Origin of the sequence: Gellertiella hungarica, assembly GCF_014197145.1 — a bacterium.
Taxonomy (GTDB): domain Bacteria; phylum Pseudomonadota; class Alphaproteobacteria; order Rhizobiales; family Rhizobiaceae; genus Gellertiella; species Gellertiella hungarica.
Window position 1 is genome coordinate 1 of sequence record NZ_JACIEZ010000002.1, and the last position, 54,890, is coordinate 54,890.

53 protein-coding genes (1 of these 53 running past the window's edge) are annotated in these 54,890 nt (G+C 66.5%); 15 read left to right on the forward strand and 38 right to left on the reverse strand.

Translation table 11 applies throughout. The annotated features are described in order from the left end of the window. Window positions 1-212: 212 nt before the first annotated feature. The 12 genes from GGR23_RS04540 to GGR23_RS04595 all read right to left on the reverse strand — a co-directional run bounded on the left by GGR23_RS04540 (window position 213) and on the right by GGR23_RS04595 (window position 11,793). Complete coding sequence (locus GGR23_RS04540; RefSeq protein ID WP_183364935.1) at window positions 213-845, reverse strand: 5'-methylthioadenosine/S-adenosylhomocysteine nucleosidase; 633 nt, start codon at window positions 843-845, stop codon at window positions 213-215. Next, window positions 842-1,285: a PaaI family thioesterase gene (locus GGR23_RS04545; RefSeq protein WP_183364936.1), complete on the reverse strand. Its 444-nt coding sequence runs from the start codon at window positions 1,283-1,285 to the stop codon at window positions 842-844. Before GGR23_RS04545 ends, GGR23_RS04540 begins: the two co-directional genes overlap by 4 nt. Window positions 1,286-1,349: 64 nt before the next feature. Then, window positions 1,350-1,814 (reverse strand): TspO/MBR family protein, encoded by a 465-nt coding sequence (locus tag GGR23_RS04550; RefSeq protein ID WP_183364937.1) that lies wholly within the window; start codon window positions 1,812-1,814, stop codon window positions 1,350-1,352. Window positions 1,815-1,838: 24 nt separating this feature from the next. After that, on the reverse strand, window positions 1,839-2,936 hold the full coding sequence (locus GGR23_RS04555) for a DUF1513 domain-containing protein (protein ID WP_183364938.1): 1,098 nt from the start codon (window positions 2,934-2,936) through the stop codon (window positions 1,839-1,841). Window positions 2,937-2,938: 2 nt separating this feature from the next. Continuing rightward, on the reverse strand, window positions 2,939-4,018 hold the full coding sequence (locus GGR23_RS04560) for an imelysin family protein (RefSeq protein ID WP_183364939.1): 1,080 nt from the start codon (window positions 4,016-4,018) through the stop codon (window positions 2,939-2,941). Beyond that, entirely contained in the window at window positions 4,018-5,472 is a 1,455-nt protein-coding gene (locus GGR23_RS04565; protein WP_183364940.1) for a di-heme oxidoreductase family protein, read from the reverse strand. Before GGR23_RS04565 ends, GGR23_RS04560 begins: the two co-directional genes overlap by 1 nt. Before the next feature lie 65 nt (window positions 5,473-5,537). After that, a complete protein-coding gene (locus GGR23_RS04570; RefSeq protein ID WP_183364941.1) occupies window positions 5,538-6,824 on the reverse strand; it encodes an imelysin family protein in 1,287 nt (428 codons plus the stop codon). 96 nt (window positions 6,825-6,920) lie between these two features. Further along, the gene (locus GGR23_RS04575) at window positions 6,921-8,210 is read right to left on the reverse strand and encodes an RsmB/NOP family class I SAM-dependent RNA methyltransferase (RefSeq protein ID WP_183364942.1); all 1,290 of its coding nucleotides are present in this window, start codon (window positions 8,208-8,210) and stop codon (window positions 6,921-6,923) included. 79 nt (window positions 8,211-8,289) lie between these two features. Continuing rightward, window positions 8,290-8,646 (reverse strand): septal ring lytic transglycosylase RlpA family protein, encoded by a 357-nt coding sequence (locus tag GGR23_RS04580; RefSeq protein WP_246364968.1) that lies wholly within the window; start codon window positions 8,644-8,646, stop codon window positions 8,290-8,292. A 415-nt stretch (window positions 8,647-9,061) separates the two neighbouring features. Further along, window positions 9,062-9,934, reverse strand: coding sequence for an SDR family oxidoreductase (locus GGR23_RS04585; protein WP_183364943.1), 873 nt, complete (start codon window positions 9,932-9,934; stop codon window positions 9,062-9,064). Continuing rightward, the gene (gene queG / locus GGR23_RS04590) at window positions 9,931-11,031 is read right to left on the reverse strand and encodes a tRNA epoxyqueuosine(34) reductase QueG (RefSeq protein WP_183365747.1); all 1,101 of its coding nucleotides are present in this window, start codon (window positions 11,029-11,031) and stop codon (window positions 9,931-9,933) included. Before queG ends, GGR23_RS04585 begins: the two co-directional genes overlap by 4 nt. 69 nt (window positions 11,032-11,100) lie before the next feature. Beyond that, a complete protein-coding gene (locus GGR23_RS04595) occupies window positions 11,101-11,793 on the reverse strand; it encodes a glutathione S-transferase family protein (protein WP_183364944.1) in 693 nt (230 codons plus the stop codon). Window positions 11,794-11,937: 144 nt separating this feature from the next. Between GGR23_RS04595 and GGR23_RS04600 the strand changes: the two genes are divergently transcribed. Further along, window positions 11,938-12,744, forward strand: a complete 807-nt coding sequence (locus tag GGR23_RS04600) for an undecaprenyl-diphosphate phosphatase (protein ID WP_183364945.1) — start codon at window positions 11,938-11,940, stop codon at window positions 12,742-12,744. Window positions 12,745-12,854: 110 nt separating this feature from the next. Here the strand turns inward: GGR23_RS04600 and GGR23_RS04605 are convergent, their stop codons facing one another. The 6 genes from GGR23_RS04605 to dnaN form a co-directional block, all read right to left on the reverse strand. Beyond that, window positions 12,855-13,019, reverse strand: coding sequence for a hypothetical protein (locus GGR23_RS04605; RefSeq protein WP_183364946.1), 165 nt, complete (start codon window positions 13,017-13,019; stop codon window positions 12,855-12,857). 267 nt (window positions 13,020-13,286) lie between these two features. Beyond that, window positions 13,287-14,267 carry a complex I NDUFA9 subunit family protein gene (locus GGR23_RS04610; RefSeq protein ID WP_183364947.1) on the reverse strand — a complete coding sequence of 327 codons (981 nt, stop codon included), beginning with the start codon at window positions 14,265-14,267 and terminating at the stop codon, window positions 13,287-13,289. Between the two features lie 189 nt (window positions 14,268-14,456). Continuing rightward, window positions 14,457-14,744, reverse strand: a complete 288-nt coding sequence (locus tag GGR23_RS04615) for a DUF1330 domain-containing protein (protein ID WP_183364948.1) — start codon at window positions 14,742-14,744, stop codon at window positions 14,457-14,459. Between the two features lie 31 nt (window positions 14,745-14,775). Next, complete coding sequence (gene pyrF, locus GGR23_RS04620; protein ID WP_183364949.1) at window positions 14,776-15,465, reverse strand: orotidine-5'-phosphate decarboxylase; 690 nt, start codon at window positions 15,463-15,465, stop codon at window positions 14,776-14,778. 94 nt (window positions 15,466-15,559) lie between these two features. After that, on the reverse strand, window positions 15,560-16,153 hold the full coding sequence (gene pmtA / locus GGR23_RS04625) for a phospholipid N-methyltransferase PmtA (RefSeq protein ID WP_183364950.1): 594 nt from the start codon (window positions 16,151-16,153) through the stop codon (window positions 15,560-15,562). A gap of 144 nt (window positions 16,154-16,297) precedes the next feature. Beyond that, window positions 16,298-17,416, reverse strand: coding sequence for a DNA polymerase III subunit beta (dnaN, locus tag GGR23_RS04630; RefSeq protein ID WP_183364951.1), 1,119 nt, complete (start codon window positions 17,414-17,416; stop codon window positions 16,298-16,300). Between the two features lie 247 nt (window positions 17,417-17,663). On the opposite strand from dnaN, the gene rsmI reads away from it, so the two are divergent. The 6 genes from rsmI to GGR23_RS04660 all read left to right on the forward strand — a co-directional run bounded on the left by rsmI (window position 17,664) and on the right by GGR23_RS04660 (window position 23,238). Next, window positions 17,664-18,596: a 16S rRNA (cytidine(1402)-2'-O)-methyltransferase gene (rsmI, locus tag GGR23_RS04635; protein ID WP_183364952.1), complete on the forward strand. Its 933-nt coding sequence runs from the start codon at window positions 17,664-17,666 to the stop codon at window positions 18,594-18,596. Further along, the gene (locus GGR23_RS04640) at window positions 18,577-18,942 is read left to right on the forward strand and encodes a YraN family protein (protein WP_183364953.1); all 366 of its coding nucleotides are present in this window, start codon (window positions 18,577-18,579) and stop codon (window positions 18,940-18,942) included. Before rsmI ends, GGR23_RS04640 begins: the two co-directional genes overlap by 20 nt. Window positions 18,943-19,033: 91 nt before the next feature. After that, the gene (locus GGR23_RS04645; RefSeq protein ID WP_183364954.1) at window positions 19,034-19,540 is read left to right on the forward strand and encodes a cupin domain-containing protein; all 507 of its coding nucleotides are present in this window, start codon (window positions 19,034-19,036) and stop codon (window positions 19,538-19,540) included. Window positions 19,541-19,631: 91 nt separating this feature from the next. Beyond that, the gene (gene gshB / locus GGR23_RS04650; protein WP_183364955.1) at window positions 19,632-20,579 is read left to right on the forward strand and encodes a glutathione synthase; all 948 of its coding nucleotides are present in this window, start codon (window positions 19,632-19,634) and stop codon (window positions 20,577-20,579) included. A gap of 182 nt (window positions 20,580-20,761) precedes the next feature. Continuing rightward, window positions 20,762-22,294: a YifB family Mg chelatase-like AAA ATPase gene (locus GGR23_RS04655; RefSeq protein WP_183365748.1), complete on the forward strand. Its 1,533-nt coding sequence runs from the start codon at window positions 20,762-20,764 to the stop codon at window positions 22,292-22,294. 38 nt (window positions 22,295-22,332) lie between these two features. After that, window positions 22,333-23,238 (forward strand): GNAT family N-acetyltransferase, encoded by a 906-nt coding sequence (locus GGR23_RS04660; RefSeq protein WP_183364956.1) that lies wholly within the window; start codon window positions 22,333-22,335, stop codon window positions 23,236-23,238. Window positions 23,239-23,299: 61 nt separating this feature from the next. Here the strand turns inward: GGR23_RS04660 and cysK are convergent, their stop codons facing one another. From cysK to dut, 3 genes are all read right to left on the reverse strand, one after another. After that, window positions 23,300-24,268, reverse strand: coding sequence for a cysteine synthase A (gene cysK / locus GGR23_RS04665; protein WP_183364957.1), 969 nt, complete (start codon window positions 24,266-24,268; stop codon window positions 23,300-23,302). Window positions 24,269-24,396: 128 nt separating this feature from the next. Then, window positions 24,397-25,011, reverse strand: a complete 615-nt coding sequence (locus tag GGR23_RS04670; protein WP_183364958.1) for a LysE family translocator — start codon at window positions 25,009-25,011, stop codon at window positions 24,397-24,399. 195 nt (window positions 25,012-25,206) lie between these two features. Next, window positions 25,207-25,680 (reverse strand): dUTP diphosphatase, encoded by a 474-nt coding sequence (dut, locus tag GGR23_RS04675; RefSeq protein WP_183364959.1) that lies wholly within the window; start codon window positions 25,678-25,680, stop codon window positions 25,207-25,209. A gap of 85 nt (window positions 25,681-25,765) precedes the next feature. Here dut and GGR23_RS04680 point away from each other — a divergent pair, with 85 nt between their 5' ends. Then, on the forward strand, window positions 25,766-27,349 hold the full coding sequence (locus tag GGR23_RS04680; protein WP_183364960.1) for a peptide chain release factor 3: 1,584 nt from the start codon (window positions 25,766-25,768) through the stop codon (window positions 27,347-27,349). Between the two features lie 3 nt (window positions 27,350-27,352). On the opposite strand, the gene GGR23_RS04685 is transcribed toward GGR23_RS04680, so the two are convergent. Together GGR23_RS04685 and GGR23_RS04690 are read right to left on the reverse strand one after the other, a co-directional pair. Next, a complete protein-coding gene (locus tag GGR23_RS04685; RefSeq protein ID WP_183364961.1) occupies window positions 27,353-27,751 on the reverse strand; it encodes a GFA family protein in 399 nt (132 codons plus the stop codon). Between the two features lie 526 nt (window positions 27,752-28,277). Beyond that, the gene (locus GGR23_RS04690) at window positions 28,278-29,189 is read right to left on the reverse strand and encodes a pirin family protein (protein WP_183364962.1); all 912 of its coding nucleotides are present in this window, start codon (window positions 29,187-29,189) and stop codon (window positions 28,278-28,280) included. 219 nt (window positions 29,190-29,408) lie between these two features. Here GGR23_RS04690 and GGR23_RS04695 point away from each other — a divergent pair, with 219 nt between their 5' ends. Then, the gene (locus GGR23_RS04695; RefSeq protein ID WP_183364963.1) at window positions 29,409-30,221 is read left to right on the forward strand and encodes a class II glutamine amidotransferase; all 813 of its coding nucleotides are present in this window, start codon (window positions 29,409-29,411) and stop codon (window positions 30,219-30,221) included. Window positions 30,222-30,225: 4 nt separating this feature from the next. Here the strand turns inward: GGR23_RS04695 and GGR23_RS04700 are convergent, their stop codons facing one another. The 3 genes from GGR23_RS04700 to GGR23_RS04710 all read right to left on the reverse strand — a co-directional run bounded on the left by GGR23_RS04700 (window position 30,226) and on the right by GGR23_RS04710 (window position 34,192). Beyond that, window positions 30,226-30,585: an MmcQ/YjbR family DNA-binding protein gene (locus GGR23_RS04700; RefSeq protein ID WP_183364964.1), complete on the reverse strand. Its 360-nt coding sequence runs from the start codon at window positions 30,583-30,585 to the stop codon at window positions 30,226-30,228. Then, window positions 30,582-31,799, reverse strand: coding sequence for a bifunctional phosphopantothenoylcysteine decarboxylase/phosphopantothenate--cysteine ligase CoaBC (coaBC, locus tag GGR23_RS04705; RefSeq protein ID WP_183364965.1), 1,218 nt, complete (start codon window positions 31,797-31,799; stop codon window positions 30,582-30,584). The genes GGR23_RS04700 and coaBC overlap by 4 nt, the downstream gene beginning before the upstream one ends. Window positions 31,800-32,293: 494 nt before the next feature. Then, window positions 32,294-34,192, reverse strand: a complete 1,899-nt coding sequence (locus GGR23_RS04710) for a DEAD/DEAH box helicase (RefSeq protein WP_183364966.1) — start codon at window positions 34,190-34,192, stop codon at window positions 32,294-32,296. Between the two features lie 300 nt (window positions 34,193-34,492). Here GGR23_RS04710 and GGR23_RS04715 point away from each other — a divergent pair, with 300 nt between their 5' ends. Together GGR23_RS04715 and GGR23_RS04720 are read left to right on the forward strand one after the other, a co-directional pair. Next, the gene (locus GGR23_RS04715; RefSeq protein ID WP_183364967.1) at window positions 34,493-35,227 is read left to right on the forward strand and encodes a metallophosphoesterase family protein; all 735 of its coding nucleotides are present in this window, start codon (window positions 34,493-34,495) and stop codon (window positions 35,225-35,227) included. Window positions 35,228-35,232: 5 nt separating this feature from the next. Beyond that, window positions 35,233-36,639, forward strand: a complete 1,407-nt coding sequence (locus GGR23_RS04720; protein WP_183364968.1) for a serine/threonine protein kinase — start codon at window positions 35,233-35,235, stop codon at window positions 36,637-36,639. 21 nt (window positions 36,640-36,660) lie between these two features. Here GGR23_RS04720 and GGR23_RS04725 read toward each other — a convergent pair whose 3' ends face one another. Genes GGR23_RS04725 through GGR23_RS04745 form a run of 5 tightly spaced genes read right to left on the reverse strand, consistent with a single transcriptional unit; the run spans window position 36,661 to window position 43,653 of the window. Then, window positions 36,661-38,319 (reverse strand): thiourocanate hydratase, encoded by a 1,659-nt coding sequence (locus GGR23_RS04725; protein WP_183364969.1) that lies wholly within the window; start codon window positions 38,317-38,319, stop codon window positions 36,661-36,663. A 12-nt stretch (window positions 38,320-38,331) separates the two neighbouring features. Further along, window positions 38,332-39,429 carry a thiohydantoin desulfurase gene (locus tag GGR23_RS04730; RefSeq protein ID WP_183364970.1) on the reverse strand — a complete coding sequence of 366 codons (1,098 nt, stop codon included), beginning with the start codon at window positions 39,427-39,429 and terminating at the stop codon, window positions 38,332-38,334. Window positions 39,430-39,445: 16 nt separating this feature from the next. Next, the gene (locus GGR23_RS04735; protein WP_183364971.1) at window positions 39,446-40,690 is read right to left on the reverse strand and encodes a Zn-dependent hydrolase; all 1,245 of its coding nucleotides are present in this window, start codon (window positions 40,688-40,690) and stop codon (window positions 39,446-39,448) included. 17 nt (window positions 40,691-40,707) lie between these two features. Next, complete coding sequence (locus tag GGR23_RS04740) at window positions 40,708-42,069, reverse strand: dihydroorotase (RefSeq protein WP_183364972.1); 1,362 nt, start codon at window positions 42,067-42,069, stop codon at window positions 40,708-40,710. Window positions 42,070-42,081: 12 nt separating this feature from the next. Next, window positions 42,082-43,653 carry an aromatic amino acid ammonia-lyase gene (locus tag GGR23_RS04745; protein WP_183364973.1) on the reverse strand — a complete coding sequence of 524 codons (1,572 nt, stop codon included), beginning with the start codon at window positions 43,651-43,653 and terminating at the stop codon, window positions 42,082-42,084. Window positions 43,654-43,749: 96 nt separating this feature from the next. Between GGR23_RS04745 and GGR23_RS04750 the strand changes: the two genes are divergently transcribed. Beyond that, the gene (locus tag GGR23_RS04750) at window positions 43,750-44,919 is read left to right on the forward strand and encodes a LysR family transcriptional regulator (protein WP_183364974.1); all 1,170 of its coding nucleotides are present in this window, start codon (window positions 43,750-43,752) and stop codon (window positions 44,917-44,919) included. Here the strand turns inward: GGR23_RS04750 and ubiB are convergent. Continuing rightward, a complete protein-coding gene (ubiB, locus tag GGR23_RS04755) occupies window positions 44,912-46,486 on the reverse strand; it encodes a 2-polyprenylphenol 6-hydroxylase (RefSeq protein WP_183364975.1) in 1,575 nt (524 codons plus the stop codon). The two genes, GGR23_RS04750 and ubiB, sit on opposite strands and share 8 nt — an antisense overlap. Window positions 46,487-46,490: 4 nt before the next feature. Further along, window positions 46,491-47,267, reverse strand: a complete 777-nt coding sequence (gene ubiE / locus GGR23_RS04760; RefSeq protein WP_183364976.1) for a bifunctional demethylmenaquinone methyltransferase/2-methoxy-6-polyprenyl-1,4-benzoquinol methylase UbiE — start codon at window positions 47,265-47,267, stop codon at window positions 46,491-46,493. A gap of 159 nt (window positions 47,268-47,426) precedes the next feature. On the opposite strand from ubiE, the gene mutM reads away from it, so the two are divergent. From mutM to dnaA, 3 genes are all read left to right on the forward strand, one after another. Next, complete coding sequence (gene mutM / locus GGR23_RS04765; protein ID WP_183364977.1) at window positions 47,427-48,317, forward strand: bifunctional DNA-formamidopyrimidine glycosylase/DNA-(apurinic or apyrimidinic site) lyase; 891 nt, start codon at window positions 47,427-47,429, stop codon at window positions 48,315-48,317. Window positions 48,318-48,534: 217 nt separating this feature from the next. After that, window positions 48,535-48,801 carry a 30S ribosomal protein S20 gene (gene rpsT / locus GGR23_RS04770; RefSeq protein WP_183364978.1) on the forward strand — a complete coding sequence of 89 codons (267 nt, stop codon included), beginning with the start codon at window positions 48,535-48,537 and terminating at the stop codon, window positions 48,799-48,801. Window positions 48,802-49,730: 929 nt separating this feature from the next. Continuing rightward, window positions 49,731-51,281, forward strand: coding sequence for a chromosomal replication initiator protein DnaA (gene dnaA / locus GGR23_RS04775; protein WP_183364979.1), 1,551 nt, complete (start codon window positions 49,731-49,733; stop codon window positions 51,279-51,281). Window positions 51,282-51,338: 57 nt separating this feature from the next. Here dnaA and GGR23_RS04780 read toward each other — a convergent pair whose 3' ends face one another. From GGR23_RS04780 to rph, 5 genes are all read right to left on the reverse strand, one after another. Beyond that, window positions 51,339-51,893, reverse strand: a complete 555-nt coding sequence (locus GGR23_RS04780; protein ID WP_382342414.1) for a GNAT family N-acetyltransferase — start codon at window positions 51,891-51,893, stop codon at window positions 51,339-51,341. Window positions 51,894-52,033: 140 nt separating this feature from the next. After that, a complete protein-coding gene (hemW, locus tag GGR23_RS04785; protein WP_183364981.1) occupies window positions 52,034-53,215 on the reverse strand; it encodes a radical SAM family heme chaperone HemW in 1,182 nt (393 codons plus the stop codon). Between the two features lie 5 nt (window positions 53,216-53,220). Continuing rightward, window positions 53,221-53,865 carry an RdgB/HAM1 family non-canonical purine NTP pyrophosphatase gene (gene rdgB, locus GGR23_RS04790; protein WP_183364982.1) on the reverse strand — a complete coding sequence of 215 codons (645 nt, stop codon included), beginning with the start codon at window positions 53,863-53,865 and terminating at the stop codon, window positions 53,221-53,223. A gap of 5 nt (window positions 53,866-53,870) precedes the next feature. After that, entirely contained in the window at window positions 53,871-54,299 is a 429-nt protein-coding gene (locus GGR23_RS04795; protein ID WP_183364983.1) for a VOC family protein, read from the reverse strand. 31 nt (window positions 54,300-54,330) lie between these two features. Continuing rightward, on the reverse strand, window positions 54,331-54,890 hold the 3' portion of the coding sequence (rph, locus tag GGR23_RS04800; RefSeq protein WP_183364984.1) for a ribonuclease PH. 157 nt of this gene lie beyond the right edge of the window; only the last 560 of its 717 coding nucleotides appear in the window; its start codon lies beyond the right edge, outside the window; it ends in the stop codon at window positions 54,331-54,333.

Consider the following 54,890-nt stretch of genomic DNA (forward strand, 5'->3'; position numbering starts at 1 on the left):
CATTTGCAGAGACGTTTGCGGGGGACTGCCCCAAGAATCCCCATCCCGATCTCCCCCCTTGAGGGGGAGATGCCCGGCAGGGCAGAGGGGGGTGCACATCGGCAAACTCCACGCCGCGCGAGGCAGATGGGGGTGCACCTCGTCAAACGCCACGCCACGCCAGGCACACGAAGGTGCCCCCCGATAAAACCCTTCCCGTCCGGGCAGCGCCGTCAGAGGTGGCCGGTTTCGAGGGTGGTGAAGAGGAGATCGAGGGCGGCGGCGAGTTTTTCGTCGACGATGTGGAGATAGGCCGTCCAGTCGTGCAGGCCGGAGAGGTCGTGGCAGCCGTCGGAGATGCCGCGCAGGCCGATCAGGGGGACGCCGAAGCGCTGGCAGGCGCGCAGCACGGCGAAGGTTTCCATCTCCACCAGGTCGGCATCGATGCCGGCATAGGCCGCGCCGGAGATGACGCCGGCGCCTGTCGAAAGCCGCGCTTCCGGCACGCCGGGAATGCGCAGGGGAAGCGGCACCTCGGCCGGAAGGTCGAGGAGGGGCGTGCGGCCCTTTTCGAAGCCGAGCGGGCTGGCGTCCATGTCGCGGTAGCTCGCCGAGACGATCTGGTAGACGCCCGTATGCTCGAGAACGGCCGATCCCGCCGAACCCAGGCAGACGACGAGATCCGGCAGATGACCGGCCGCTGCAAGCTCCGCCAGCGCATGGGTGACGCCGATGGCGGCCTCGACCGGTCCGATACCGGTGAAGAGGGGTTCGATCCGTTCCCGCAGATGCACGCCATATTCCGCATCCACGGCCATGACGAAGAGCAGGCGCCGGCCCGCGACGATCTTCAGCGGCGGCGTCATCCGGCGATGTCCCCGCGCCCGCGAATGACCATCATGGTGCCGGTCATGGAGGCGATCAGCTTGGCCGGCCCGTCGCCCACCGCATAGGCGCGGCCATCGGCGACGATGATGGTGGAGCCGGGCTTGGTCACGTCGCCGCGAAAGAGAAAGCGCTCGCCGCGCCCCGGCGACAGGAGGTTGACCTTGAACTCGATGGTGAGGATCGAGGCCTCGGGATCGGTGACGGTGTAGGCGGCATAGCCGCAGGCGGTGTCCAGTGCGGCGGAGATGATGCCGGCATGCAGGAAGCCGTGCTGCTGGGTGAGCTTCTCGTCGAAGGGCATCTCGATCTCGATGGAGCCGTGCTCCACCCGCGTCAGCACCGCGCCGATCGTCTCCATCGCCTTCTGCCGTGCATAGCTGGCGGCGATCCTGCCTCGAAAATCGTCAATGTCCGTCATGCGTTCCGTCCGGTGCCCTCGTCCGGGCGGACAGTTGCATGAGGGACGGCGTGCGGGCAAGGCCTCAATTGAGCATGACGATCGCGCCGTTGAGAAGCGTCGCGAAACTGACCCACAGCAGATAGGGAACGAGCAGCAGGGCGGCGGGGCGATCGACCGGGAAGGCGGCGCGGATCAGCGCCACGAGCGTGATCCAGAGCAGGGCGACGATGGCGAGCGCGGTTCCCGGCATGTGCAGCGCGAAGAAGGCGGGAGACCACAGGAAGTTCAGCACCAGCTGCATCCACCACAGCTTCATGGCCGGCGAGGAGGAGGCCTTCATGAAGAGCCGCGCGCCGGCAATGCCGATCAGGATGTAGAGCACAGACCAGACCGGACCGAACAGCCAGTTCGGCGGCTGGAAGGAGGGTTTCACCAGCGACGCGAACCAGGCATCCGGCATGCTGACCGAGCCGATCAGCAGCCCGCCGCCGAGCGTCAGCAGGATGAAGAGAAGGGCGGTTGCCCAGGGGCTTCGTGTTGCCGTCATTCAGAGTTCCCCCTGTCCGGTGCGTCAGAGATGACGGGTAGATAGGGCGGCAATGTGCTGGTCAAAGGTCAGGGCGAGCTTTTTGTCGCGGAAGTGCCCGTCATAGGAGGAGAGCGCGAAGCCGCCGGGTGCCGGCGCGATGCCCGCCGCACTGGCAAGGCGCCGGCGATCCACCACCCGCCCGCTGTCCATGTCCACCGTCACCGCAAAGCCGCCCTTGGGCGAGGCAAGCCCGACGAGCCCCTCGCTGCGGTTCACGGCAATCGCCCCCACATAGAGGGCGAGCCCTTCCGTCACATCCTCGGGCAGGGCGAGGAAGCGGATCTCCTCGCCGGGTGCGAAGGAGCCGGCAAGCGGCGGGCGGTCGTCGCGCGCGCCCTCGTACTGGCAGGCAAACCAGATGCGGCCCTTGCCGTCGGTGTCGATGTGCCGGGTGGAGAGGTGCGAGAGATGGGCCGGCAGCCCATGCTTCTCCACAAGCCGGCCGTCCGTCGCGCCGATCAGCGCGAGCGAGGGCTCCATGCGGTCAAGGTTCAGTTTGGTGCGGCCGAAATCCGGATGGGTCTCGATGCCGCCATTGGCAACGATCAGGAGGCGCCCGTCATCCGAGATGGACAGATCGTGCGGCCCGACGCCGAAGGAGGAAAATTCGCCCTTGCGCCGGAAGCCGTCGGTCGCGTCATAAACCCCGATGACACCGCGCCGGGCGTCGAAGTCGTTCTCGCAGGCATAGAGGAGGCGCCCGTCGGGGGAGAAGCAGCCGTGGCCGTAGAAATGCCGCCCCTCCGCCGCCGTGACGACCACCGGCTCGGCAAGCCCCCGGCGCGAGAGCGCCATCATGTAGGTGCCGGGCCGGCGGGCGAAGGCAACGAGCCGGTCCGTGGCGGGCGAATAGGCGAGCCCGTGGGCGCGGTCGGGCAGGAGGGCACGGTCGACCAGCTCGCCCCGTTCGGTCAGCGTCGCGATGCCGAAGCGGCCGTCCTCCCCGCGATAGGCGGAGGCAAAGAGCGCATCGGCGGAAAGCGCGGCCCGCGCCCCGGCGGGCGAAAGGCCGGCGAGAAAGGCAGCCCCGCTCGCCTTCAGGAACTGCCGCCGGTCGAAGAGAGGGGTGGCGCCGCTCAAGATCAGTCTCCGTCCGAGAAGGAGAAGCCGGCGCCGAGCCCCAGCGCCCGCCCGTAATCGTCGCTGAGGCGGGTGATGAGGTCGCGGCCGTTCAGCATCAGGAAGTCGATCCGGGCGCGCTCTTCGGGTTCGGAAAGGGCAAGCTCGATGTCCGGCGAGACGGATCTTGCCGTGCGGGCCATGGCCTTCATGACGAAGGCGATGGAGGTGCCGACCGAGCGCTGGTCGTCGGCGAGCAGGTCTTCCATCCCCGCCTTCTTCCAGAAGCCGATCAGCCCGTCGATATCGGCGCCGATCATCGTCCAGGTATTGCCGGAGCGCCAGAAGATCGCCTGTTTCGGGTTGGCCTTCGCGTCCTTCTCGCCGGCAAAGGCGCGGATGCGCTGGTCGCGCACCATCTCCGCCCCGTGCACCATGATGCCGAGAAGCTCGACCACGGCCTCTTCCTCGGTGCGGAAGGCGGGGTTCTGCGGGCCGGGCGTCTTCCAGCTCGTGGCAATGCCGCCGGGCGCCTGCCATGCGGCGACGAACTCGCCGGCAATGGCGTGGAGATTGCCGGCAATGGCCGCGCCATAGCGGCAGCGATGGGAGGCCTTCTCCGCCTGGAGCGTCTCGTGGCCCTTGCCATAGAGCACGAATTCCAGCGCGCCGAGCCCCTGCACGCCGACGCTCTTGCCGGAGAGCGTCTCGACGGCGGTGGCGCTTTCGTCCTTTTTCGACAGGATCGCCTGGATCTGCTTCAGCGCGATGCCCTTGCGGTCCGGGTGGTAGAGCACCCGCTCGAAGCGGTTCTTCTCGAGCGCCGGGCCGCTGCGGATGATCTCGACCGGCCCCCAGGCCTTCAGCGTGTCGGCAAAGGCCTCGCGCGCTGCCGCTTCCGCCTCTGCCGAAGGGTCGGTGCACAGCGCCTTCATGGCCTCCTCCAGCCTGCCGGTCCGGTCGTCGAAGGCGCGGTAGCCGGGCAGGATCACCTCGTCCACGGCGCTGGCGAGGACGGCCGGCGCCTTGCCGCTTACCGCCGCAAGTGCCGGCGTTGCGAGAAGACCGAGGCCGAAGGCGAAAAGGGTGATCGTCGAACGCATCAGAGGGACTCCAGGAAGCGGATGAGGGACTGTCGGTCTTCGGCCGTGGCCCGGCGGAAGCGCTCGCGCGCCGCCTCCGCCTCGCCGCCATGCCAGAGGATGGCTTCCGCGAGGCTCCGGGCCCTGCCGTCATGCAGGTAGACTCTGTTGCCGTTGACGGTGCCGGCAAGCCCGAGGCCCCAGAGCGGCGGGGTCCGCCATTCGGTGCCGGAGGCTTCGCCCACGGTCTGCCCGTCGGCAAGGCCCTCGCCCATGTCGTGCAACAGGAAATCCGAATAGGGCCAGATGCGCTGGCCGCCAAGGGCGGGAATTGTCGCATCCGCCCCGGTGGTGAAGGCGGGGACGTGGCAGGCGGCGCAACCGAGCTCGCGAAACACCGCCTTGCCGGCGAGCACCGCCCGAAAGCTTGCCTTGCGCCGGGCCGGCACGGCCAGATTGGCCGCATAGAAGACGAGCGCGTCGAAGGCCTCGGCGGAGATTTCCTGCGGGCCGAGGCGGGGCTGCACGCCTGTCGGCCGGGAGAGACAGTCCGTCTGCGCGCCGGTGCAGTCGCCGAAGGGAAGATCGGCCGCAGGCGAGGCAATGCCGATGTCGTGCGCAAGGGCGGCGGCCGTCTGGGCGGCGACGGTGGCGTGCTGCCCCTTCCAGCCGAAGCGACCGAGGGGGCGGATGCCCGTTTCGCCCGCCACGGCCAGGGCCGGACGGCCGGAAATGCCGTCACCGTCCCGGTCGCCGGGATCGGCATGGGCGAGGATGTCCGCATCCGGGATGGCCTCGATCAGCCCGAGCCCGATCATCGGCGGGGCGATGCGCGGGGACAGCACGGTTCCGGCGGCAAGCGCCCCGTAGGCGGGTTCGGCAACCGCATAGGAAGGCCGCGACAGGCGCACCACGGTCCCGTCGTAAAGCGTTTCGGCACGGTCCTCGCGGGCGATCGCGACCTGTCCCTCCGCGGCAAGGCCGGGGATTGCCCTGTCCTGCAGCTGGGTTCCATACACGGGATCGGGGAAATTCGGCACGCTTCCCGTCGCGACCATCTGCCTTTCCTGCGCCGTCTGCGGATTGCGCGCGAGGCGAAGGAGGAAGCCGGTGCCGCTCTCGCCCGGCTCCGGCGAGCGCCCGCGTCCGTCGCGCACATGACAGCTTTCGCAGGAGCGGGCGTTGAAGAGCGGTCCGAGCCCGTCGGAGGCCTGGGTCGAGGAGGGGGCGGCAACCCACAGCTTGCGGAAGAGGGCGCGCCCGAGATGGAAGCGCATGGCATCGGCTTCGGGCAGGTTGCCGCTCATCTGGCGGAAGGCTTCCCGGCCGGGCGGGGCAATCGAGGTCGCCGCACCGCCCGACAGCGTCTCCCCCTCCTCGTAAGCCGCTGCCGCAGGGCCCGCATCCGCCGCCTCGCCGCGGGCGGCAAGGAGGAGAAGCGCTGCGATCGACAGGGCGCGGGCGAGGGGACGCATCGGCTACCGTGCGGTTTCGGCCACGGGCGTCTCGGCCCCCGCGGCCTTCTGGTTTCGAAGACGCCTTACTGGGCGACGGCGCCTGGATTGTCCAGGCTGTCCGACCCTTCGAGCGTGATGCCGGAAAGGCCGAGCACCGAGATCACCCGCTGGATGGACTTGGTCTGGTCGACGAGATCGTCCACCGCCGTCTGGATCAGCGCGTTGCCCTCGGTGTTGCCCTCGGCCAGCATCTGGTCATAGGCTTCGCCGCCTTCGGCGCGCTTGGCAATGGCTTCCATGGCGCTCACGGTTTTTTGAAGCTTGGCCGAGAGCTCCGCATCGAGCGCCTTGTCCCTGGCCGCCACCAGTTCGGAAAGCGACGGACCTGCCATCTTGGTGCCGTCGACCCGCTCATAGGTGCCCGTATAGGCCTCCTGAAGGCCGCGCGCATCGTTGAGGTGGGAGTTGTGGGTGTTGTCGGAGAAGCAGTCCTGCTCTTCCTCCGGATCGTGCAGCAGAAGGCCGAGCTTCATCCGCTCCCCGGCCAGTTCGCCGTAGGAGAGCGAGCCCATGCCGGTCAGCAGGGCCGCGACCCCCTTCCTCGGATCGTCGGTGATGACCTTCGCCGCTTCGCCGCCCGGCTTCCACTTGTCGGCCATTTCCTGAAGGTCGGCCACCAGAAGGGCGGAGGCCGCCTTCAGATAGGCGGCGCGTCGGTCGCAATTGCCGCCGGTGCAGTTCTTCGGGTCGTAATCGGTGTAGGGGCGGTTGCCGGCGCCGGGGCCGGTGCCGTTCAGGTCCTGTCCCCAGAGCAGGAACTCGATCGCATGATAGCCGCTCGCCACATTGGCATCGACCCCGCCGGCGCTGTGCAGCTTGCCGGCGATCAGCTCCGGCGTGATCGTGGAGGCATCGACATCCTTGCCGTCGATCTTGACGGTCTTGCTGGCAATGACATTGGCGATGAAGAGCGCGTTCTCGTCGCTCTCCGAGCCATAGCTTTCGTCCACGTAATCGATGAGGCCCTCGTCCAGCGGCCAGGCGTTGACCCGGCCCTCCCAGTCGTCGACGACGGGATTGCCGAAGCGATAGACCTCGGTGCGCAGGTAAGGCACGCGCGCCTTCTTCCAGGCCTCGCGGGCGGCCTTCAGGCCCTCTTCGCTGGGCGCTGCGAGAAAGGCGCCGATCGCGGCGTCAAGGTCCCGCGCCGTTGCGGCGGCATCCTCGAACTTCGCCAGTCCCACCGCCGCGAAATGCTCCGCAACCGCCTTTTCGTCGGTCGCCGCAGCCATGGCCGTGGCCGAAACCGAAACAAGAAGGCTGGCTGCCAAGGCCAGGCTGCCGGCAAGGGAAGTGATCGTCCGTCTCATTCTGCGCTCCTGAAGGGGTTGGCCCTCTGTCCGGTCGCACACATGGCGGAAAATCAAACTGGTGTCAAACACTCTAGTTTAGAACGCTTCGAGGATTCAGCCCCTGCGCTGCATCAGGCAGAAGAAGAAACCGTCCGTATCGGTGGAGGCGGGGGTGAGCGTCAGCGTCTCGCCGTCCCGGCTGTGGGGGCGGGCGCCGGAGGTGCCGAAGAGCCGCTCCCAGAGGGGAAGCGCCGGCTGGATCGCGAAATCCGGGTTCCTCGCGCAGAAGCCCTTCACCTGGTGCTCGTTCTCCTGCGGGAGCACGGAACAGGTGATGTAGACGAGGCTGCCGCCCGGCCGCACGAAGGTTGAGGCCTGGGTGAGCGCGTCGAGCTGCTGGACGAGGCGTTCCTCGAGGTTCTTCTCGGTCAGGCGCCACTTGGTATCTGGCCGGCGGCGCCAGGTGCCGGTGCCGGTGCAGGGCGCATCGACGAGCACGCGGTCGAGCTTGCCCGTCAGCGCCTCGAGATCCTTCCTGTCGTCATGCACCTGGACGTTGCGGGTGCCGGCGCGCTTCAGCCGCTCGATGATCGGGGCAAGGCGCTTGCGGTCCGCATCATAGGCATGGACCTGGCCCTTGTTGTTCATGGTCGCGGCCATGGCCAGGGTCTTGCCGCCGCCGCCGGCGCAATAATCCAGCACCTGCTCGCCCTCCTGCGGCATGGCCAGATCGGCCACGATCTGCGACCCTTCGTCCTGCACCTCGAACCAGCCTTTCTGGAACGAAAGCTCGGCTGTGACGTTGGGTAGGCGTGAAGGGCCTTCGCCGGCGGGTATCCGGATGCCGTGGCGGGCGATGCGGGCGGGCTGCGCTCCGGCGCGCTCCAGCGCCTTCACCACCTTGTCGCGACCGGCCTTCAGCGTGTTGGCGCGCAGGTCCAGCGTCGGGCGTCCCGCAAGGGCGACGGCCTCCTCCAGCCAGGCATCGCCAAATGCCTCGGCAAAGGCGGGCACGACCCATTCGGGAATGTCGCCCTGGACATGGAGAGGTGCCTCCGTCAGCGGGCGGCTCGCAAAGGCGGAGAGGGAATGGGCGGAAAGCGGCGGCGGGGCGAAACGGTCGCCGTCAAGCTCGGCGGCAAGGCCCTCGGGGGTCATGCCCCACTGGCGCAGCAGCACCGCATAGGCCAGCGCCACCGGTCCGTCGTCGTCCATCAGCCAGGCGTGGGAAAGCCGCATGCGCAGGGCGTCGTAGACGATGTTGCCGATGGCGGCGCGGTCGCCGGAACCGGCAAAGCGATGGTTCAGGCCCCAGTCCTTCAGGGCGTCCGCCACCGGACGCTTGCGGGTCTCGATATCGGCCAGAACCTCGATGGCTCCCGCGAGCCGTCCACCCAGTCGCATTCTTTGCTCTCCACGTTATCCGTTCGGGTGGTAGCGGGTGACGGCTTCAAGAGCAAGGCTTGATGGCGCGGGCAGCGCCTCAGCCGACGATTTCGTAGCAGACCTTGGCCGTTCCGGAGGAAATCATGCCGAGGTTGCGGGCCGCTGCCTTGGAGACGTCGAGCACCCGGCCCCGCACGAAGGGACCGCGATCGTTGATCCGGACGACGACGCTCTTGCCGTTGCGCCGGTTGGTGACCTTCACCTTGGTTCCGAACCGCAGCGAGCGATGGGCCGCGGTCAGCTTTGCAGCATTCATCCGTTCGCCGGAGGCGGTACGGGAGCCGAGGGCATACCAGGAGGCACCGCCGCAACCGGCAGCTTCCGCCGTCATCGGAAGCAGGAAGGTGCTCGCGGCAAGCGCGCAGGCAGCGAAGGAGATCCGAAACTTAAGCAATACGGGTGATCCCTTGTTCTCTCGCCAGGAGGCGTTGTTGCTCGTGTACGGGGATGGTTAAGGGACGGCGAAAAATGGCGAAAAAGTGCAAAATCCGTTCACGGAATGTTACAGGCTGTAACATTCCTTGTGGTTAATGGCGCGCTTAAACAGCCGCGATTCATGTGCGCTGCGCTCAAACATTCAATAGAATCAACGAAATTTCATTTTTCGGTGCTTTCGGCAACAATGAACTGTGCCGTTCACGAAGTTGCGTGAAATATTTTTCCAATAGCACCCCATGAAACGCCGAAATCGTCGAAATTAAGAATTCGTTAGGCATGGTTTTGGGGTAATTCTGACTCAGGAGGGGCGGAATCCGGCTATCGAGTCCGCTGTCCGCTCCGCTCGGATCCGCCGAGGCGGGGCCGCTCCGTCACCCCTTCCAGCGTTCGTTCCGCCAGAGATCGGCAAGCGAGGCGCGGTATTCGGGAAAGGCGAAGGAAAAGCCCGTGGCCTTCAGCTTCGCATTCGAGACCCGCTGGTTCTTGCCATAGAAGGAGCGCGCCATGGGCGACAGTTCGGCGGTGGCGAAATCCTGTTCCGGGGGCGGCGCGACGCCCATCAGGCGGGCGGCTTCCGTCACCACGTCCTGGGGCGGGGCGGGTTCGTCGTCGGTGACGTTGTAGATGCCGCCGAGGCCGGCACTGGCAAGATGCAGGGTGGCGCGGCCGATATCTTCCACCCGGATGCGGTTGAAGACCTGGCCCGGCTTGATCAGCCGCCGGGCGGTGCCCTGCGCGAGGTTGACGAAGGTGTTGCGGCCGGGACCGTAGATGCCGGAAAGCCGGAGAACGCCGACGGGCAGGCCGTGGCGCGCGCCGAGCGCAAGCCAGTCCCGTTCCGCCACGAGCCGTTCGGCGCCGCGGGCCGCTTCCGGCCGGCATTCGGTTTCTTCCGTCACCCAGCCGCCGCCGTGGTCGCCATAGACGCCGACGGTCGAGAGATAGGCAATCCAGGTGAGGCGCGGGGCAAGCCGGCGGAGGTCGTCGCCGAGAAGGCCGGGCAGGGCATCGCCCTCCGGCCCGGGCGAGACCGACTGCACGAGGTGGGTTGCGGCCGCAAGCGCCTGCTCGAGATCCGGTGTCAGCGTCTGGCCGTCATAGAGAAGCGGTGCGATGCCCGCCTGCTTCAGCGCCGCGGCCTTTTCGGGGCTGCGGGTTGTGCCCGTGACGGCAAAGCCGGCGCCGGCGAATTCCCGTGCGATTGCCTTTCCGGAGTAGCCGGCGCCAAAGATCATCAGGTTCATGCCGTCGCTCCTGCCCTTTCCCATTCCTCGATGACCGACGCATCGGTTTCGATGGCCCTTTCTGCCGCAAAGCGGGCAAGCCCGCCAGCCCCCGCCAGGCGGGAAAGCGCCCAGACCGCCATGGCCCGCACCACCGGAGAGGGGTCCGAAAGCAGCGCCGCGCAAGGCGCGGCAAGCGCCGTCCGCCCGGAATTTCCCGCCGCGATCAGCACGTTGCGGATGAAGCGGTCGCGCCCGATGCGCTTGACCGGCGAGCCGGAAAAGAGGCTCCGGAAGGCGGCATCGTCCAGCGTCAGAAGCGTTTCGATGTCGGGGTCGCGCAGATCCTCCCGCGCCCGCAGCTTCGCCTCGCGCGCCTCGCTGGCAAACTTGTTCCACGGGCAGGCGGCAAGACAGTCGTCGCAGCCATAGATGCGGTTGCCGAAAAGCGGGCGCAGCGCCGGATCGATCGGGCCCTTGTGCTCGATGGTGAGATAGGAGATGCAGCGCCGCGCATCGATCTGGTAGGGCGCGGGAAAGGCATCCGTCGGACAGGCCGCAAGGCAGGCGCGGCAATTGCCGCAGTGGTCCGTCTCCGGCGCATCCCTGTCGAGGTCGGCGGTGGTGAAGATGGAGCCGAGGAAGAGCCAGGAGCCGAATTCGCGCGAGACGAGGTTGGTATGCTTGCCCTGCCAGCCGAGCCCGGCTGCCGCCGCCAGCGGCTTTTCCATCACCGGCGCGGTATCCACGAAGACCTTCACGTCCGCTCCCGCGCGCGCGGCGAAGCGGGTGGCGATTTCCTTCAGCCGGCCCTTGATCAGGTCGTGATAGTCCCGGTGGCGGGCATAGACGGACACATGGGCCTTTTCCGGATGCTGCTGCAGGAGGCGGGGGTCGTGGTCCGGGCCGTAATTCATGCCCAGCATGACAATGGATTTCACCTCCGGCCACAGCACCGCGGGATCGGCGCGGCGGGCGGCGGTTTCGGCCATCCACTCCATGGTGCCGTGACGCCCCGCCTCGAGAAAGGCGGCAAGGCGTGCCGGCGCCTCGGGAATGCTGTCGGGGCTGGCGATGCGGCAGAGATCGAAGCCCGCGGCAGCGGCCTCCGCCTTCATGAAGGCGGTCAGCTTGCCGCGCCGGGCGGCGTCCCTGTCCCGTGCGGGCGCGGCCACCGGCGCGCGCCCTCAGAAATCCAGGTCGGCGTAATGCGAAACCGGCGTCAGCCCGCGCACGCGATCGTTGAGGAGCGGCCGGAAGGAGGGCCGCGACTTTACCCGCTGGTACCAGTCCTTGGCGATCGGGCTTTCGTTCCAGTCGATCTCGCCGAGATAATCGAGGACGGACAGCGCGGCGGCTGCCGCAAGATCGGCATAGCTCATCCGCTCGCCGGCCAGCCACTGGCGCGAGCCCGCAAGCCAGGTGATGTATTTCATGTGCTGGCGGATATTGGCGCGCGCCGTGCGCAGCACCTTCGAATCGGGTGCGCCGCCGCCCTGATCGGCGGTCATCTGCAGCTTGAAGGCGCGCTCGCGCGCCAGCGGACGGGTCACGTCCTGCTCCATCTTGACGAGGAACCATTCCGTCAGCCGGCGGATCTCCGCCCGCTGGAAGGGATCTTCCGCCAGAAGCCGCCGGTCGCGCTTCAGTACGCCATGGGTTTCGTCGAGATATTCGGAGATGACGGTGGCGCCGCACAGCGCGCGCATGCTGTCGTCCACGTAGACCGGCAGGGTGCCGGCCGGATTGAGCGCCAGAAAGTCGCGGCGCTTCTCCCAGGGCTGCTCCTCGATCAGATCCACCTGGTAATTGTATTCCGTCAAGATCAGGCGCACGAAGCGCGATGCGGATGACATCGGGTGGTGATAGAGCGTGGGCATGGATACTCGAAAAATCTGTTTGTCACAGGAGGCGCGGCACGAAGCGGGGCCTCTGGTCATCACGGGTTCAGCAAAGCTATAGGTCGTTGCATCTCGCAACACAAGCGAATCAGCCGTTTTCACCATGTTTCAAAAGGAAAATGCATGGCCGACCAATCCATCGTCAGCGCGCTCGTGCTTGGCCTCATCGAGGGGCTGACCGAGTTCATTCCGGTTTCCTCGACGGCGCATGTGCTGCTGGCCGAGCATTTCCTGGGCTTCTCCTCGCCGGGCAATACCTTTCCCGTGCTGATCCAGCTGGGGGCGATCCTGGCCATCCTGCTCGTCTATTTCCGCAAGCTGTGGGAAATCGCCACCGCGCTGCCGTCGAGCCCCACCGCCCGGCGCTTCGTGCTGACCGTGCTGATCGCCTTCCTGCCCGCGGCCGTCATCGGCGCCGCAGCCCACGGCTTCATCAAGAAGGTGCTCTTCGAGACGCCCGCCCTCATCTGCGTGGTGCTCATCGTCGGCGGGGTGATCCTGCTCGCCGTCGACCGGATGACCTTCAAGCCGAAATACCGCAACATCATGGACTATCCGCCGATGCTGGCGCTCAAGATCGGCCTGTTCCAGTGCATCGCCATGATTCCCGGCACCTCGCGCTCCGGCGCGACCATCGTCGGCGCGCTGCTGATGGGCGCCGACAAGCGCTCGGCGGCGGAATTCTCCTTCTTCCTCGCCATGCCCACCATGCTCGGCGCTTTCGTGCTCGATCTCTACAAGAACCGCGACGTGATGACGCTCGACGGCGCCTCGCTGATTGCGGTCGGCTTCGTCATGGCCTTCGTCTCGGCTCTCTTCGTGGTGCGCTCGCTGCTCGATTTCGTCTCGAAGCGCGGCTATGCCGTCTTTGCCTGGTGGCGCATCGCGGTGGGCCTGCTTGGCCTTGCGGGGCTGTGGCTCGTCGGCTGAGGGCCCGTGCCGATGCAAAGAAAAAGGCCGGCGAAAGCCGGCCTTTTTTCATGGAAGCAGCAAGGGCTTGCGGTGGGGCCGCATCCTGCCGCAGGTGTTCCGGGAACGGATTATTCGGCGACCTTGACCGGGATCGATGCGGTCGTGCACGGATCGACGCCATAGGCTGGGCTGCATTCCGCTTTGCCGGCTGCGACGGTGCCGGGGGCAAGGAAGGAACCTGCGATGACGACGAGTGCCGCACACGCAAAAAACAGTGCGATGGACTTGCCCATGAATAGCCTCTTGAACGGTTTTAGGGGGTGGCGCGATGCCGATTCCCGGAAGGACGCGCGCGGTTAGTAGTATTAGATGTTTCCGACATCAATAGAAGAGTTTGCTAAACCTACGGTTAATGCAAAACTGACAATTCGATTGTGGCCGGATTGCAGCAATTCAATGCGAGTGCGGCCGCGGAGGTTCCTCCGCGGCCGCAAACGTCTGAATCCTGAGGCTTTTCTGCCACAGTTGCGGGGCCGGGCGCCCCGCGGCAATCGTTAAGATCAGGCTGCCTTGCCGGAACCGGTGAACTGGCCTTCCGGACGATACTGAACCAGATAGGACGGCAGGATGGCGCTCGGGATCGCGGGGGTGATCCCCATGCCCTTCAGCGTGCGTCCGTCCTTCTCGGCAGCCTCGGACACCACGTTGTCCGACTTCAGCAGCGTGACCTGGTCGGGCGTGATCGGCGCATCCACGAGGGGGATCAGGCTGGCGACCGAGCCGATCAGCGATGCGATGCCGAAGGGCAGCGAGACCAGCGGACGCTGGCGGCCGGTAACTTCCAGCATCAGCTCCATGCATTCGCGGAAGGACAGCACCTCCGGACCGCCGAGCTCGTAGACGGTGCCGGCCTGCAGCCGGCCTTCCACCGCGCGGGCAACCGCCTCGGCGACGTCTTCCACATAGACGGGCTGGAACCGGGTCTGCCCGCCGCCGACGAGCGGCAGGAAGGGCATGGTGCGGGCCATGGCGGCGAAGCGGTTGAAGAAATCGTCTTCCGGGCCGAAGACGATCGACGGGCGCAGGATGATCGCGTCCGGCTTGATCGCCAGCACGGCGGCTTCGGCATTGCCCTTGGTGCGGGCATAGGCGGAGGGCGACTTCTGGTCGGCGCCGATGGCGGAGACATGGGTCAGCGTCGCGCCCGCGGCGCGGGCGGCTTCGGCAATCGCGCGGGCGCCGAATTCCTGCACGGCCTCGAAGGTGTTGCGGCCCTTGTTGGCCAGAAGACCGACGCAGTTGACCACGTGATCCGCATCCTTCACGGCGGCATCGACCGACCAGCGGTAGCGCAGGTTCGCCTGGACGAAGGAGATCTGTCCGACATTGCCGAGCGGCTGGAGGAAACCGGCGAGATCCGGGCGGCGCACGGCCACGCGGATGCGGTAGCCGCGCCGTGCCAGCGCGCGCACCACGTGACGCCCGATGAAGCCCGACCCGCCAAATACGGTTACCAGCGGGGGAAGGTTGGACAGGGTCATCTCGTGCTCCTTGGCTTGTCGGTCGGGGTAGTCTTGTCGGTCGGCGTGCCGCACAGACTCTCTGCGGCAGCGGGTGTCGTTGCCGCTCTATTAGCGGAAAAGCGCGGCAAGGTGAAGGGCTTCGGACCCGCTCTTCGCGCGCGTCCGAACGCCGCTTGACGGATGTCAGGCGGGCCGTGCCCCGGGATTTCAGATTCCCTCGACGACCACCATTTCGGCATCCGCCACCTTCTGGCGGATCTTCGCGGCGATCTGGTATTCGGGCGAGTTGTAGCAGTCCACCGCATGCTGCAGCGACGGGAACTCGATCACCACGTTGCGGCCGCGGGCCTTGCCTTCCAGCTCGACGAAGGCGCCGCCGCGGGCGAGGAAGTTCGCGCCGTATTTCTCGAAGGCCGGCTTGGCGGCGGCGACGTAATCCTTGTAGTTCTCGGCGTCGCGCACGTCGACGCGGGCAATCCAGTATCCCTTGCGCATCTTCTTTCCTCCTGATGTGAATGGTGCGGGGTCAGGCGCCGGCCATCTCGGCCAGGATCGCGCGCGCTGCCTCCCGCGGATCGGGTGCCTTGACGATGGGCCGGGCGACGACCAGGTGGCTCGAACCCGCGCGCAGCGCATCGGCCGGCGTCATCACCCGCTTCTGGTCGCCCGCATCAGCGCCTGCGGGGCGAATGCCGGGCGTGACGATCGCCATGCCGGGGCCGAGGATCGCGCGGACGGCGCCGGCCTCTTCCGCCGAGCAGACGATGCCGCCCATGCCGGCCTCGCGCGCCTGGGCGGCGCGGCGCATCACCAGCGTGCGGGGATCGTCCTGGTAGCCCGCCTCCGCCATGTCGGCGCCGTCCATGGAGGTCAGCACCGTCACGCCGAGCAGGCAGAGATCGGAGCCGCGCGCGGCGGCAACGGCCGCCCGCATAGCCTTCGGATAGGCATGCAGCGTCAGCATGCTCATGCCCATCTTCACGATGTTCTCGACACCCGAGGCAACCGTGTTGTCGATGTCGAGAAGCTTCATGTCGAGGAAGATCTTCTTGCCGGTTGCGGCAAGGTCGCGGGCAAGCTCGAGCCCGCCGGCAAAGACGAGCTGGTAGCCGATCTTGTAGAAGAGGACATCGTCGCCCAGCCGCGCCACGAGGCTTTCGGCTTCCTTCACGGTCGGCACGTCCAGGCCGACGATCAGTCTTTCGCGCGGGGTCATGGCAATCGGTCCTCTCAATCCGTCTTGCAGGCTGAGTGCCATGCCGGGCGGCGCATCGCAAGCCGGAAACCCGCTTGCTCCACCCCAAAAAGCCTCAGGGGCGGCGGTAGAGCCAGATCTGGGCCGGCGGAATGTTGCGGACGATGAAATCGAAATGCTGGATGCGGTAGCGGTCGGGCTGCGCCACGATGGGCGAGACCGGGCCATAGCTGAACTGCACCACGGGGCGTCCTTCCGGCAGGCGGTCGAGCAGGGATTCGAGCAGGCTCACCCGCTGGTGCATGGGAAAATTGAGGAGCGGCAGGCCGGAGATCACCGCATCGAACTTCTGGTCGCCCAGATGGGCAAGCGTGCGCTCGAGGTGGAAGGCGTCCCCGTGTATGAAATCCACGCCCGGAAAGCGGTCGATCAGCGGCGGAAGGAAATCCTCGGAATATTCGATTGCGTGGAGCTTTTCCGGCGGCACGCCCCGCTCGAGGATCGCCCTGGTGATGACGCCGGTGCCGGGCCCGAGTTCCAGCACGGGCAGGCCCGAGGCGGGGTTGATGACGCTCGCCATCTTCCGCGCGGTCACGCTGGAGGTGGGCACGATCGCCCCCACCGTCTTCGGCTTGTCCATCATGCCGCGGATGAAACGGATCTCCTCGCCGAATTTCCGCTCGATCCGTTCCTTGATACGCAATGCCATTGGCCAGCCCCCGCTTTGCCGTGGCGGGTGCAGTCATCGCACCCGTTCCGCAACATCGGGCAATGAATAAGCCATTTTCGTGACGCTGTCCCCCCGAGCGAGGCGGACGGCAACAGTTTCTTCACAAATCGTTAATGGCGAACCTCAGACGCGCATCGGCATCAGCACGTAGAGCGCGTCGTCGCCCGCCAGGTCGCGGATCAGCGTCGGCGAACCGGCATCCGCCAGCATGAAGATGGCGTCCGTGCCGGAAAGCTGCGCGGTGATGTCGAGCAGGTAGCGGGCATTGAAGCCGATTTCCATCGGGTCGCTGTCGTAGCTGACGGCCACTTCTTCGGTCGCGCTGCCGGAATCCGGATTGTTGACCGTGAGCGTGAGCTGACCGTCGTTGATGGCGAGCTTCACGGCGCGGCCGCGCTCGGAGGAGATGGTGGAGACGCGGTCGACGGCCTGGGCGAAGGTGGAGCAGTCCACCCGCATTTCCCGGTCGTTGTTGGCCGGGATCACCCGCTGGTAATCGGGGAAGGTGCCGTCGATCAGCTTCGAGGTCAGCACGATGGAGCCGATGGTGATGCGGATCTTGGCATCCGAAACCTCCATGCCGACCATGGCATCCGGCTGGTCGACCAGCTTCTGGAGCTCGCCCACGGTCTTGCGCGGAATGATGATGCCCGGCATGCCTTCGGAGCCCGAGGGCGCGATGACGTCGGCGCGCGCCAGGCGATGGCCGTCGGTGGCCACCGCGCGGATCTTCAGCTCGCCGCCGGCCTCGATGGTGTGCAGGAAGATGCCGTTCAGGTAGTAGCGCGTCTCTTCCGTGGAAATCGCGAACTGGGTGCGGTCGATCAGCATCTTCAGATCCTGGGCCTTCAGGCTGAAGGAGTGGCTGAAGCTGCCGGCGGTCAGGTCCGGGAAGTCCGCTTCCGGCAGGCATTGCAGCGAGAACTTGGAGCGGCCGGAGGCCACCGTCATCGTCGAGCCGTCCGGATTGGTGGCGAGCAGCACTTCCGCGCCATCGGAGAGCTTGCGCACGATGTCATAGAGAAGATGGGCGGGAACGGTGGTGGCGCCGGCCTGTTCCACATTGGCAGGCGTTGCCTCGGTGATCTCTAGGTCGAGGTCGGTCGCCTTCATCTCAAGGCTGGTGCCGTTCGCCCGGAGCAGCACGTTGGAAAGGATCGGGATCGTGTTGCGGCGTTCCACCACGCGGTGCACGTGGTTCAGCGACTTCAGGAGATTGGAACGCTCGAGAGTGATACGCATGGAGTGATACTCTTTCGATCATCGACTGCCGGCGAATGCGGCCTTTGGGATAGGTTTCGCCATCCGGCGGGAACCGGAAGATAGTGGACGGGCAAAATGGCAGAAATTCATCTGCGAATGCAAGCGAAGAACGGAAGCGGGCGGGCGAGGCGGCCTTTTCCACCGTTTTCCACACCGGCCGCGGCGCTTGTCGCGGCCGCTTTGCTCGCCCATAAGGAAGAGGCAGAGAATGAAGCAGGACCCCTTGATGTCAGAACCCGATCATGAGCCGGTCGCCGGCAAGGCGGCAAAGACCTACCGCCTCCACAATGCCAGCATACCCGCCCGGCCGCTGGAGCCCGCGCTCTACCTCGTCGCGACCCCCATCGGCAATCTGGGCGACATCACCCTGCGGGCGCTCGAGGTGCTGGCCGGTGCCGACGTGCTGGCCTGCGAGGACACCCGCGTCACCCGCGTGCTGCTGGACCGTTTCGGGATCGCGGGGCGTCCGCATCCCTACCACGAGCACAATGCCAGCGAGGCGGGGCCGAAGCTGATCGCGGCGCTCAGGGAGGGACGCTCGGTCGCCCTCGTCTCCGATGCGGGAACGCCGCTGGTCTCCGATCCGGGTTACCGGCTGGCGCAGCTGGCGCTCGCCGAAGGGCTGCGGGTGGTGCCGATCCCCGGGGCATCCGCGCCGCTGGCCGCGCTGGTCGGCTCCGGGCTGCCGAACGACAGCTTCCTGTTTGCGGGCTTCCTGCCGGCAAAGGACAAGGCCCGGCGCGACCGGCTCGGCGAGCTCGCAAGCCTCCCGGCAACGCTGATCTTCTTCGAATCCCCGCACCGGATCGCCTCGACGCTTAAGGCCGCGGCCGATGTCTTCGGCAGGGACCGGCCGGCGGCCGTCTGCCGGGAGCTGACCAAGGCCTATGAGGAATTCAGCCGCGGGCCGCTCGGCGATCTCGCGGAAGCCTTTGCCGAGCGCAGCGTGAAGGGGGAGATCGTGCTCGTCGTCGGGCCGGCAGGCGCGGCCGCGCACACCGCTCCCGCCGATGTGGACGCCATGCTTCTGGCCGAGGCCCGCACCCTCTCGACGGGCAAGGCGGCGGCCGAGGTGGCGCGCATCACCGGTCTGCCGCGCAAGGAACTCTATCAGCGGTTGCTGGAGCTCAGGGGAGGCGATGGCGGCGAGAGGGCGTGACCGGCGGCAGAGGGCGGAGCGGCGCGGACGGCTGGCCGAATGGCTCGCCGCCCTGATGCTGCTCTGCCGCGGCTACCGGATACTTGCCATGCGCCATCGCACGCCGCTCGGCGAGATCGACCTGATCGCCCGCAAGGGAGATCTCGCCGTCTTCGTCGAGGTGAAGGCCCGGGCGGGCGAACGCGAGGCGCTCGATGCCGTCGGCGCCGCCGCCGCGCGCCGCATCCGCGCGGCCTCCGAAATCTGGCTCTCGCACCAGCCGGACGCCGCCCGGCTGTCCAGCCGCTACGACATCGTGGCGGTGCGTCCGCTGGCCTGGCCGACCCATTATCCCGACGCCTTCTGATCTGCCGGATCGGTTGCATTTTACCGGTCGGACTAACCGGAATTCAATCCGGGGTGGTTATGTCTTCGGCATAACGATTCGGGAGTAGCACGTGGTCTGGAAACTGTTCGCGTTCAGCACCCTTGCCGTTGCGGCACGGGACATCTCTACCATCGCCTCGACGCCGCGATTGCCGCCGCTGGTGGCGGGAAATCCCTCGGGCCTGGAGATGAAGGAGGCCCGGATCGAGCCGTCCTGGATCATCTCCGGCGAGCCGAAGGCGCGGGTTGCGGAACATTCCCGCGGGGCCGACGGCGCGGGCGCCACGGCCATCTGGGACTGCACGGCAGGCCATTTCCGCTGGTATTTCGCCTGGGACGAAACGGTCGTCATTCTCGAAGGCTCGGTCCACGTGACCGACGCGGACGGGAACCAGCGGCTGCTCAGGGCAGGCGACATCGCCCTCTTCCGAGCCGGAACCTGGGCGACCTGGCAGATCGATACCTACGTGAAGAAGATCGCCTTCCTGCGCCGTCCCTTCCCCATGGTGGTGGCCAATGCCTGGCGGGTGATCAAGTCGCTTCGCGGGGCCGGGCGCGGCACCGGTCTCGGCGGCTGAGCCCGCAAAAAGCGCTTCCTCCGCCCGTTGCGTTTCGAGAGGCCCCGTCCTACATGATGGGGCCACGGCTTGAGCAAGGATCGGGGCGGAAATGGCAGCCATCAAGAATGTCGCGGTCCAGATGGACCATGTATCCTCCATCAACATCGCGGGGGATTCGACCTTCGCCATGAGCCTCGAGGCGCAGGCCCGGGGCTATCGTCTGTTCCACTACACGCCCAACCAGCTTTCGCTCCGCGACGGCCGCGTCTACGCCACCGTCGAGCCCATGGAGCTGCGCGACGAAAAGGGCAACCACTACACGCTCGGCACGCCGGAAAAGGTGGATCTCTCGACCATGGACGTGGTGCTGCTGCGCCAGGACCCGCCCTTCGACATGGCCTACATCACCTCCACCCATCTGCTGGAGCGCATCCATCCGAAGACGCTCGTCGTCAACGATCCCAACTGGGTGCGCAACTCGCCGGAGAAGATCTTCGTCACCGAATTCGCCGACCTGATGCCGCAGACGCTGATCACCCGCGACGTGGGCGAGATCGCGCGGTTCCGTCAGGAAATGGGCGACATCATCCTCAAGCCGCTCTACGGCAATGGCGGCGCGGGCGTCTTCCACTCCTCGCGCGACGACCGCAACTTCTCCTCGCTGCTCGAGATGTTCGGCCAGATGTTCCGCGAGCCCTACATCGCGCAGCAGTATCTTCCCGACGTGCGCAAGGGCGACAAGCGCATCCTGCTCGTCGACGGCGAGCCGGTGGGCGCCATCAACCGCGTGCCGGCCGAGCACGACAGCCGCTCCAACATGCATGTGGGCGGCCGCGCCGAGCCGACCGAGCTCACCCCCCGCGAGAAGGAGATCTGCGCCCGCATCGGCCCGGCGCTGAAGGCCCGCGGCTTCCTGCTCGTCGGCATCGACGTGATCGGCGACTACATGACCGAGATCAACGTGACCTCGCCGACCGGCCTGCGCGAGGTGAAGCGCTTCGGCGGCGCCGATATCGCGGCTCTCCTCTGGGATGCCATCGAGGCCAAGCGCCGCTGAGCGGCCGGATCGCGGTCCCGCTTTGTTCCGGAATGCAACCGGGTACATCCCGGATGCATCCCTTCGGCGCAAATGTTCGCGTGACGTTCTTGTTCTGCATATTCGAATGTGACAATATGACCGTCTGAAGGCTGTGACGGGTTGCGACGATGCCATGCCCAGTCGGCCGGATCGGGGGCAGGGTGGTCGCACGGGTCAGCACAATCGCGTTTCAGGGCATCGAGGGCGTGCCGGTCGAGGTCCAGGCCCTGATCGGTCCCGGCAAGATCGGGATGCAGATCGTCGGCCTGCCCGACAAGGCGGTGGCGGAAAGCCGCGAGCGCGTGCAGGCGGCGCTTCATGCCTCCGGCCTTGCCATGCCCGGCAAGAAGATCACCATCAATCTGGCGCCGGCGGACCTGCCGAAGGAAGGCAGCCATTTCGACCTTCCGATCGCGCTGGGGCTGATGGCGGCGCTCGGGGCGATCCCCGGCGATGCGCTGGCCGGTTACGTGGCGCTCGGCGAACTGAACCTCGACGGCACGCTTGCCCCGACGGCCGGCGCGCTTCCCGCCGCCATCGGCGCCAACGCTCTCGGCAAGGGGCTGATCTGCCCCGCCGAATGCGGTCCCGAGGCTGCCTGGGCGGGCGAGGGGGTGGACATCCTCGCTCCCCGCAGCCTGATCGCGCTTGCCAATCATTTCCGCGGAACTCAGGTGCTCTCCCGCCCCCGGCCGGCGGTGCGCCCCGGCCAGGGAGAGCTTCCCGACCTGTCCGACATCAAGGGCCAGGAAAGCGCGCGGCGCGCGCTCGAGGTGGCAGCGGCTGGCGGGCACAACCTGCTGATGGTCGGCCCGCCCGGCTCGGGAAAGTCGATGCTCGCGGCGCGTCTTCCCTCGATCCTGCCGCCGCTCTCCCCGGCGGAGCTGCTGGAGGTGTCGATGGTGCATTCGCTCGCGGGGCAATTGCCGGGCGGCAAGCTCTCCGACCGCCGGCCTTTCCGGGCGCCGCATCACTCCGCCACCATGGCGGCGCTCGTGGGCGGGGGGCTTCGCGCGCGGCCGGGGGAGGCCTCGCTTGCCCATCACGGCGTGCTTTTTCTCGACGAACTGCCCGAATTTTCGCCCCAGGTGCTCGATGCCCTCCGCCAGCCGCTGGAAACGGGGGAATGCATCATCGCGCGGGCCAATCATCGCGTCGCCTATCCGGCCGAGATCCAGCTGGTCGCGGCCATGAATCCCTGCCGCTGCGGCCTTGCGGGGGAACCGGGGCGGGGCTGCGCCCGCCAGCCCCGCTGCGTCGGCGATTATCAGGCCCGTGTTTCCGGGCCGCTCATGGACCGCATCGACATCCGCATCGAGGTGCCGGCCGTTGCCGCCACCGATCTCATCCGCCCGCAATCTTCCGAGACGAGCGCGGATGTGGCGGCGCGCGTCGTCCGGGCGCGGGCGCTGCAGCAGGCACGGCTGGAGGCTGCCGGGGAGCGCGGGACCTCCTGCAACGCACGGGCGCCGGCCGCCCTGATCGAGAAGCTCGCCGAGCCCGATGCCGCGGGCCTGCAGCTCTTGCGCGACGCGGCAGAAAAGCTGAGGTTCTCCGCCCGCGCCTATCACCGGGTGCTGAAGGTCGCCCGCACGCTGGCGGATCTCGACGGACAGGAGCGGGTCGGGCGCATCCATCTGGCAGAGGCGATTTCCTACCGGATCGCCGGCGAGAGGCTGACGAGCGCCGCCTGAGGGCGGCAAGGGGGCGGATGGCCCGGGAGAGCGAACACATGGGCAGCAGGGGCCGGATCATCCGCATCACGCGCGAGCGCGAGGAATGGCACGAGCCCTTCTTCGCCCATGCGGCAGCGGCCTTTTCCGTCGATTTCCGGCGCTGGGCGCGCCATCACGGCTGGGGCCCCGGCTACGAGGTTGCCGCCATCGTCGAAGGCGGGCGGGTTCTCTCCAGCATCGGCTGCACGCGCATGGCGCTCTCCGTCGCCGATCCCGGGCTGGGGCGCGACTTCCGCCGCCTGGCGGAAGCCGTCCAGCTCGGCAGCGTGGCCACCGTTCCGGACCGGCAGGGCAGGGGCCTCGGCCGTTTGCTGATGGATCACGTGCTGGCCGAGGCCACGCGCAAGGCGCGTCCCGTCATTCTCTTTTCCGGCAGCGGGGCCGAGACCTATTATCCGCGCTTCGGTTTCCGCCCCGTGGCGAGCGTGCGCTACCGCCTGCCGCTTACGATCCTGCCGCAGCCGGGCCTCGAGCAGCGGGTGCTCGATCCTGCATCCGTCCGCGACCGGCATCTCCTTCAGGCCATGCTGGCGGGCAATGCATCCCACGGCGGCGGCCTTTCGGCGCGGCCGGATGCCTCGATCCTCACCTGGTACCTGTTCAACACGCCGTGCCGGGCGGTGCTGGTGCCCGCCCTCAGGGCACTGGTGTTTCTCGAGGAGGAGGAGGGCAGGCTTCACATCCGCGAATGGCTCGGCGCGCGTCCGGCGGATATCCGGCCCGTCCTCTGCGGGCTCGCGACGAAGGCCGCGGGGACGGTGGAGTTCGGCTTCGTGCCGCCACCCGCCTGGCTGCCTGCGGATTTCGTGCCCGCGCCCGACCCGGAGGCGGCGCTCTTCGTGCGCGGCCTCGATATCGCGCCAGGCATTCCCGTCTGCTTCCCGGACCTGCTCAGGACCTGAAACGAGGAAGGGGGCGCCACAGGCACCCCCTCCCTCCGTGCGATGGATCGGCCAGGGCGGATCAGCCGCCGAGCCCGTCGAAGAGGGCGGTCGAGAGATAGCGCTCGGCAAAGGAGGGAATGATGACGACGATGGTCTTGCCCTCGTTCTCGGCGCGCTGGCCGACCTTGATCGCCGCCGTCAGCGCGGCGCCGGAGGAAATGCCGACCGGCACGCCCTCGAGGCGGGCGACGAGGCGGGCATTCTCGAAGGCCTCGTCATTGGTGACGGTGACGACCTCGTCATAGATCTCGCGGTCGAGGATGGCGGGGGCAAAGCCTGCGCCGATGCCCTGGATCTTGTGCGGGCCGGGATTGCCGCCGGAGAGAACCGGGCTGTCGTTCGGCTCGACGGCGATGACCTTCAGGCCCGGCTTGCGCGCCTTCAGCACCTGGCCGGTGCCGGTGATGGTGCCGCCCGTGCCGATGCCGGACACGAAGATGTCGATCTTGCCGTCCGTATCGTTCCAGATTTCTTCCGCCGTCGTCTTGCGGTGGATTTCCGGGTTGGCCGGGTTCTCGAACTGCTGGGGAATGATCGCGTCGGGATTGGCGGCGGCGAGTTCCTCGGCCTTGGCAATCGCGCCCTTCATGCCCTTCGGGCCTTCCGTCAGCACCAGCTCGGCGCCCAGCAGCGCCAGCATCTTGCGGCGCTCGATGGACATGGTTTCCGGCATGGTGAGGATCAGCTTGTAGCCCTTGGCGGCCGCCGCGAAGGCAAGCGCGATCCCCGTATTGCCCGAGGTCGGCTCGATCAGCGTGGTCTTGCCGGGGGTGATCTTGCCCTGCGCTTCCAGCGCCTCGATCATCGCCACGCCGATGCGGTCCTTCACCGAGGCGATCGGGTTGAAGAATTCGAGCTTGGCAAGCAGGTTTGCCTTCACGCCCTTTTCCTTCGCCAGCTTGTCCAGCCGGACGATGGGCGTATCGCCGATGGTTTCGGTGATCGAGGAATAGATCCGGCCGCGGCCGGGCTTGCGCGCTTCAGACATTCTGTGGGTCTCCCTTTTCCTGTTGAGGACAGGATAGGCGAGAGGCGCGCGGCAATCCAGTCATCTCGAGCGGGCCGCCCTGACAAAGCGGAGAATGTCCTTCCCGAACGGGCCCGCTTCGTGGAAAATCAGCCTCGGGCGAGGATCATCGTCGCCGCACCGGCCATGAAGCCCGCCGCGGTGCGGTTCAGCATCTGCATCTTCTTCGGCTCGCCGAGCCAGTCGCGCGCCTTGCCCGCGAGCATCATGTAGGGCGTGATCACGGCAAGCAGCACGATGAAGGTAACGACGGAAAGCTCGGCAAACTGCGGCAGCCCCACCTTGGTCAGATCGATCACCGCCGGGACGATGCCGAGATAGAAGAGCATGGTCTTCGGGTTGCCGAGCGTCAGCGTCAGGTCGGAAAGGAAGCACTTGAAGCCGTCGAGCGGCTTCTTCTCGCCGTTCACATCGATCTTCATGCCGGACTTCCAGAGGCCCCAGGCGAGATAGATCAGATAGGCCGCGCCCGCATACTTGATCGCCATGAAGACATAGCCGAAGGTCTGCGCCACATAGGCCAGCCCCAGGATCACCGCCGTCAGATAGACGATATCGCCGAGGATGAGCCCGAAGGCCATGGGATAGGCGGTGCGAAACCCCTGCCCCAGCGCCCGCGCCACAACGGCCGTGATGCCGGGACCCGGAATGGCAGCCGCGATGAAGAGGGCAAAGCTGTAGCTGAAGAATTCGGTTGCGGACATGGCACCCTCTGGCGGCGGCAATACATTCCTTCTGGAATGCCTAATTCAGAGGGTGAATGCAAGGGCTACCCCGCAGCCCGTAAAGCGAAAGGCCCCGGTAATCCGAGGCCCTGACGCCGACCGGGAACAAACCCCCAATCCACTTGAAGTGAATATGCAGACTATGCGATATTCCTTCAAGAGGCGCAAATCTCCTCAGTTCAGCCCCGTCGAGCCAAATCCGCCGGCGCCGCGGTCGGTGACGGTGGCGAGCGCGGTTTCGGTGAGGACCGCCTGCACCACGGGGGCAATCACCATCTGGGCGATGCGCATGCCGCGTTCGACGACGAATTTCTCCTCGCCGAGATTGACAAGCAGCACCTGCACCTCGCCGCGATAGTCGCTGTCGATGGTGCCGGGCGTGTTGAGGCAGGTCACGCCGTTCTTGTAGGCAAGGCCGGAGCGGGGGCGGATCTGTGCCTCGAAGCCCTGCGGGATCTCGAAGATGAGACCGGTCGGCACCAGTGCCCGCTTGCCGGGCTTCAGCGTCAGCCGCTCGCCCTCGGGAATGGCGGCGCGCAGATCCATGCCGGCGGAGCCTTCCGTCTCGTAGGCCGGAAGCTCCAGTCCCGCGCCATGGGGCAGGCGCACGATGCCGATCACAGGTTTCTTCTCCGCCGTGCCGCTCATCAGGACCCCCTTTTGCGTCGGTTTGCGTTGCATCCTGCCCCTCTAGCCGCTAGAAGACCGGCCATTCAACAGGAATTTCACCCCGATGGCCGAATCCCTTGCCGAGGCGGTATCACGCCGCCGCACCTTCGCGATCATTTCCCACCCGGACGCCGGTAAGACGACGTTGACGGAAAAGCTGCTGCTGTTCGGCGGTGCCATCCAGCTTGCCGGCGAGGTGAAGGCCAAGAAGGACCGGATCCAGACCCGGTCGGACTGGATGAAGATCGAGCGCGAGCGCGGCATCTCGGTCGTCACCTCGGTGATGACCTTCGAGTACAACGACACGGTCTTCAACCTGCTCGACACGCCCGGCCACGAGGACTTTGCCGACGACACCTACCGCACGCTGACGGCGGTGGATGCGGCCGTGATGGTGATCGACGCCGCCAAGGGCATCGAGCCGCGCACGCTGAAGCTTTTCGAAGTCTGCCGCATGCGCGACATCCCGATCATCACCTTCGTCAACAAGATGGACCGCGAAAGCCGCGACCCCTTCGAGATCCTCGACGAGGTCGAGCAGAAGCTGGCGCTGGATACGGCCCCCGTCACCTGGCCGATCGGCCGGGCGAAGAGCTTCTGCGGCTCCTATCACCTGGCGAAAAACGAGGTGCGCGGTTCCGATACGGAAGAAAAGACCACGCCTGTCAACGGTCCGCAGGCGGTGGCCGAGCGGCTGCCCGAGAACGAGCGCCAGGCCTTCATCGACGAGATGGAGCTTGCCATCGAAGCCTGCCGCCCCTTTGACCGGGAAAGCTTCCTCGAGGGGCATCTGACACCCGTCTTCTTCGGCTCGGCGCTGCGCAATTACGGTGTCCGCGATCTCATCAACGCGCTGGCCGACTATGCCCCGCCGCCGCGCGACCAGGTGGCCGACGTGCGCACCGTGCACGCGACCGACGAGAAGATGACCGCCTTCGTCTTCAAGATCCAGGCGAACATGGACCCCAACCACCGCGACCGCATCGCCTTCGTCCGCGTCTGCTCCGGCAAGCTGGAGCGCGGCATGAAGGCGCGGCTTTCCCGCACCGGCAAGCAGATGGGCCTGTCCGCCCCGCAATTCTTCTTCGCCTCGCAGCGGCAGCTCGCCGATACCGCCTATGCGGGCGATGTCGTGGGCATTCCGAACCACGGGACGCTGCGCATCGGCGATACGCTGACGGAAGGCGAGAGCCTCGTCTTCCAGGGCGTGCCGAACTTTGCGCCTGAAATCCTGCGCCGCGTGCGGCTGGAAGATGCCATGAAGGCAAAGAAGCTGAAGGAAGCGCTGCAGCAGATGGCCGAAGAGGGCGTCGTGCAGCTCTTCTCGCCGGAAGACGGTTCGCCCGCCATCGTCGGCGTGGTCGGCGCGCTGCAGCTCGACGTGCTGAAGGAACGCCTGCAGGCGGAATATGGCCTGCCGGTCTCCTTCGAGATGTCGCGTTTCTCCGTCTGCCGCTGGATTTCGGCCGACAACAATGCGGATCTCGAGAAATTCATCACCAACCGCCGCGGCGACATCGCCCGCGATCTCGACGGCGACCCGGTCTTCCTCGCGCAGGACAGCTTTTCGCTCCGCTACGAGTCCGAGCGCGCGCCGGCCATCAAGATGGTGGCGATCAAGGAATATCACGCCGTCAAGGCGGCGTGAGGCTCAGCTCGGCGGCGTGACCTTGAGGGCCCGGATGTCCTGGGCCCAGCCGAGGCCCGAGGCGATCCAGGTCTGGCGGGCAGGGGTGAGTTGATGCCGCTGCCGGATCGTGCCGATGCGGATGCCCACCGTCTCCTCGCCCTCCGCGATCCGGTAGAGGTTGGAGCCGCAGGTCGCGCAGAAATACTGCGCGCTCCTTCCGCTGGAAGCGCCGGTCTTCACATAGGCCCTGGCCTCGCCGCGCGTGACCCGGAAATCGCTTGAGCGCGCCTCCACGGTTGCCCGGTAGGGCGAGCCGGAAAAGGCCTGGCAATCGCTGCAATGGCAAAGCCCGATCTCGGGCGAAACAAGGTCCGCCTCGTAGGCGACCGCCCGGCAGAAACATTCTCCGTCGATATGCATGCCTACCTCCGTCAACCGGGAGGTAAATGGAGACAGGGGCGCGAGGGTTCCGGGGCATCTGCCCCACGGGGGGTGAGTGGCAATGCGGGGGGAGGGGCGATGCGTACCCCGTGCTGCCTTGCACTGCGTGGAGTTTGACGAGGTGCAGCCCCCCTCTGGCCTGCACGGCGTCGAGTTTGCGGATGCGCACCCCCCTCTGCCCTGCCGGGCATCTCCCCCTCAAGGGGGGAGATCGGGATGGGGATTCTTGGGGCAGTCCCCAGCCAACGTATCGGCAAATGAGACGCTTGTTTATTGGGGAAACCACAAAACCCACGGTCAATCTCCCCCCTTGAGGGGGAGATGCCCGGCAGGGCAGAGGGGGGTGCGGTGCGTCAAACTCGACGCGATGCGAGGCAGCCGCGATCTCCCCCTCGCGGCGAGCGAAGCTCGTCCGCCTGGGGAGATGTCGGCGAAGCCGACAGAGGGGGATGCGGTGCGTCAAACTCCACGCCCCGCGAAGCAAACGTGTTCCCCCGCCCCGCCGTCAATGGCCCGACTTGATGAAGGTTCCGTTCTGGAGTTCGCGCATGGCCTGCATGATTTCCTCGCGGGTATTCATGACGATGGGGCCGTGCCAGGCGACGGGTTCCTCGATGGGCTTGCCCGAGACCAGCAGGAAGCGGATGCCCTGGTCGCCGGCCTGCACCGTCACCTGGTCGCCGGTGTCGAAGACGACGAGGGTGCGGTTGCCGGACATGTCGCGGATGTTCAGCTCCTCGCCGTTGACTTCCTTCTCCACCCGCACGCCGAAGGGCTTCGATGCGTCGCGGAAGGTGCCGGAGCCGGCGAAGATATAGGCGAAGGCCTTGCGGTAGGTATCGACCGGCAGCACCTTCTTCTTGCCCGGCGGCACGGAGACGTCGAGATAGACGGGTTCGGCGGCAATGCCGTCGACCGGGCCGGACTTGCCCCAGAAGCTGCCGCAGATGACCCGGACCGCCGTGCCGTCGTCATCGATCGCCACGGGGATATCGGCCGACTTCACGTCCTGATAGCGCGGCGCGGTCATCTTCAGCGAGGAGGGCAGGTTCGCCCAGAGCTGGAAACCGTGCATGCGGCCGGCGAAATCGCCCTGCGGCATTTCCTGGTGCAGGATGCCGGAGCCGGCCGTCATCCACTGCACGTCGCCGGCGCCGAGAAGGCCGCGATTGCCGAGGCTGTCGCCATGCTCGACGGTTCCGGCGAGCACATAGGTGATGGTCTCGATGCCGCGATGGGGATGCCAGGGGAAGCCGCGCAGATATTTCTGCGGCTCGTCATTGCGGAAGTCGTCCATCATCAGGAAGGGATCGGTCAGCGACGGATCGCCGAAACCGAAGACGCGGTGCAGGTGGACGCCGGCGCCCTCCATGGTGGGCCGGGCAATGCTCTCGTGCTTGACGGGGCGGATGGACATGGAGAAGTCCTTTCGGAAACGGGGTTGCCTGGCGCCGAATATATCGCTTTTTTGCCCTTTGCTAAGGGAGCGGCGCGGAACGCAGTGTTCACCGGAGCTGCCCTTGCAGGCAAAAAGCGCCGAACCCGGGGTGGCAAAGCGCAAGTTAACCAATTATTAGCCAAAAGAATCAAAGCTTGAGGGAAAGCCTTTTCCCGCTGTCGATGAGGAGCGTCCGTCATGTGCCGCTGGGCTGCCTATCGGGGAGAACCCCTCTATCTCGAGGAGCTGGTGACCTCGCCCGCCCACTCGCTGATCGAGCAGTCCCACCATGCCACCCGCGCGAAGACGCCGACGAATGGCGATGGCTTCGGGGTTGCCTGGTATGGCGACAGGCCGGAGCCGGGGCGCTACCGCGACATCCTGCCGGCCTGGGCCGACTGCAACCTGAAAAGCATCGCCCGCCAGATCCGCTCGCCGCTGTTCCTTGCCCATGTCCGGGCCGCGACCGGCGGCGGCACGCGCCGGGACAATTGCCACCCCTTCGTGCACGAGAACTGGTCCTTCATGCACAACGGCCAGATCGGCGATTTCGAAAAGGTGCGCCGCCCCATGGAAACCATGCTGGGCGACGATCTCTATGCCGCGCGCAACGGCACGACGGACAGCGAGCTGATCTTTCTTCTCGCGTTTCACTTCGGCCTGAGGGAGGATCCGCTGAGCGCCTTTGCCGATACGATCGGCTTCATCGAGCGGCTGTCCTTTCACATGACGGGATCGGCGCTGGTGCGCTTCACCGCGGCCTTCTCCAATGGCCGGACGCTGTACGCAATCCGCTATGCAACGGACCGGCGCGCGCCAACCCTCTATGCAGCGCCGATGGGACGCGGGCAGGGATACTGCCTGGTTTCCGAACCGCTCAACGACGATGTCGATACCTGGGTGGAAATTCCCGATGGCAGCGCGGTCTCCATCGGCGAGGAGGGCCTGGATTTCGTCATGTTCGAACCGGGCAATTCGATTGCGCTTCATCCCGCGCGCGAGGCCATCTGACACCTCAGACGGGGATGCCGAGCTCCGTCCGCAGCTTCTTCGTCAGGCCCGCCGCCACCAGCTGATGGGAGCGGGTGACGTAATAGCGGAGATCCTCCTCCGGCAGCGGTGCTCCTTCCCCGATCGAAACCCATTTGCGCTTCGCGAAATAGGGGGCCTGTTCGATGCCGTCGAGCGCGGTCAGGATCTCGAAGCTCTCTTCCGTCACCTTCACCACCAGCCGGTTCGGCTGGCGGTCCGGACGCATCAGCGCAAACACCTTGTCGCCCACCTTGGCGACCCGGCTTTCCCACTGGTCCACCAGCCGCGTTCCCGGCAGCGTCTGCACGAAACCGTCGAAATCGGCCTGCCGGAAGAGGTTCATGCGCCCGACCCCTGAAGCCGCTCGGCGATCAGCGCCGCAAGGCGCGCCGCCACCTCGTCCTTTGCCAGATCCGGCCAGTCGTCGATGCCATCCCTGGAGATGATCTTCACGCGATTGCGCGTGCCGCCCATGATGCCGGTTTCCGGCGAAACGTCATTGGCAACGATCAGGTCGGCGCCCTTGCGGGCAAGCTTGGCGCGGCCGTTTTCCTCCACGTCCTGGGTTTCGGCGGCAAAGCCGACCACGAGCCGGGGGCGAAGCGGATGGTGGCCGACGGTCTTCAGGATATCGGGATTTTCGGTAAGGTGCAGCGGCGCGGGGCCTTCGCCCTCCTGCTTTTTGATCTTCTGGCCGGCCTGGCTCGCCACGCGCCAGTCGGCGACGGCGGCCACCATCACGGCCGCATCGGCGGGAAGCGCCGCCAGCACCGCATCGCGCATCTCCTCGGCGCGCTCCACATGGATCACCTTCACCCCTTGCGGATCGGGAATGGTGACGGGACCGGAAACCAGCGTCACCTCGGCGCCCAGACGGGCAAGGGCTGCCGCTATCGCATGACCCTGCCGCCCGGAGGAGCGGTTGGCGATATAGCGGACGGGGTCGATGGGCTCGTGCGTCGGGCCCGAGGTCATGACGATCCGCCGCCCGGCAAGCGGCCTTGCGGCCGGGAAAAGCAGTGCCTCGGCGCTCGCCACGATGTCGAGCGGCTCCGCCATCCGTCCGATGCCCGCTTCCCCCTTCTCCGCCATCTCGCCGGCCATCGGACCGACGAAGCGGATGCCGTCCGCCTTCAGCCGTTCCGCATTCCGCTGCGTGGCGGGGTTCGCCCACATCACGGGGTTCATGGCCGGCGCCACCAGCACGGGCCGGTCGGTGGCCAGCAGCACCGTGGAGGCGAGATCATCGGCAATGCCATGGGCCATCTTCGCCAGGATATTGGCCGTTGCCGGCGCGACGACGACGAGATCGCAGTCCCGCGCCAGGCGGATGTGGCCGACATCCTGCTCGTCCTCGCGGGAGAACAGATCGGTGTAGACCGGCGTCGCCGACAGCGCGCCGACGGCCAGCGGCGTGACGAATTCCTGCGCCCCTGCCGTCATCACGGGCGTCACCACGGCCCCCCGTTCCCGCAGGCGGCGGATGAGGTCCAGGCTCTTGTAGGCGGCAATCCCGCCGGAAATGACGAGCAGCAGACGTTTGCCGGTAAGCGACATGGGCAGTCCCGATCGGTTTCAGATGACCGGGACCCTAATCGGTGATCGCTTGTGTTGCAATGCGGTGGGGAAGATCGGCCTTGGCGCTTCCCGCTTTGCAGGTCGCGGGGTTGCGTTTGCGGATGCGCACCCCCTCTGCGTTGCATGGGGTTGAGTGTGACGCACCGCACACCCCTGTGCCTCGCAAGGCGTGGAGTTTGCCGTGCTGCACCCCCCTCTGCCCTGCCCGGCATCTCCCCCTCAAGGGGGGAGATCGGGATGGGGTTTATGATGGCAGTTCCCAGCAGACGTTTCTGCAATTGAGACGCTTCTTATTTGGGGAAACCAAAAGACTACGGTCGATCTCCCCCCTTGAGGGGGAGATGCCCGGCAGGGCAGAGGGGGGTGCGGTGCGTCAGACGCGGCGCTCAATCTCCCCCCTTGAGGGGGAGATGCCCCGGCAGGGGCAGAGGGGGGTGCGGTGCGGCAGACGCCACGCCTTACCCCCGTCAGCCTCAGCCCTTGGCGCGCTTCTTGCCGGTCCAGGCGCCCTCGGGCTTCTGGCGCGGCTTGTCGAAGGCGGGCTTGTTGCCGAAGCGGGCCTTGCCGGCCGGGCGGTCGAAATCGCGGGCGGCGGCATCGTCGGGGCGGGGGCGCTTGGCGGCGCGCGGCTTGTCGTCGGTGCGGTCGCGGTTCCAGTCCTTGCGGGGCGCGCGTTCGCCGTCGAAGTCGCGCGGGGCGGACTTGCGGCCGCCGTCCATGTCGGGCTTGCCCGGCAGGGCCTGCACGCGGATCGAGTTTTCCAGCATCCGCTTCGGACCGAGCGCGGTTTCGAAGGCATCGACGCTGTCGGCGGCGATCTCCACATAGGTTTCGGTCGGCTGCATCTTGATCTGGCCGATGTCGCGCTTGGCGATATTGCCGTTGCGGCAGAGCATGGGGATCAGCCAGCGCGGCTCCGCATTCTGCTTGCGGCCGACGGAAAGCGAGTACCACACGCTGTCGCCGAAATCGGCGCGCGGGCCGGGTGCGCGCTCGTCCTTCTCGAACTTCGGGCGGTCGGGACGGTCCGTGCGTTCCCGCTTACGCTTGTCGAAGATCTCGATCTCGATCAGCTCCTCGGGAGCCGAACGGCCGGCGCGATAGGCGCGCAGGAATGCAGCCGCAACCTGTTCGGCGCCATGAGCGCCGATGAGCGATGCGATTGCATCGGCTTCGTCTTCCTGGATGGGATCCGTCAGCAGGGGATCGGCCAGCATGCGTTCGGCGTCGCGGGCGCGGATCTCGTCGGCGGACGGTGCCTTCACCCAGGCCGGAGTGATGCCGGCGTCGCCCAGCACGCGCTCGGCGCGGCGACGGGCGCTGACGGGCACGATGAGCGCGCTCACCCCCTTCTGGCCGGCGCGGCCGGTACGGCCGGAGCGGTGCAGCAGGGTTTCGCGGTTGGTCGGCAGGTCCGCATGGATGACGAGTTCGAGGCCCGGCAGGTCGATGCCGCGGGCGGCAACGTCGGTGGCAATGCACACGCGGGCGCGACCGTCGCGCATGGCCTGCAGCGCGTGGCTGCGCTCGTTCTGCGACAGCTCGCCGGACAGTGCCACGACCGAGAAGCCGCGGTTGTGCAGCCGCGCCGTCATGTGATTGACGGCGGCGCGGGTGGAGCAGAAGACGATCGCGTTCTTCGCTTCATAGAAGCGCAGCGCGTTGATGATGGCATTTTCCTTGTCGGCGGGGGCGACGAGAAGGGCGCGGTATTCGATGTCGTGGTGCTGCTCGGTATCGCCGGCAGCGGCAATGCGGACTGCATCGCGCTGGTAGTTCTTGGCAAGCGTGGCGATGGTTTTTGGCACGGTGGCCGAGAACATCAGCGTGCGGCGCTCGTCGGGCGAGGATTCGAGAATGAATTCCAGGTCTTCGCGGAAGCCGAGATCGAGCATTTCGTCGGCCTCGTCGAGGACGACGGCAGCCAGATGGTCGAGCACGAGTGCACCGCGGGTGATGTGGTCGCGCAGGCGGCCGGGCGTCCCGACGACGATATGGGCGCCACGTTCTAGGGTGCGGCGCTCGGTGCGCATGTCCATGCCGCCGACGCAGGAGGCGACGACCGCCCCGGTGAGCTCGTAGAGCCATTCCAGCTCGCGCTGCACCTGGAGTGCCAGTTCGCGGGTAGGGGCGACGACGAGCGCCAGCGGCTCGGCAGCCCGGTCGAACCGGTCGCGGCCGGAGAGCAGGTCGGGGGCAAGCGCCAGCCCGAAGGCGACGGTCTTGCCGGAGCCGGTGCGGGCGGAAACCAGCGCATCGCGGCCTTCGAGCGCGGGATCGAGAACGGACTGCTGGACGGGCGTCAGGCCGGTATAGCCGCGCTTGAGCATTGCTTCGGCAATCGCCGGAACGACGCCTTCAAAATGAGTCATGATGTTTCTTTCGGGTTCTGGAAGCCGGTTGCCCCATTCCGCCTCGTGCGGCAAACGGCTTATCCCGACCTTTCATGCGGCCCTATCGCCGCCCAAGTTGGGCGCTCAGTACGCGAATATTCGCGCTTTGTACAGCGCCGACCCACGCTTTTTGGTAAGATCTGCCCTTCGCAGGGCGAATACCGGGCCGAAATTAGGAAATTGATGCTTCTCAAGGCTGATACTTAGGATGAATGGCCGCTTGCGCCGATCCCCTCTATAGGAGACAAGGCAGGCTCAACCCCTGGGAGGCGGGTTTTCATGCGCATTGCATTCCTTTCCGACATCCATGCCAACCGCGAGGCCTTCGAAGCCTGCCTTGCGGCCACGCGCGATGTCGACAGGATCGTCATCCTCGGCGATATCGTCGGCTATGGCGCCGATCCCGGCTGGTGCACGGACAAGGCCCGCGAGATCGAGGCCTCCGGCGGCGTGGTCATCCGCGGCAATCACGACCAGGCCGCCGTGGCCGGCGGCGCGGACATGAACCCGACGGCCCGCATCGCCATCGAATGGACCCGGGCCATGCTGTCGGCCGAGCAGAAGGCCTATCTGGCGACCCTGCCGCTGTCGGTGACGGACGAGGACCGGCTCTATGTCCATGCGGAGGGAAGCGATCCCGCCCGCTGGATGTATGTGACCGACGTGGAGGATGCGGGCGCGCATTTTTCCGGCACCAGTGCGCGCATCTCCTTCTGCGGCCACATCCATCTTCCCTCGCTCTACTGCCTGCCGCAGATCGGCAAGGTGACGAAGTTCGTGCCGAACTCCGATACGCCCATTCCGCTTCTCTCCCAGAGGCGGTGGCTGGCGGTGATGGGGGCTGTCGGCCAGCCCCGCGACGGCAATCCGGCGGCGGCCTATGCGGTGCTCGATACGGTGCGGCGGGAAATCCGCTACCGCCGGGCACCCTATGACGTGGAGAAGGCGCAGGAGAAGATCCGTGCCGCCGGGCTTCCCGAAAGCCTGGCGAGCCGGCTGGCAAGGGGGCACTGAAGGCCATGGCAGGCAAGCTTCAACCGGGCATGGAGCTCGACGGCTTCACGCTGAAGGAACTCGCCCATACGGGCGGCATGGCGAGGCTCTGGATCGTCACCCATCCCGACCACGAGGGCGAACTCCTCATGAAGGTGCCGATGATCGGCGAGGGGGATGATCCCGCCGCCATCGTCAGCTTCGAGATGGAGCAGATGATCCTTCCGCGCCTTTCCGGGCCTCATGTGCCGAAGCACGTCGCCAATGGCGATTTCGCCGTCCATCCCTACATCGTCATGGAACGCCTGCCCGGCAAATCGCTCTATCCGCGGCTGAAGGAGCTGCCTCTTCCGTGGAAAGAGGTAACGGAAATCGGCGTGAAGATCGCCACCGCCCTCGATGCCCTCCACCGCCAGCATGTGGTGCATCTGGACCTCAAGCCGTCCAACATCCTCTTCCGGGAGAGCGGCGAGGCGGTGCTGGTCGATTTCGGTCTGGCGCGGCACAATCTGCTGCCGGACCTGATGGAGGAGGAATTCCGCCTGCCCTATGGCACGGCGCCCTACATGGCACCGGAACAGATCATGCGCATCCGCAGCGATTACCGCTCGGATCTCTTTGCGCTCGGCTGCCTTCTCTATTTCTTCGCCACCGGCGAGCGGCCCTTCGGCGATCCGCAGCGGCTGAAGGGGCTGAAGAAGCGCCTCTGGCGCGATCCCATGCCGCCCCGCGCGCTGAAGCGGGACATCCCGCCGGCCCTGCAGGAGGTGATCCTGAGGGCGCTGGAGGTGAACCCCAACCGCCGCTTCCCGACGGCGGCGCAGATGGCGGCGGCGCTCAAGGATCTCTCGCAGGTGCCGATCACGCCGCGCGCCACCAAGATGAAGCGCGACCCCTGCCTGGAGGTGGTCCGCCGCCGCTTCAACCAGGAAGAATTCCAGCCGCCCAAGGCCAAGGACGAGGAGCGCCAGTGGTCCAATGCACCGATCGTTGCCGTGGCACTCGACCTTAGCGACAGTTCGGAGGACCTGAAGGAATCGCTGCGCGTGACCACGCAGCGCATCCTCGAGAAATCGCCGGAAGCCCGCGTTGCCTGCATCAACATTCTGAAAATCAACCGCCTCGCGCTCGACAGCACGCTGGACGAGGAGGGGCAGAACAAGCATGTGCAGCGGCTTGTGGAGCTGAAGAGCTGGGCGGAAGCGCTGAAGGCACCGGAAGGCGCGGTGACCTTCCACGTGCTCGAAGCCGTCTCGCCGGCGGATGCGATCCTCGATTATGCCCGGCAGAACTATGTCGACCATATCGTCATGGGCGCACGCGCCGCCTCCACCATGCGCTCGCTGCTCGGCAGCGTGTCGGGCGAAGTGGCGGCCCATGCGCCCTGCACGGTGACCGTGGTGAGGAACCGGGCCGCCCCCGCGGGGGAATAGGCCCGGCCTTTCCCTCAAGGTTCAGAGGCGGATATAGGGCACATCCTTCTTCGCCACCTCGTCGAGCGCCTCCTCATAGCCCGCATCCGCATAGCGGATGACGCCGAGGGTCGTGTCGTTGGTCATGGCGTGGTCCAGCCGTTCGTCGCCCTCGGGCGTGCCGTCGGCAATGACGGTCACGCCGCAGCTCGTCATGTAGCCGGAATAGCCGCCGCCGCCGGAATGGACGACGACCAGATCCGCCATGGAGGCCGAGAGCATCATGGCATCGATCAGCGGCCAGTCGGCAATCGCGTCCGATCCGTCCTTCATGCCCTCGGTCATGATGTTCGGATGGGCCATCGCCCCGGCATCCAGATGGTCGCGCGAGAAGGCGACCGGCCCCTTCAGCTCGCGGGAGGCAACGAGCGCATTGACGCGGCGGGCCAGTGCGGTGCGCTCCCCGTGGCCGAGCCAGGCGATGCGGGCGGGCAGGCCCTCGAAGGGAATGTTTTCGCGCGCGAGCTTCACCCAGTTGGTGACGATGCGGTTGTCGGGGAACATCTCCAGCAGCAGGTCGTCGATCCGGGCGATGTCGCTCTCCTCGCCCGAAAGCGCCATCCAGCGATAGGGACCGATCGCCCGGCAGAAGAGCGGCCGCAGATAGGCCTCGGTGAAGATCGGGATGTCGAAGGCATCGGCAACGCCGCCCTCCCGCGCCTGGGTGCGGATGAGATTGCCGTTGTCGAAGACTTCCGCGCCCGCCTTCTGGAAGGCGAGCATGGCCTTCACATGATCGACGATCGAGGCGCGGCTTTCGGCCATCAGCTGTTCCGGCGCCTCCTCGCGCATCCGCCGGGCTTCTGCAAGCGTCCGCGTCTTCGGCACGTAACCGTAGACGAGGTCATGGGCGGATGTCTGGTCCGTCACGATATCCGGCGTGATGCGGCGGGCGACGATATCCGGATAGATCTCCGCCGCATTGCCGACGAGACCGACGGACAGCGCCTTGCCTTCCTTCACCGCCCCGTCGATGAGGGAGAGCGCATGGTCGAGATTGTCGGCGATCATGTCGAGATAGCCGATCTCCCTGCGCTTCTGCGCCCGGTCCGGATCGACGTCGACGCAGAGGATCGCGGCTTCCGCCATCCGGCCGGCGAGCGGCTGCGCGCCGCCCATGCCGCCGAGACCCGCCGTCAGGATGAAACGGCCCTTCAGCGAGCCGCCGAAGCGCTTTTCGGCAATGCGCATGAAGATCTCGTAGGTGCCCTGGATCACGCCCTGGCTGCCGATATACTGCCAGGCGCCGGCGGTGAGACCGCCCCAGCAGATGAGCCCCTTCTTCTGCAGCTCGTAGAAGACCTCCGCCTTCGCCCACTGGCCGACCATGTTGCAATTGGCCATGATGACGAGCGGGGCCTTCGCATGGGTTTTCACGAGGCCCACCGGCTTGCCGGACTGGATCAGGAGCGTCTGGTCCTCGTCCATCTCGAGAAGCGTCTTCACGATGGCCGCATGGGCCTTCCAGTTGCGCGCGGCCTTGCCGAGCGCGGCATAGACGATCAGGTTGTCGGGGTCTTCCCCGACCGAGAGCACGTTTTCGAGCAGGCGCAGCAGCGCTTCCTGGCGCCAGCCCTTGGCGCGCAGCGTGGGGCCGCCGGGAACGGGAAAGTTTGCATGACGGGAGGGGCGGGCATTCATGATTTTCTCTCCTCAGGCCTTGGCAGACAGCGCATAGCGGGCGATCTCGATGCCCATGGCCTTTTCGCAGACGGGATAGACGCTCGGGTCGAGCACGCTTGCCGAAAGCGGAATGATATCCATCGGCACATGCAGCACATGCACGGTCATGCCCTCCCTCAGCTGGCCGACGCTCAAGGGCTCGGCTTCCTCGGACAGCGTGGTGATGACGGAGGGGAAGGTGGCAAGCCGCGCGCCGTCCGCATCGTCCACGGCCATGTATTCGTTCATGACGTGCAGCGTGCGGGCGGAAGCGCCCGTGCCGATCGTCACCGTGCCGATGTCGAAGGCTTCCTTCGTATAGACCACGTCCTTCTTCGTGATCACCCCTGAGGTGAGAATATGCCCGCCGGTGACCTTGCAGATCGCGTCGATGACGGCGGTGGCATTCTTCTTCTCGGCCTCGATGATCGCCTCGCCGAGGTCAAGCGCCATGGAAATGCCGCCGAGCGCCGCGTTCTTCTTCACATAGGATGCGCGCAAGGGATTGCGGGCCGACGCGATGAAGCCGCCGGACTGGTCGGAGGCTGCGCGCAGCACGGGCGAGATCTTTGCGGTGGCGCCGCGCACCACGAGCTCGATATAGCGGTTTTCGTCGCGATTGCCGCCGGCTGCCGTCTGGATCATCTGTTCCGGCGAGCCCGCCATGCCGATCGAACCCATGTCGCCGGTCGGATGGGCGCGGATATCGCCCACCGCATCCACCACCTTGGTGCCGAGGATGGCGGACGGCAGCCAGGCGTTCAGCGTCGAGGACTTGCCGTTCTGGCCGATGATGAGACCGGTGATCTTCTCGCCCAGCGCCTCCTGCAGGAGGGAGACGGCGCGGACATAATCGACGCCGCGCATTTCCCAGGGCGTGGTGGAGGCCGGAGCGCCGATGGCGGCGGCGGTCGCGACCCAGTCGTTCTCGTCGAGTTCGTCGATGGACACCAGTTCCGGCTTGCCGATGGAAACGGCCGCATAGCCCAGCATCCGGCCGTGATCGGCCCAGCCGCCGCCGCCCGCGGCATAGACGGAACCGCCCTTCACCGCTGCTTCCACATCCTTCTCGACCAGTATCCGTCCCATCTTTCTTCCCTTTGTCTCAAGCCTGTTTGTCGAGGGCGATCACCGCCTCGAAGAGCACTTCCGCGCCAAGCGCGATGGCATCGTTTTCCGTCCATTCCTCCGGCGCGTGGCTGAGGCCGTCCTTGCTGGCGACGAAGATCATCGCGGCAGGCGCCTTGCGCGCCACCCAGGCGGCATCGTGGCCAGCCCCCGAGGCGAGCGGCCGGTGCGTCGCGCCGATCCGGTCGCAGGCGCCGCGCAGCAGATCGAGAAGGTTCGCATCGGAAGGCACCGCCGCATTGTCGGAAATCACGACCGGTTCGGGCACCGAGACCCCTTCCGCGCCATCCATGCGGGCGGCTTCCGCCTTCACCCAGGCCAGGAAGGCCTCCATGTCCGGCCGATGCTCGGCGCGGGCGTCGATGAGGAGCCGGACCTTTGCCGGCACCACGTTTGCGGCATTCGGCTCCATGCGGAACTCGCCGACGGTCGCGGCAAAATGGCGGGGCTGGCTCGCCAGCACGCGGGCCGCCTCGTCCACCTTCTGGACGAAACGGGATGCGGCAACCAGCGCATCGGCCCGAGCGCCCATCGGCGTCGTACCCGCATGGCCGGGCTGGCCGTTGAAGGTGAGCTCGATGCGGGTAATGCCGGAGATCGCCCCGACAATCCCGATGTCGATGCCTTCGCGCTCCAGCACCGGGCCCTGCTCGATATGCAGCTCGAGAAAGCCCTTGATCTCGGGGACCGTGAGCGAACGCAGCGTCGATGGATCGCCGCCCACCTCGCGGATCGCCTCGGCAAGCGTGCGCCCGCCTTCCACCCGCTCCAGCCATCCGTCCGGAAACTGGCCGGTCAACCCGCGGCTGCCGACGCAGGAAACGCCGAAGGCCGAAACCTCTTCCGCCAGGAAATCCACGACGACCAGATCGTGCTCCAGCTCGATCCCCCGGTCGGCGAGCGCGCGGGCGACTTCGAGCCCGACGACCACACCGGCAATCCCGTCGAACCTGCCGCCATCCGGCACCGTGTCCGAATGGGAGCCGAGCATGATCGCCTTGCGCGACGACTTGCCCTTGCGAAGTCCCAGCAGGTTGCCCGCGGCATCGATGCGGGTTTCGAGGCCTGCTTCCCGCATCCGTTTTTCAATGAGGGCGCGGCCTTCCAGGAACAGCGGCGTGAAGGAGCGGCGCGTCCAGGGACGCCCGGGTTCGGTAATGGCGGCGAGTTCGGCAATGTCGCGCTCGATACGGGCGGCGTTGACGGAGAGATTGCGGTTCATGGAGAGACTTTCGGATATCAGCGGTTGACCGGTGGGCGGACGAAGCGGCCGGTTCCGGGTTTGGCGGTCACGCGGCTGCCGTCGAAGGCAAGGGCGCCGCGAAGCCAGGTGCCGCCCACGGTGTAGGGAAGCCGGATTCCGTCATAGGGGCTCCAGTCCACCACCGTGTGGCCGGATTCCGATGCGGAATAGACCTTTTCCTCGGGTACAAGCACGGTGATATCGGCATCGCGGCCCACCTTCAGCGCGCCCTTCACGTGATCGAGGCGGAAATGCTTCGCCGGATTCTCCGCCATCAGCCGGGCCGCCCAGGTGAGCGAGATGTCCCGCTCAATGGCACCCTTGACGAAGAGCGGGATCATCACCTCAAGCCCCGGCACGCCGGAGGAATTGGCGAGCATGTCGGGATTGGTCTTGCGATTCTCGGACCAGGCGACGTGATCGGTCGAGACGAGCCAGACGAGACCGTTGCGTACCCGGTCCCAGACGGCTTCCACCTCCTTTCGGGGGCGGAGCGGCGGGTTGATCTTCGCCTTGCCGCCGAGGCGGGCGACATCATTGTCCTCGTCGAGCGTCAGGTAATGGATGCAGCATTCCACCGTCGCCTCGAAACCGTCGAGGCGATAGGCGGCCGCAATGTCGTAACCCCGGGCGAGCGAGCAATGCACCACATGGGCGGGGCAGCCGGTCTGGGCGCCCGTCTCGAAGATGGTGTGCATCGCAAGCAGCTCGGAAAGCGGCGGACGGGAGAGCCCATGCGCCCGCCAGTCCGTGATGCCCGAGGCCTTCACCCGCTCCATGTAGATCCGCACCGTCTCGTCGTCCTCGTTGTGGACGCCGGCGGTCAGCCCGGTCTTGGCGATCTCCGAAAAGGCATCGGCGAGCATCGGCGGCGTGATGCGGGGAAAGCGCTTGGGGTCGGTGCCGAAGGTGGAGAACTTGAAGGCGGCCACGCCGGCTTCCGCCTGTTCGGCGATGCGGGCCGCGCCTTCCAGCGGGTCGATGGTGCCGTAGAGCGCGAAATCGACGCGGGCCTGCGGGCTCGCATGGTCGATCTTCCATTTCACCGCTTCCGCCGAGCAGACGAGATTGCCCTCGTCATAGGGCATGTCGACAATGGTGGTGACGCCGCCGGCCGCCGCCGCGTTGGTCGACCAGATGAAGTCTTCCTGGTTCTTCTGCGAGAGCGAATGCACCTGCGCATCGATGGCGCCGGGCAGGATGAGGCCCTGGCCGAAGTCCTGCCTTTCGCCTGCGGCAGGGGCGGGGCCTTCGCCCACATGGGCAATCAGCCCGTCGCGAACGGCAACATAGCCCTTCTCGATGATGCGGTCCGGGAGGACGACCTTGCCGGAAAGTACGAGATCGAAATCAGCCATGTCCGGTCCTCCTCAGGCGACCTTGCGTTCCGTGCTGCTGGCGGCGGTGGGGCCGAGCGCGAAGAAATCGTCGACGGCGGGAAGCGGCGCCACATCCATCAGCCGGCGCATGAAGGCTTCGGAGGCGAGCTCCATCTCGATGGCCTCGATCTCGCAGGAGAGCGCCCGGTCGACGGTGAGGAAGGCGGCATGCTTGCGCACCACGCGGTAAAGTTCCGCGGCCGTGCCTTCCGGAGCCATGCCGAGAATGTCGAGCGCCTGGGCCGCCAGCATCGCCTCGATGGCGGCCAGACGCTTCAGCGCCTCCATCTGCCGGTCGAGCCGGTCGATGACGAGCGGCAGGAAGGCCGCCTCGTCCTCCAGCCCGCCCGCCACGACGAGCGATTGGGCCGAAACCGGGTTCGACATGGACAAGACGCGGGAGAAGATCTCGCCCGCGAGCTTGATCATCGGTCCGAAACCGGTGGCGATCGCGCCCTTCGGCACCAGGTTCACCGGCAGGTCCGCCCGCATGCCATTCCCGAGCAGGACGCAGCGGTTGAAGGTGTTGCGCGCGGCATGCGCCATGCAGAGCGCGGAGGATTCCAGAAGCAGCGTCACGTCGAGCGGCAGCGAGCCGCCCGAGGTGAGGATCTTGCCGCCGGCAATGACGGGGTTGTCGTCGGGGCGCGCGGTCGCGGAGACGATGCGGAAGCCGGAGGCCATGAGGCTTTCGAAGACGGCGCCGAAGACCTGCGCGATCATGCGGACGCTCAGGGGATCCTGAATATGGGTGGTGATGCTCCAGTCCCAGGGTTTCGCCGCCTCCAGCAGCCAGGCGCCCGTCTGCGCCTCGCGCGGCGTGCCGACCGCGGTGACCGCCTCCCACGGGGCCCGGGATGCGCCGAGGGCGCCGCAGGCGAGAAGCCCCGTTGCCAGCAGCACGCGGATCGATGTCACGGCATGGCGCAGGGTCTCCGCCGCATTGGCAAAGCTCACCGCATTGACGCCCAGCGCGGCAAGCGCATCGCGCGGCGCCATGGTGAGCGGCTTCAGGCCGGCCGCGGCCAGCGCTTCGGAGGCCTGCATGCGCCGGCCGCGATAGACCGCCTCGCCGTCGCCGACGAGGACCGCGCCGATCTGCCCCATGAGCCCGATATCGCCGCAGCCGATCGAACCGGTCTTGCGCACGACCGGAATGAGATCGTGTTCGAGGAGCGTGAGGAAGGCCCCGACCAGCTCCGGCGAGCAGCCCACATGGCCGGTCAGCGCCGTGTTGATGCGGATGGCCATGGCATTGCGCACCACGGATGTCGGAAAGGCCGGGCCGGTGCCGAAATGATGGGCGCGGACGAGCCCGAGATTGAAGGCGTTGATCGCATCCGCCGACCATTCCACGTCCTTCATGGCGCCGACCCCGGTCGTCGCGCCATAGACGGGCTGGCCGGCGGCAATCGCCGCCTCCAGCACCTCGCGGGCCGCAACCACGCGCCCCATCCCTTCGCCGCTTGCGCGGACGCTCATCCGGCCCGCGCCGATCTCCACCATCTTCGAAAAGCCGATGGGTTGGCCGTTGAGTTCCACCGTTGCCGATGCCGTGTTCATGCGTGCCCCTCATTCTCTCCCGGGAAGACTAGGCGATAATCCTGATTTGTGGCATATCCCAAAAGATGAACACATGATGCAGAGAAGGGCACGCCCATGGATACCGCAGCCCTCGTCGTGACCGACCAGCTGCTCGCGCGTCCGGCGATCCGGGACGTCGCCCGTCTTCTCGGCTGCCCGCCCTCCAGCATCGCGGCGGCGCTGAAGCGGACCGAAAAGGCGCTTGCCGTCCGCCTGTTCCAGCCGGGCGCGCAGGGCCTGATGCGGACGCTCGACGGCGAGCGTCTCCAGCCGCTCTTTGCTGCGCTGGCCGGAGAAACCCGCAGGCTGTTTCGCCGGCAAGAGACGGAAGCGGTGCCGATGCTGGGGCTCGAGGCGCTCCACCGCATCCTCACCGTGGCACGCAAGGGCAGCATTCGCGCCGCCGCGCGCGAACTCGGCATGGGCCAGCCGCAGCTCACCCGCCAGATCGCCCATGTGGAGGCAAAGACCGGTTACGCGCTCTTCGCCCGCAGCGCCGAAGGCGCGGTCCCGACGCCGGAGGGGCTGCTCGCCATCGATGCGGCGCGGCGGATCGAGGATCTCTGGCGGGAAATGTCGGCAAGTTCGGGCGAGAAGTTCCGGCGCATGGCCGCCACGGTCCGTCTGGGCGCGGTCTTTCCGCTCGGGGCGGAAAGCAGCATTGCCGGGCTGCTGGCGAGCCTTTCGGCCCGCTGGCGGCTGCGCCACCCGCGCCAGCCGCTGTTCATCACCTCGATGATCGCGGAGGAGCTGCTGAACGGCGTGCGCCGTGGCATCTTCGATCTGGTGCTGCTCGATCTCGCGGGCCTTCCGGACGATCTCGACGGCAGGCTTCTGTCCACGTCGCCGCTGGTGCTCGTCGCCTCGCAGGAAACGGCGGAGCGGGCGGGCGGAACGCTCGACAGCCTGCTGCTCACCTCGCCGCTCGCGGTGCCGAGCGCGCGAAGCGGTCTGCGCCAGATCGTCGACCGGATGCTGGAAAGCGAGGTGTTTGCCGCATGGCGGGGGCGGATCGATCCCGTCGAGGTGGACAGCATCCCGGTGATCCTCAGGCTCGTCGAGGATCACGGTTTCGTCTCCTTCCTGCCGGCGGCCTCGCTGCCGGCGGGAGGCGGGCGGCTTGCCGCGCTCGGCCTTCCGGTGGAGACGGCCATGCCGCTCTATGCCGCCTGGCCCAAGGGCCGGGGCGATCACGGGCTGGTGGCGCAGGTGCTGGCGCTCGCCGGAGGCCCGGCCGTCAGATGACGTGCCAGGCGATGGTGAGAAGCGTCGCGGCGATGATCCAGAGCGCGATCCGGCCCGAACGGGTATGGCGTGCCTCGGCCCTGCCGATATCCTCGGCGGTGCGCTTGTCGAAGCGCAGGCCGTGCTCGCTCATGTGGATGAGCTCCGCATGGAACTTCTCCGTCCTGGCGGCGATTTCGGGCGCGGCCTCGGCAAGCTTCAGCGCCGCATAAAGGCCGTCCTTGAGGTCGGTCAGCACCCGCTTCGGCCCGAGATTGTCGCGGATCCAGCCGCCGACCACCGGCTCGGAGGCCTTCCACATGTTGAAGCGCGGATTGAGCATGCGCGCCACGCCTTCGACCACCACCATGGTCTTCTGCAGCATGACCAGCTCCGGACGCGTCTCCATGTCGAAAAGCTCGGTCACCTCGAAAAGCAGCGTGAGCAGCTTGCCCATGGAAATGGTTTCGGCGGGCTGGCCGTGGATCGGCTCGCCGATGGCGCGGATCGCCTGGGCAAAGCTCGCCACGTCATGGTGCTGCGGCACGTAACCGGCCTCGAAATGCACCTCCGCCACCCGGCGGTAATCGCGGGTGATGAAACCGTAGAGGATCTCGGCGAGGAAGCGGCGCTCCTTCTTGCCGAGCCGCCCGACTATGCCCATGTCGACCGCGACGATCATGCCGGCGGGATCGACGAAGAGATTGCCGGGATGCATGTCCGCATGGAAGAAGCCATCCCGCAATGTATGGCGCAGGAACGACTGGATCAGCGTGTCGGCGAGCCCGTCGAGATCGTGCCCGGCAGCCCTCAGCGCCTCCACGTCCGACATCTTGATGCCGTCGATCCATTCCATGGTCAGCACGTCGCGGCCGGTGCGCTCCCAGTCCACCCTGGGCACCCTGAAGCCCGGATCGTCCTTCGTGTTTTCCGCGATCTCGGAAAGGGCCGCCGCCTCCAGGCGCAGGTCCATCTCGATCCGGGTCGTCTGCTCGAGCGTGCGCGTCACCTCCGTCGGCTTCAGGCGCCGGTGGGAGGGGATGAATTTCTCCTGCATCCGCGAGACGAGATACATGGCCTCGAGATCCCGGGCAAAACGCTGGCGAACGCCGGGACGGGCAACCTTCACGGCGACCTTGCGCCTGCCTTCCGGCGTCTCGATCTCGGCCGGATGCACCTGCGCGATCGATGCGGCCGCAATCGGCGGATCGAAGCGGGTGTAGAGTGTCTCGAGCGGCCGGCCGAGCGAGCCTTCCACCGAGGCGCGGGCAGCGCCCTCCGGGAAGAAGGCCATGCGGTCCTGGAGCTTGGCGAGATCGTTTGCCAGCTCGACACCGACGACGTCGGGGCGGGTCGCAAGGAACTGGCCGATCTTCACGTAGGAAGGGCCGAGCCTTTCGACGGCACGGGCCACCCGGTCGCTCCGCGCCTCGCCGCGGGCGGGCCGGCGCGCCAGCGGCGCAAGCACGCGCTTGGCAAGCCTGAGCGGCGGGGGAATGTCGTCATCGGGAAGGCTGGTCAGCACGCCTTCGCGCACGAGCACATAGCCGACCCTCATGATGCGGAAATAGGCTGCCGGTGTGCTCATCCGGTCAGATCTTCCAGCCGGAATGCAGCGCCGCGATGCCGCCGGTATAATTGGTGTAGGTCACGCGCGAGAAGCCGGCATCCCGGATCATCGCCGCGAAATCCTCCTGGTTGGGGAACTTGCGGATCGATTCCACCAGATACTGGTAGGGCTCGGCATCGCCGGTGATCATCTTGCCGAATTGCGGAATGGCCTTGAACGACCACTGTTCGTAGAAGCTGTCGAGAAGCGGCATGTGGACTTCGGAGAATTCCAGCACCAGCAGGCGGCCGCCGCGCTTCAGCACGCGGTGGGCTTCCTTCAGCGCCACGTCGATGCGCGGCACGTTGCGGATGCCGAAGGCGATCGTGTAGGCATCGAAGCTGTTGTCCTCGAAGGGCAGGTCTTCCGCATTGGCTTCCACGAAGGTGAGGTTGTCGGTGAGCCCCTTCTTCTCCGCCCGCTCGGCGCCGACGCCCAGCATGGAGCCGTTGATGTCGAGCACGGTCGCATGGGCCTGACGGCCGGAGGCCTCGACGATGCGAAACGCGATGTCGCCGGTGCCGCCTGCCACGTCGAGCACGCGGTAATCGGACGACTTGCGCGGATTGAGCGCGGCCACCATGGCATCCTTCCAGACCCGGTGCAGGCCCGCCGACATCACGTCGTTCATGATGTCGTAGCGCTTAGCGACCTTGTGAAAGACCTCGTTCACCAGAGGCTGCTTCTCGCCTTCCGGAACGTCGCGGAAGCCGTAAGAGGTTGCCATGCCGCCATTGGCAGTGGTGCGCTGTTCACCCATCCGAGAACTCCCATCACAAATTGGACTTGCCCGCCGGCCGGCGGAACCATATCGAAAAGACCGCCTTCACGCTATCGGATGTATCGGGCGAAGCTGCGGCATGCTGGCGCTGGTCTATAGACCGGATCCGGGGCGGTTGAAACAGGAAGATGGAGTGCCATGCCAGAATTGCCAGAGGTGGAAACGGTCAGGCGCGGGCTGGAACCCGTGATGGCCGGCGCGCTGATCGAGAGGCTGGAGCTGCGCCGCCCGGACCTGCGCTTTCCCTTGCCGGACGCGCTTTCCGAACGGGTCTCCGGCCGGCGCATCCTCGGCCTGTCGCGCCGGGCCAAGTACCTGCTCATCGATCTCGACAATGGCTGGACCCTTCTTTCCCACCTCGGCATGTCCGGCTCGTTTCGGATAGAGGAGGGCGGGCAATCGGAGATGCCCGGCGAATTCCACCATGCGCGCTCCAAGGACGAGAAGCACGACCACGTGGTCTTCCATCTCGTGACCGGGCAGGGCCCGGTCCGGGTGGTCTACAACGATCCGCGCCGGTTCGGCTTCATGGATCTCTTCGAGCGGCGGGAGATGGAAAGCCACCCCGCCTTCCGGGACCTGGGGCCCGAACCGCTCGGCAACGCGCTTCAGGCAGGCGGCCTTGCGGCCCGGCTTGCCGGCAAGAGCCAGCCGCTGAAGGGCGCGCTCCTCGACCAGCGGCTGATCGCGGGGCTCGGCAACATCTATGTCTGCGAGGCGCTCTGGCGCTCCCATCTCTCGCCGCTGCGCAAGGCGGGGACGCTGGTGCGCAAGAGCGGCCGTCCCGCGCCGCAGCTCGAGACCCTCGTGGAGGCGATCCGCGCCGTGATAGCGGAGGCCATCGAGGCCGGAGGCTCGTCGCTGCGCGACCACATCCAGACCGATGGCTCGCTCGGCTATTTCCAGCACAGCTTCGCCGTCTACGACCAGGAGGGAAAGCCGTGCCGGACCGAGGGATGCGGGGGAACGGTGGAACGGATCGTCCAGTCCGGGCGCTCCACCTTCTATTGTCCGTCCTGCCAGAAATAGGCGCCGCGCACGCCGCCGGAAGCGTGGACAAGCCGGGCATTGCGGGAAGAAAGAGGCAAAAAGCGCGTTGACGCGCCCCCGCTTTCCCGCTATATGCCCGGCCACAGATGGGAAAGCCGCTCTGGTTTTCCGCTATTGCTCCCGAAAAGCTGTTGCAAGAGGTCGCTTCTGACCGCGGCTTGAGCGGAGTTTGGTTTGAATTCGAAGAGAGGCATCCATGGCCAATACCACTTCGGCGAAGAAGGCGACCCGCAAGATCGCTCGCCGCACCGCAGTCAACAAGGCACGCCGTTCGCGCATCCGCACCTTCATCCGCAAGGTTGAAGAAGCGATTGCAGCCGGTGACGCCGCCGTCGCCAAGGCCGCTCTGCAGGCTGCCCAGCCGGAACTGATGCGCGCCGCCACCAAGGGCGTCATGCATGCCAACACCGCGTCCCGCAAGGTTTCGCGCCTGGCAAGCCGCGTGAAGGCACTGTCCGCTTAATATTTCGTGTCACGAGACACCGATGTCAGCCCGGCCTCTGGCCGGGCTTTCGCGATTCTGGCTCCGGCCTGCCACAATTGCCGCGGCGAGCCGGGCGCTCATGTCAGTCCGGTGACAATAAAAACTATTTCTTATCAATAACTTGTTGGGGGTCTCCGGCGCGCCTCCGCCCCCCGGAGGGGGCTGGATGACATCAAGGCAGAGTCAAGACATTTTTTTGTTTTTTTGTTTTTCGGCCCCCCGCCATCCCCTCGTTTTTGAATCCCTTTGATTCAACTAGGATTCTTTTTTGGGCCAGTCCGGCGATGCGAAAAGCGGCGCAAGAGTCAATGGCCTCGTTCGATTCCTGCGCAAAAATCGTCGTTGATCTTGCAAAATGATCCTGCGTAAATGGCCCCCAGCGAGAGGGGGCGGCGACCTGGAACAGACGCGGGGGACAGGATCCCCAGGCGGTCCAGCGGCCACCGTACCTTGCTCGCCACGGAGCGCTCTGCTCCGTTTTTTCACCAAGCGCCGGACCGATAAGCTGGATTCCACCCGGATTCCAATCGGACGGTTTGTGCGCGAAAAAGCATGCTTCCCGGCCACGGCACGGGAAGAGGAGTAGGGCAACGGGGCACCTGACGAGGATGGGTGTCTGACAACGAGACCGGATGGATCCGGCAGGGAAAGGACATGTTCCAATCTCGATTGAGCGTTTGGAGAAGGCGACTGCAGGAATGACGGCCGTTCCGAAAGGACGGCCGGGGTGGGGGTGCTGAGTAGCGTTTCCATGCGTTTCCGGTGGCGGTCGCCCGGTCTTTGGGGCCGGGCGGGTCTCCAACACGGAGTGGGTAATGCCGCCCTTGCGGAAAAGGGGCGGTCTTGGCTCGAGGGACATGACCGGCGATCATCGCCGGGAACAGACTTGGAATTTGGAAGGCGGCAAAATGCAAATGAATGTTAGAACATCCGACGCATTGGGTTTCGGGGACCATGCGGCCGATGGCGGTGCAGAAGGCGCCGGTGCTGCGACAAGCGGGGCAAACGCCAAGCAGGCGGTGCTGTTCGAACGCGTCAGCGCCCGGCTGAAGGCCCAGGTAGGGCCCGATGTCTATGCCAGCTGGTTCGCCCGGTTGAAGCTGCATTCTCTTTCGAAGAGCGTGGTCCGGCTCACGGTGCCGACCACATTTCTCAAATCCTGGATCAACAACCGCTATCTGGACCTGATCACCAGCCTGTTCCAGGCCGAGGATCCGGAAATCCTGAAGGTGGAGATCCTCGTCCGCACGGCGACCCGCAGCGCCCGGCCTGCCATGGCCGAGGAACAGGCGGCCGCCGCGCCGGCACCCGCCGCGCAGCCGGCACCGCGCCGCCAGCCGGTGCAGCAGGCCGGTCAGGTGGCAGCAGCCGCCGTTCAGGCCCAGCGCCCCGCGCAGCCGACCGCGGCCTCGCCGCTCTTCGGCTCCCCGCTCGATCCGCGCTACACCTTCGATACCTTCATCGAGGGCGCGTCGAACCGGGTTGCGCTTGCCGCTGCCCGGACCATTGCCGAAGCCGGCGCCAGCGCCGTGCGCTTCAACCCGCTCTTCGTCCATTCGACGGTCGGGCTCGGCAAGACCCATCTGCTGCAGGCCATTGCCAATGCAGCCGTGCAGAGCCCGCGCGCGCCGCGCGTGGTCTATCTCACCGCGGAGTATTTCATGTGGCGTTTCGCCACCGCCATCCGCGATAACGATGCCCTGACGCTGAAGGACTCGCTCCGTCACATCGACCTGCTTATCATCGACGACATGCAGTTCCTGCAGGGCAAGATGATCCAGCACGAGTTCTGCCATCTGCTGAACATGCTGCTCGACAGCGCCAAGCAGGTGGTCGTTGCTGCCGACCGCGCGCCGTGGGAGCTGGAATCGCTCGATCCCCGCGTGCGCTCGCGCCTGCAGGGCGGCGTCGCCATCGAGATGGAAGCGCCCGATTACGACATGCGTCTCGACATGCTGGTCTCGCGCCTCAACCAGGCACGCCAGGAGGATCCGGGCCTCGACATCCCCATGGAGATCCTGTCGCATGTCGCCCGCCACGTGACCGCAAGCGGCCGCGAGCTGGAAGGCGCCTTCAACCAGCTGGTCTTCCGCCGCTCCTTCGAGCCGAACCTCTCGATCGAGCGCGTGGACGAGCTTCTGTCGCACCTCGTCGGCTCGGGCGAGCCGAAGCGCGTGCGCATCGAAGACATCCAGCGCATCGTCGCCCGGCACTACAATGTTTCCCGGCAGGAACTGGTCTCGAACCGCCGCACCCGGGTCATCGTCAAGCCGCGCCAGATCGCCATGTATCTGTCGAAGACGCTGACGCCGCGCTCCTTCCCCGAGATCGGCCGCCGTTTCGGCGGGCGCGACCACACCACCGTGCTGCATGCGGTGCGCAAGATCGAGGAAATGATCTCGGAGGACAGCAAGCTCTCCCACGAGATCGAGCTTCTGAAGCGCCTGATCAACGAATAGGCCGGATTGCATCCCGGCCAGGGCGAAGGCGGGGCCGCAAGTCCCGCCTTCTGCCGTTCAGGGCCGCCGGAGCCGGGCCATGGCCAGCACGTCCGCGTGCCGCCCGGCGCGGAAGGCATAGTCTCTCAATATCCCTTCCTCCTCGAAGCCGGCCTTGCGGTACAGCCCGATCGCGGCCTCGTTGTCGGTGAAGACGGTGAGCTCGAGGCGCCGCAGATCGAGCCAGTTGTCGGCGAGATCCAGCAATGCCTCAAGCAGGCGCGTGCCGATGCCCTGTCCCCGACGATCGTCGCGGACGCCCATGCCGATCTCTCCCGCATGGGCACGCCGGCCGGAAAGCCGGCGCAATCCAGCATTGCCGAGGATCAGCCCGCCTGCCTCCGCCACCAGGAGCGTCTGGTCCGGATCGGGCTTCGACAGGCGGCTGCGCACCGATTCCAGGGTCGGATGGGGAAGGCGAAGGGTTCCGTGCCTGTAGCCGGGCATGGATTGCAGCGCGCAGATGCCCTCTGCATCGTCGAGCCGCGCGGCGCGTATCAGGATGTCGTCTCTCATGCTTGCTCCTGCTCTTCGAAGCCGGGAGCGCTCTTGTCCCTCCGCGTCCCGGCAGATGTCCGGGGGAGGGATGCCGCGTCAGATCAAGCCGCGCACAAGCCGCTCCGCCCGCTGGGGCGAAGCACCGTAAGGCAGACGGGATGCGCGCTGTGGATCATGCAGGGCAGAGTAGCGCCAAAATGACCGAAGGCAAGAGGTCAGCAGGCGAGATCGGCAACGACGCTGTCGAGGATCAGCATGCCCGACGGCGTGCAGCGCAGCCTCGAATTGCCGAGGCGCTCGATGAAGCCATGGGAGATCAGGAAGGCTTCCCGGTCCGGGTCGGGCTCGCGGCCGGACAGTTGCTGCCAGCGCACGAGGTCGATGCCTTCCTTGAGCCGCAGCCCCATCAGCAGCAGCTCGTCGGCCTGCTCCTCGTAGCCCAGTCGCTCCTCGTCGGTCATGCCGTGGCCCTGGCTCTCCACGAGCCCGAGCCAGGTTTCGGGGTGCCTCTCGGTGGCGGTCGCGAGCTTTTCGCGGCCCAGGGTCAGCCGGCCATGGGCGCCGGGGCCGATGCCCACGTAATCGCCATAGCGCCAGTAGGTGAGGTTGTGCCGGCTTTCGGCGCCGGGGCGGGCATGGTTGGACACCTCGTAGGCCGGCAGCCCGTGCGCCTCGGTGATCTCCTGCGTCGCCTCGTAGAGCAGCGCGGATTCCTCCCCGTCGGGGAGCGTGAACTTCCGGGCCTTGTGCAGGCCGAAGAAGGGCGTGCCCTCCTCGATGGTCAGCTGGTAGAGCGAGAGATGGTCGACCGCATAGGAGATGGCCTGCTTCAGCTCCGCTTCCCAGGCATCCACCGTCTGGCCGGGCCGCGCATAGATGAGGTCGAAGGACATGCGCGGAAAGATCTCGCGCGCAAGCCGGATCGCGCCCAGTGCCTGGTCCACGTCATGCAGGCGGCCGAGGAATTTCAGGTCGGCGTCGTTCAGCGCCTGCACGCCGAGCGACAGCCGGTTGACGCCTGCCGCCCGGTAGCCTCGGAAACGATCGGCCTCGACGCTCGACGGGTTGGCTTCCATGGTGATCTCGATGCCATCAGGCACATGCCAGTGCCGGGCGATGCCGTCGAGAATGGCGCCGACCGTTTCGGGCGCCATCAGCGAGGGCGTGCCGCCCCCCATGAAGATGCTGGTGACGGTACGCGGACCGGAAAGCGTCCGCATGTGCTCCATCTCGCGCAGGAAAGCGGCGGTGAACCGGGCCTGATCCACCGGCTGGTGGCGCACATGGCTGTTGAAATCGCAATAGGGGCACTTGGCCGCGCAGAAGGGCCAGTGCACGTAGAGCCCGAAGCCGGGCTCGCCCGTATCCGGCAGGATCAGGGAGGATCGCTCCGACATCGGTCTCAGCCTTCCAGGCAGGTTTCGACGAAGAGCTTGAAGGCGCGCGCCCGGTGCGACAGCGCCTCCGGATCGCCCGGCTTCCAGCCGTGCTTCTCCTCGGCCGTCATCTCGCCGAAGGTGCGCTCGTGCCCTTCGGGCTGGAAGATCGGGTCGTAGCCGAAGCCGCTCGTTCCGCGCGGCGGCCAGACCACATGGCCTTCCACCTCGCCGCGGAACACTTCCGTGTGGCCGTCCGGCCAGGCAAGGCAGAGCACGCTCACGAACCGGGCGGTGCGCCGGTCTGCCGAAGTGGCGCCGCGCTCGCCAAGCGCCTTCTCCACCTTTTCCATCGCCATTGCGAAATCGCGGGTGCCGTCTTCCTTTTCCGCCCAGTTGGCGGTGTAGACGCCCGGTGCGCCGTCGAGGGCGTCGATGGCAAGGCCGCTGTCGTCGGAAAGCGCCGGCAGGCCCGCGGCCTTCGCCGAGGCAAGCGCCTTGATACGGGCGTTCTCCTCGAAGGTGGTGCCCGTTTCGTCCGGCTCGATGAAGTTCAGCTCCGCTGCCGATTTCGCGGAGAAGCCGAAGGGGCCGATGAGATCGGCGATCTCGCGGATCTTGCCCTGGTTGTGGCTGGCGACCACGATGGTCTTGGTGTCGAGCTTGCGCATCGCAATCAGGTCCTTGTCTCGAGCCCCCAGAGGGCAGGTTCGGCGCATTCCAGGCTGTTGCCGGCCGGGTCGCGGAAATAGAGGGAGCGGGCGCCGCCCGGCCAGCGGAAATCCGCCTCGATGGCAATGCCGGCCGCCTTCAGCCGTTCGGCCATCGCATCCAGACCCGCGGCGGACAGGCGGAAACAGGCGTGGCCCGGCCCGCGTGCCCCGTGCGGCGGCACGGGAAGCGCATCCGCAGCCGGGGGCTTTTCCGTTTCCGCCGGATTGAAGATCAGCAGGATCGAGTGTCCGAGCGAGAAGAATACATGCCGGTTGCCGGCACGGAGAACGGTCTTCAGCCCGAGGACGCCGCCGTAGAAGGCCTCGGCACGGTCGATGTCGTCGACATAGAGCGCGGTTTCGAGAATGCCTTCGATGGGCGTGTCCGTCATGGGCCTGTCGTCCTCTCTCCGGCCTGCCGGATCAGGCGATCGCCTGCTTCTGCAGGGTGACGAGCTCGGCGATCCCGTTGCGGGCAAGCCCGAGCAGCGTCAGGAATTCGGTTTCGCTGAAGGGGGTGCCTTCGGCGGTGCCCTGGATCTCGACGATACCGCCCGAGCCGGTCATGACGAAATTCGCATCCGTCTCGGCAGCGCTGTCTTCGAGATAATCGAGGTCGATCACCGGCTGGCTTGCGAAGATGCCGCAGGAAATAGCGGCAACGTGGTCCTTGAGCACCCGCTCCACCTTGATCATGCCGCGGGCTTCCATCCACTTCAGGCAGTCGTGCAGGGCGATCCACGCGCCGGTGATGGAGGCGGTGCGGGTGCCGCCATCCGCCTGGATGACGTCGCAGTCGATGGAGATCTGCCGTTCGCCGAGCGCTTCGAGATCGACCACGGCGCGCAGGCTCCGGCCGATGAGGCGCTGGATTTCCTGGGTGCGGCCGCTCTGCTTGCCGCTCGATGCCTCGCGGCGCATGCGCTCGCCGGTGGCGCGCGGCAGCATGCCGTATTCGGCAGTGACCCAACCCTTGCCGCTGT

What these genes read in the sequence shown, in the direction of transcription:
- GGR23_RS04600 (WP_183364945.1), top strand. Translation starts at nt 11,938, where the DNA reads ATGGCCGACCAATCCATCGTCAGCGCGCTCGTGCTTGGCCTCATCGAG.
- GGR23_RS04730 (WP_183364970.1), bottom strand. Translation starts at nt 39,429, where the DNA reads ATGGGACGGATACTGGTCGAGAAGGATGTGGAAGCAGCGGTGAAGGGC.
- GGR23_RS04685 (WP_183364961.1), bottom strand. Translation starts at nt 27,751, where the DNA reads ATGCATATCGACGGAGAATGTTTCTGCCGGGCGGTCGCCTACGAGGCG.
- GGR23_RS04700 (WP_183364964.1), bottom strand. Translation starts at nt 30,585, where the DNA reads ATGAACCTCTTCCGGCAGGCCGATTTCGACGGTTTCGTGCAGACGCTG.
- rsmI (WP_183364952.1), top strand. Translation starts at nt 17,664, where the DNA reads ATGTCAGAACCCGATCATGAGCCGGTCGCCGGCAAGGCGGCAAAGACC.
- pyrF (WP_183364949.1), bottom strand. Translation starts at nt 15,465, where the DNA reads ATGACCCCGCGCGAAAGACTGATCGTCGGCCTGGACGTGCCGACCGTG.
- GGR23_RS04595 (WP_183364944.1), bottom strand. Translation starts at nt 11,793, where the DNA reads ATGCCCACGCTCTATCACCACCCGATGTCATCCGCATCGCGCTTCGTG.
- ubiB (WP_183364975.1), bottom strand. Translation starts at nt 46,486, where the DNA reads ATGAGCACACCGGCAGCCTATTTCCGCATCATGAGGGTCGGCTATGTG.
- GGR23_RS04615 (WP_183364948.1), bottom strand. Translation starts at nt 14,744, where the DNA reads ATGCGCAAGGGATACTGGATTGCCCGCGTCGACGTGCGCGACGCCGAG.
- GGR23_RS04740 (WP_183364972.1), bottom strand. Translation starts at nt 42,069, where the DNA reads ATGGCTGATTTCGATCTCGTACTTTCCGGCAAGGTCGTCCTCCCGGAC.
- GGR23_RS04560 (WP_183364939.1), bottom strand. Translation starts at nt 4,018, where the DNA reads ATGCGTTCGACGATCACCCTTTTCGCCTTCGGCCTCGGTCTTCTCGCA.
- GGR23_RS04690 (WP_183364962.1), bottom strand. Translation starts at nt 29,189, where the DNA reads ATGTCCATCCGCCCCGTCAAGCACGAGAGCATTGCCCGGCCCACCATG.
- GGR23_RS04550 (WP_183364937.1), bottom strand. Translation starts at nt 1,814, where the DNA reads ATGACGGCAACACGAAGCCCCTGGGCAACCGCCCTTCTCTTCATCCTG.
- GGR23_RS04540 (WP_183364935.1), bottom strand. Translation starts at nt 845, where the DNA reads ATGACGCCGCCGCTGAAGATCGTCGCGGGCCGGCGCCTGCTCTTCGTC.
- rpsT (WP_183364978.1), top strand. Translation starts at nt 48,535, where the DNA reads ATGGCCAATACCACTTCGGCGAAGAAGGCGACCCGCAAGATCGCTCGC.
- GGR23_RS04670 (WP_183364958.1), bottom strand. Translation starts at nt 25,011, where the DNA reads ATGTCCGCAACCGAATTCTTCAGCTACAGCTTTGCCCTCTTCATCGCG.
- GGR23_RS04745 (WP_183364973.1), bottom strand. Translation starts at nt 43,653, where the DNA reads ATGAACACGGCATCGGCAACGGTGGAACTCAACGGCCAACCCATCGGC.
- GGR23_RS04660 (WP_183364956.1), top strand. Translation starts at nt 22,333, where the DNA reads ATGGGCAGCAGGGGCCGGATCATCCGCATCACGCGCGAGCGCGAGGAA.
- GGR23_RS04585 (WP_183364943.1), bottom strand. Translation starts at nt 9,934, where the DNA reads ATGAACCTGATGATCTTTGGCGCCGGCTACTCCGGAAAGGCAATCGCA.
- GGR23_RS04640 (WP_183364953.1), top strand. Translation starts at nt 18,577, where the DNA reads ATGGCGGCGAGAGGGCGTGACCGGCGGCAGAGGGCGGAGCGGCGCGGA.
- GGR23_RS04575 (WP_183364942.1), bottom strand. Translation starts at nt 8,210, where the DNA reads ATGCGACTGGGTGGACGGCTCGCGGGAGCCATCGAGGTTCTGGCCGAT.
- GGR23_RS04735 (WP_183364971.1), bottom strand. Translation starts at nt 40,690, where the DNA reads ATGAACCGCAATCTCTCCGTCAACGCCGCCCGTATCGAGCGCGACATT.
- GGR23_RS04605 (WP_183364946.1), bottom strand. Translation starts at nt 13,019, where the DNA reads ATGGGCAAGTCCATCGCACTGTTTTTTGCGTGTGCGGCACTCGTCGTC.
- GGR23_RS04680 (WP_183364960.1), top strand. Translation starts at nt 25,766, where the DNA reads ATGGCCGAATCCCTTGCCGAGGCGGTATCACGCCGCCGCACCTTCGCG.
- rdgB (WP_183364982.1), bottom strand. Translation starts at nt 53,865, where the DNA reads ATGCGCAAGCTCGACACCAAGACCATCGTGGTCGCCAGCCACAACCAG.
- dnaN (WP_183364951.1), bottom strand. Translation starts at nt 17,416, where the DNA reads ATGCGTATCACTCTCGAGCGTTCCAATCTCCTGAAGTCGCTGAACCAC.
- dut (WP_183364959.1), bottom strand. Translation starts at nt 25,680, where the DNA reads ATGAGCGGCACGGCGGAGAAGAAACCTGTGATCGGCATCGTGCGCCTG.
- GGR23_RS04715 (WP_183364967.1), top strand. Translation starts at nt 34,493, where the DNA reads ATGCGCATTGCATTCCTTTCCGACATCCATGCCAACCGCGAGGCCTTC.
- GGR23_RS04570 (WP_183364941.1), bottom strand. Translation starts at nt 6,824, where the DNA reads ATGAGACGGACGATCACTTCCCTTGCCGGCAGCCTGGCCTTGGCAGCC.
- GGR23_RS04695 (WP_183364963.1), top strand. Translation starts at nt 29,409, where the DNA reads ATGTGCCGCTGGGCTGCCTATCGGGGAGAACCCCTCTATCTCGAGGAG.
- coaBC (WP_183364965.1), bottom strand. Translation starts at nt 31,799, where the DNA reads ATGTCGCTTACCGGCAAACGTCTGCTGCTCGTCATTTCCGGCGGGATT.
- GGR23_RS04795 (WP_183364983.1), bottom strand. Translation starts at nt 54,299, where the DNA reads ATGACGGACACGCCCATCGAAGGCATTCTCGAAACCGCGCTCTATGTC.
- GGR23_RS04565 (WP_183364940.1), bottom strand. Translation starts at nt 5,472, where the DNA reads ATGCGTCCCCTCGCCCGCGCCCTGTCGATCGCAGCGCTTCTCCTCCTT.
- hemW (WP_183364981.1), bottom strand. Translation starts at nt 53,215, where the DNA reads ATGTCGGAGCGATCCTCCCTGATCCTGCCGGATACGGGCGAGCCCGGC.
- queG (WP_183365747.1), bottom strand. Translation starts at nt 11,031, where the DNA reads ATGAAGGCGGAGGCCGCTGCCGCGGGCTTCGATCTCTGCCGCATCGCC.
- GGR23_RS04725 (WP_183364969.1), bottom strand. Translation starts at nt 38,319, where the DNA reads ATGAATGCCCGCCCCTCCCGTCATGCAAACTTTCCCGTTCCCGGCGGC.
- GGR23_RS04710 (WP_183364966.1), bottom strand. Translation starts at nt 34,192, where the DNA reads ATGACTCATTTTGAAGGCGTCGTTCCGGCGATTGCCGAAGCAATGCTC.
- GGR23_RS04610 (WP_183364947.1), bottom strand. Translation starts at nt 14,267, where the DNA reads ATGACCCTGTCCAACCTTCCCCCGCTGGTAACCGTATTTGGCGGGTCG.
- GGR23_RS04545 (WP_183364936.1), bottom strand. Translation starts at nt 1,285, where the DNA reads ATGACGGACATTGACGATTTTCGAGGCAGGATCGCCGCCAGCTATGCA.
- GGR23_RS04750 (WP_183364974.1), top strand. Translation starts at nt 43,750, where the DNA reads ATGGATACCGCAGCCCTCGTCGTGACCGACCAGCTGCTCGCGCGTCCG.
- pmtA (WP_183364950.1), bottom strand. Translation starts at nt 16,153, where the DNA reads ATGGCATTGCGTATCAAGGAACGGATCGAGCGGAAATTCGGCGAGGAG.
- cysK (WP_183364957.1), bottom strand. Translation starts at nt 24,268, where the DNA reads ATGTCTGAAGCGCGCAAGCCCGGCCGCGGCCGGATCTATTCCTCGATC.
- gshB (WP_183364955.1), top strand. Translation starts at nt 19,632, where the DNA reads ATGGCAGCCATCAAGAATGTCGCGGTCCAGATGGACCATGTATCCTCC.
- dnaA (WP_183364979.1), top strand. Translation starts at nt 49,731, where the DNA reads ATGCAAATGAATGTTAGAACATCCGACGCATTGGGTTTCGGGGACCAT.
- GGR23_RS04720 (WP_183364968.1), top strand. Translation starts at nt 35,233, where the DNA reads ATGGCAGGCAAGCTTCAACCGGGCATGGAGCTCGACGGCTTCACGCTG.
- ubiE (WP_183364976.1), bottom strand. Translation starts at nt 47,267, where the DNA reads ATGGGTGAACAGCGCACCACTGCCAATGGCGGCATGGCAACCTCTTAC.
- mutM (WP_183364977.1), top strand. Translation starts at nt 47,427, where the DNA reads ATGCCAGAATTGCCAGAGGTGGAAACGGTCAGGCGCGGGCTGGAACCC.